General features: G+C 40.3%; 52 protein-coding genes (2 of these 52 cut by a window edge). 31 read left to right on the top strand and 21 right to left on the bottom strand.

Translation table 11 applies throughout. The annotated features are described in order from the left end of the window. Nucleotides 1-513, bottom strand: the 5' end (the start) of a protein-coding gene (locus tag BMY21_RS07245) for a TolC family protein (RefSeq protein WP_074642279.1). It extends 768 nt beyond the left edge of the window; 513 of the gene's 1,281 nt are visible here — the first part of the coding sequence; it begins with the start codon at nt 511-513; the stop codon falls past the left edge of the window. A 93-nt stretch (nt 514-606) separates the two neighbouring features. On the opposite strand from BMY21_RS07245, the gene BMY21_RS07240 reads away from it, so the two are divergent. Next, nucleotides 607-2,448 carry a RelA/SpoT family protein gene (locus tag BMY21_RS07240; RefSeq protein WP_074642715.1) on the top strand — a complete coding sequence of 614 codons (1,842 nt, stop codon included), beginning with the start codon at nt 607-609 and terminating at the stop codon, nt 2,446-2,448. Between the two features lie 19 nt (nt 2,449-2,467). Here the strand turns inward: BMY21_RS07240 and BMY21_RS07235 are convergent, their stop codons facing one another. Next, nucleotides 2,468-3,970, bottom strand: coding sequence for a peptidase U32 family protein (locus BMY21_RS07235; RefSeq protein ID WP_074642277.1), 1,503 nt, complete (start codon nt 3,968-3,970; stop codon nt 2,468-2,470). A gap of 2 nt (nt 3,971-3,972) precedes the next feature. Beyond that, complete coding sequence (locus tag BMY21_RS07230) at nt 3,973-4,977, bottom strand: alpha/beta hydrolase fold domain-containing protein (protein WP_074642276.1); 1,005 nt, start codon at nt 4,975-4,977, stop codon at nt 3,973-3,975. A 155-nt stretch (nt 4,978-5,132) separates the two neighbouring features. Between BMY21_RS07230 and metA the strand changes: the two genes are divergently transcribed. Further along, entirely contained in the window at nt 5,133-6,050 is a 918-nt protein-coding gene (gene metA, locus BMY21_RS07225; RefSeq protein WP_074642274.1) for a homoserine O-acetyltransferase MetA, read from the top strand. A 193-nt stretch (nt 6,051-6,243) separates the two neighbouring features. On the opposite strand, the gene BMY21_RS07220 is transcribed toward metA, so the two are convergent. Further along, nucleotides 6,244-7,803 (bottom strand): sodium:solute symporter family protein, encoded by a 1,560-nt coding sequence (locus BMY21_RS07220; protein ID WP_074642272.1) that lies wholly within the window; start codon nt 7,801-7,803, stop codon nt 6,244-6,246. A 70-nt stretch (nt 7,804-7,873) separates the two neighbouring features. Between BMY21_RS07220 and BMY21_RS07215 the strand changes: the two genes are divergently transcribed. From BMY21_RS07215 to BMY21_RS07205, 3 genes are read left to right on the top strand one after another with little or no spacing between them, the layout of a single operon-like run. Beyond that, nucleotides 7,874-8,950, top strand: a complete 1,077-nt coding sequence (locus BMY21_RS07215) for an endonuclease/exonuclease/phosphatase family protein (protein ID WP_074642271.1) — start codon at nt 7,874-7,876, stop codon at nt 8,948-8,950. Nucleotides 8,951-8,965: 15 nt separating this feature from the next. Beyond that, a complete protein-coding gene (locus tag BMY21_RS07210) occupies nt 8,966-9,931 on the top strand; it encodes a DNA-methyltransferase (protein WP_074642269.1) in 966 nt (321 codons plus the stop codon). A 1-nt stretch (nt 9,932) separates the two neighbouring features. After that, the gene (locus tag BMY21_RS07205) at nt 9,933-10,529 is read left to right on the top strand and encodes a pseudouridine synthase (RefSeq protein WP_074642267.1); all 597 of its coding nucleotides are present in this window, start codon (nt 9,933-9,935) and stop codon (nt 10,527-10,529) included. Here the strand turns inward: BMY21_RS07205 and BMY21_RS07200 are convergent. From BMY21_RS07200 to BMY21_RS07185, 4 genes are all read right to left on the bottom strand, one after another. After that, nucleotides 10,512-11,129 (bottom strand): hypothetical protein, encoded by a 618-nt coding sequence (locus tag BMY21_RS07200; protein ID WP_074642265.1) that lies wholly within the window; start codon nt 11,127-11,129, stop codon nt 10,512-10,514. The genes BMY21_RS07205 and BMY21_RS07200 overlap by 18 nt on opposite strands. 127 nt (nt 11,130-11,256) lie before the next feature. Then, the gene (locus BMY21_RS07195; RefSeq protein WP_074642264.1) at nt 11,257-12,147 is read right to left on the bottom strand and encodes a TatD family hydrolase; all 891 of its coding nucleotides are present in this window, start codon (nt 12,145-12,147) and stop codon (nt 11,257-11,259) included. A gap of 23 nt (nt 12,148-12,170) precedes the next feature. Next, nucleotides 12,171-13,217 carry a radical SAM protein gene (locus BMY21_RS07190; RefSeq protein ID WP_074642262.1) on the bottom strand — a complete coding sequence of 349 codons (1,047 nt, stop codon included), beginning with the start codon at nt 13,215-13,217 and terminating at the stop codon, nt 12,171-12,173. Then, on the bottom strand, nt 13,217-13,621 hold the full coding sequence (locus BMY21_RS07185; RefSeq protein WP_143064185.1) for a hypothetical protein: 405 nt from the start codon (nt 13,619-13,621) through the stop codon (nt 13,217-13,219). Before BMY21_RS07185 ends, BMY21_RS07190 begins: the two co-directional genes overlap by 1 nt. A gap of 131 nt (nt 13,622-13,752) precedes the next feature. Here BMY21_RS07185 and BMY21_RS07180 point away from each other — a divergent pair, with 131 nt between their 5' ends. The 4 genes from BMY21_RS07180 to BMY21_RS07165 are packed head-to-tail and all read left to right on the top strand — an operon-like array spanning nt 13,753 to nt 20,749. Then, nucleotides 13,753-15,813 carry a 4-alpha-glucanotransferase gene (locus BMY21_RS07180; protein WP_074642258.1) on the top strand — a complete coding sequence of 687 codons (2,061 nt, stop codon included), beginning with the start codon at nt 13,753-13,755 and terminating at the stop codon, nt 15,811-15,813. A gap of 1 nt (nt 15,814) precedes the next feature. Continuing rightward, the gene (locus BMY21_RS07175) at nt 15,815-19,423 is read left to right on the top strand and encodes an alpha-amylase family glycosyl hydrolase (protein WP_074642256.1); all 3,609 of its coding nucleotides are present in this window, start codon (nt 15,815-15,817) and stop codon (nt 19,421-19,423) included. Nucleotides 19,424-19,449: 26 nt separating this feature from the next. Beyond that, nucleotides 19,450-19,932, top strand: a complete 483-nt coding sequence (locus BMY21_RS07170) for a hypothetical protein (protein WP_074642254.1) — start codon at nt 19,450-19,452, stop codon at nt 19,930-19,932. Beyond that, on the top strand, nt 19,919-20,749 hold the full coding sequence (locus tag BMY21_RS07165; RefSeq protein ID WP_074642251.1) for a CPBP family intramembrane glutamic endopeptidase: 831 nt from the start codon (nt 19,919-19,921) through the stop codon (nt 20,747-20,749). Before BMY21_RS07170 ends, BMY21_RS07165 begins: the two co-directional genes overlap by 14 nt. On the opposite strand, the gene BMY21_RS07160 is transcribed toward BMY21_RS07165, so the two are convergent. The 5 genes from BMY21_RS07160 to BMY21_RS07140 all read right to left on the bottom strand — a co-directional run bounded on the left by BMY21_RS07160 (nt 20,746) and on the right by BMY21_RS07140 (nt 25,288). Beyond that, nucleotides 20,746-21,516 carry a hypothetical protein gene (locus BMY21_RS07160; RefSeq protein ID WP_074642248.1) on the bottom strand — a complete coding sequence of 257 codons (771 nt, stop codon included), beginning with the start codon at nt 21,514-21,516 and terminating at the stop codon, nt 20,746-20,748. The genes BMY21_RS07165 and BMY21_RS07160 overlap by 4 nt on opposite strands. A 71-nt stretch (nt 21,517-21,587) precedes the next feature. Beyond that, nucleotides 21,588-22,136, bottom strand: a complete 549-nt coding sequence (locus BMY21_RS07155) for a hypothetical protein (protein WP_074642246.1) — start codon at nt 22,134-22,136, stop codon at nt 21,588-21,590. A gap of 104 nt (nt 22,137-22,240) precedes the next feature. Continuing rightward, nucleotides 22,241-23,545, bottom strand: a complete 1,305-nt coding sequence (locus BMY21_RS07150; RefSeq protein ID WP_074642243.1) for a PALP domain-containing protein — start codon at nt 23,543-23,545, stop codon at nt 22,241-22,243. A gap of 61 nt (nt 23,546-23,606) precedes the next feature. Next, a complete protein-coding gene (gene argR / locus BMY21_RS07145; RefSeq protein ID WP_074642241.1) occupies nt 23,607-24,077 on the bottom strand; it encodes an arginine repressor in 471 nt (156 codons plus the stop codon). Between the two features lie 161 nt (nt 24,078-24,238). Beyond that, nucleotides 24,239-25,288, bottom strand: a complete 1,050-nt coding sequence (locus BMY21_RS07140; RefSeq protein WP_074642238.1) for a hypothetical protein — start codon at nt 25,286-25,288, stop codon at nt 24,239-24,241. 124 nt (nt 25,289-25,412) lie between these two features. On the opposite strand from BMY21_RS07140, the gene BMY21_RS07135 reads away from it, so the two are divergent. From BMY21_RS07135 to BMY21_RS07130, 3 genes are read left to right on the top strand one after another with little or no spacing between them, the layout of a single operon-like run. Next, complete coding sequence (locus BMY21_RS07135; RefSeq protein ID WP_074642236.1) at nt 25,413-25,946, top strand: TlpA family protein disulfide reductase; 534 nt, start codon at nt 25,413-25,415, stop codon at nt 25,944-25,946. A gap of 18 nt (nt 25,947-25,964) precedes the next feature. Then, nucleotides 25,965-26,111: a CD1871A family CXXC motif-containing protein gene (locus tag BMY21_RS15825; RefSeq protein ID WP_177177727.1), complete on the top strand. Its 147-nt coding sequence runs from the start codon at nt 25,965-25,967 to the stop codon at nt 26,109-26,111. After that, nucleotides 26,111-26,980, top strand: a complete 870-nt coding sequence (locus BMY21_RS07130) for a 4Fe-4S binding protein (RefSeq protein WP_074642233.1) — start codon at nt 26,111-26,113, stop codon at nt 26,978-26,980. The genes BMY21_RS15825 and BMY21_RS07130 overlap by 1 nt, the downstream gene beginning before the upstream one ends. A 141-nt stretch (nt 26,981-27,121) precedes the next feature. Here BMY21_RS07130 and BMY21_RS07125 read toward each other — a convergent pair whose 3' ends face one another. Both BMY21_RS07125 and BMY21_RS07120 read right to left on the bottom strand, forming a co-directional pair. Next, a complete protein-coding gene (locus BMY21_RS07125; RefSeq protein ID WP_074642229.1) occupies nt 27,122-28,705 on the bottom strand; it encodes a glucose-6-phosphate isomerase in 1,584 nt (527 codons plus the stop codon). Nucleotides 28,706-28,792: 87 nt separating this feature from the next. Beyond that, nucleotides 28,793-29,692 carry a LysR family transcriptional regulator gene (locus tag BMY21_RS07120; protein WP_074642713.1) on the bottom strand — a complete coding sequence of 300 codons (900 nt, stop codon included), beginning with the start codon at nt 29,690-29,692 and terminating at the stop codon, nt 28,793-28,795. 120 nt (nt 29,693-29,812) lie between these two features. On the opposite strand from BMY21_RS07120, the gene metE reads away from it, so the two are divergent. After that, a complete protein-coding gene (gene metE, locus BMY21_RS07115) occupies nt 29,813-32,065 on the top strand; it encodes a 5-methyltetrahydropteroyltriglutamate--homocysteine S-methyltransferase (RefSeq protein WP_074642227.1) in 2,253 nt (750 codons plus the stop codon). Nucleotides 32,066-32,068: 3 nt separating this feature from the next. Further along, nucleotides 32,069-32,962, top strand: coding sequence for a methylenetetrahydrofolate reductase [NAD(P)H] (gene metF / locus BMY21_RS07110; RefSeq protein WP_074642225.1), 894 nt, complete (start codon nt 32,069-32,071; stop codon nt 32,960-32,962). A gap of 3 nt (nt 32,963-32,965) precedes the next feature. Here the strand turns inward: metF and BMY21_RS07105 are convergent, their stop codons facing one another. Both BMY21_RS07105 and BMY21_RS07100 read right to left on the bottom strand, forming a co-directional pair. Beyond that, nucleotides 32,966-33,391 (bottom strand): RrF2 family transcriptional regulator, encoded by a 426-nt coding sequence (locus BMY21_RS07105; protein WP_074642223.1) that lies wholly within the window; start codon nt 33,389-33,391, stop codon nt 32,966-32,968. Further along, nucleotides 33,384-34,568: a MalY/PatB family protein gene (locus BMY21_RS07100; RefSeq protein ID WP_074642221.1), complete on the bottom strand. Its 1,185-nt coding sequence runs from the start codon at nt 34,566-34,568 to the stop codon at nt 33,384-33,386. The genes BMY21_RS07105 and BMY21_RS07100 overlap by 8 nt, the downstream gene beginning before the upstream one ends. 192 nt (nt 34,569-34,760) lie before the next feature. Between BMY21_RS07100 and BMY21_RS07095 the strand changes: the two genes are divergently transcribed. The 3 genes from BMY21_RS07095 to BMY21_RS07085 all read left to right on the top strand — a co-directional run bounded on the left by BMY21_RS07095 (nt 34,761) and on the right by BMY21_RS07085 (nt 38,740). Then, complete coding sequence (locus BMY21_RS07095) at nt 34,761-36,098, top strand: nitrogenase component 1 (RefSeq protein WP_074642219.1); 1,338 nt, start codon at nt 34,761-34,763, stop codon at nt 36,096-36,098. Between the two features lie 16 nt (nt 36,099-36,114). Next, on the top strand, nt 36,115-37,587 hold the full coding sequence (locus BMY21_RS07090) for a nitrogenase component 1 (RefSeq protein ID WP_074642217.1): 1,473 nt from the start codon (nt 36,115-36,117) through the stop codon (nt 37,585-37,587). A gap of 175 nt (nt 37,588-37,762) precedes the next feature. Then, on the top strand, nt 37,763-38,740 hold the full coding sequence (locus tag BMY21_RS07085) for a PLP-dependent cysteine synthase family protein (protein WP_074642216.1): 978 nt from the start codon (nt 37,763-37,765) through the stop codon (nt 38,738-38,740). Here BMY21_RS07085 and BMY21_RS07080 read toward each other — a convergent pair. Beyond that, the gene (locus BMY21_RS07080) at nt 38,726-41,182 is read right to left on the bottom strand and encodes a glycoside hydrolase family 2 TIM barrel-domain containing protein (RefSeq protein ID WP_074642214.1); all 2,457 of its coding nucleotides are present in this window, start codon (nt 41,180-41,182) and stop codon (nt 38,726-38,728) included. The genes BMY21_RS07085 and BMY21_RS07080 overlap by 15 nt on opposite strands. A gap of 199 nt (nt 41,183-41,381) precedes the next feature. On the opposite strand from BMY21_RS07080, the gene BMY21_RS07075 reads away from it, so the two are divergent. Further along, complete coding sequence (locus tag BMY21_RS07075) at nt 41,382-42,311, top strand: LysR family transcriptional regulator (RefSeq protein WP_074642213.1); 930 nt, start codon at nt 41,382-41,384, stop codon at nt 42,309-42,311. 16 nt (nt 42,312-42,327) lie between these two features. On the opposite strand, the gene BMY21_RS07070 is transcribed toward BMY21_RS07075, so the two are convergent. Next, nucleotides 42,328-42,966 (bottom strand): TatD family nuclease-associated radical SAM protein, encoded by a 639-nt coding sequence (locus BMY21_RS07070; protein ID WP_083379771.1) that lies wholly within the window; start codon nt 42,964-42,966, stop codon nt 42,328-42,330. 147 nt (nt 42,967-43,113) lie between these two features. On the opposite strand from BMY21_RS07070, the gene BMY21_RS07065 reads away from it, so the two are divergent. The 7 genes from BMY21_RS07065 (at nt 43,114) to BMY21_RS07035 (ending at nt 50,265) form a co-directional block, all read left to right on the top strand. Continuing rightward, entirely contained in the window at nt 43,114-43,938 is an 825-nt protein-coding gene (locus tag BMY21_RS07065; RefSeq protein ID WP_074642209.1) for a transporter substrate-binding domain-containing protein, read from the top strand. Nucleotides 43,939-43,967: 29 nt separating this feature from the next. Continuing rightward, complete coding sequence (locus tag BMY21_RS07060) at nt 43,968-44,678, top strand: amino acid ABC transporter permease (RefSeq protein ID WP_074642208.1); 711 nt, start codon at nt 43,968-43,970, stop codon at nt 44,676-44,678. Beyond that, the gene (locus tag BMY21_RS07055; protein ID WP_074642206.1) at nt 44,675-45,337 is read left to right on the top strand and encodes an amino acid ABC transporter permease; all 663 of its coding nucleotides are present in this window, start codon (nt 44,675-44,677) and stop codon (nt 45,335-45,337) included. Before BMY21_RS07060 ends, BMY21_RS07055 begins: the two co-directional genes overlap by 4 nt. Nucleotides 45,338-45,349: 12 nt before the next feature. Further along, nucleotides 45,350-46,102, top strand: a complete 753-nt coding sequence (locus BMY21_RS07050; RefSeq protein WP_074642205.1) for an amino acid ABC transporter ATP-binding protein — start codon at nt 45,350-45,352, stop codon at nt 46,100-46,102. 62 nt (nt 46,103-46,164) lie between these two features. Further along, nucleotides 46,165-47,640, top strand: a complete 1,476-nt coding sequence (locus BMY21_RS07045; protein ID WP_074642203.1) for a nitrogenase component 1 — start codon at nt 46,165-46,167, stop codon at nt 47,638-47,640. Between the two features lie 29 nt (nt 47,641-47,669). Beyond that, nucleotides 47,670-48,935 carry a nitrogenase component 1 gene (locus tag BMY21_RS07040; RefSeq protein ID WP_074642201.1) on the top strand — a complete coding sequence of 422 codons (1,266 nt, stop codon included), beginning with the start codon at nt 47,670-47,672 and terminating at the stop codon, nt 48,933-48,935. 13 nt (nt 48,936-48,948) lie between these two features. Further along, a complete protein-coding gene (locus BMY21_RS07035; RefSeq protein WP_177177726.1) occupies nt 48,949-50,265 on the top strand; it encodes an MATE family efflux transporter in 1,317 nt (438 codons plus the stop codon). Here the strand turns inward: BMY21_RS07035 and BMY21_RS07030 are convergent. Then, nucleotides 50,258-50,872 carry a flavodoxin family protein gene (locus BMY21_RS07030; RefSeq protein ID WP_074642197.1) on the bottom strand — a complete coding sequence of 205 codons (615 nt, stop codon included), beginning with the start codon at nt 50,870-50,872 and terminating at the stop codon, nt 50,258-50,260. The genes BMY21_RS07035 and BMY21_RS07030 overlap by 8 nt on opposite strands. A gap of 184 nt (nt 50,873-51,056) precedes the next feature. Here BMY21_RS07030 and BMY21_RS07025 point away from each other — a divergent pair, with 184 nt between their 5' ends. The 4 genes from BMY21_RS07025 to BMY21_RS07010 are packed head-to-tail and all read left to right on the top strand — an operon-like array spanning nt 51,057 to nt 55,083. Next, nucleotides 51,057-52,115 carry a methionine ABC transporter ATP-binding protein gene (locus BMY21_RS07025; RefSeq protein WP_074642195.1) on the top strand — a complete coding sequence of 353 codons (1,059 nt, stop codon included), beginning with the start codon at nt 51,057-51,059 and terminating at the stop codon, nt 52,113-52,115. 1 nt (nt 52,116) lies between these two features. Beyond that, on the top strand, nt 52,117-52,851 hold the full coding sequence (locus tag BMY21_RS07020; protein WP_074642193.1) for a methionine ABC transporter permease: 735 nt from the start codon (nt 52,117-52,119) through the stop codon (nt 52,849-52,851). Nucleotides 52,852-52,876: 25 nt separating this feature from the next. Further along, on the top strand, nt 52,877-53,803 hold the full coding sequence (locus BMY21_RS07015) for a MetQ/NlpA family ABC transporter substrate-binding protein (protein ID WP_074642191.1): 927 nt from the start codon (nt 52,877-52,879) through the stop codon (nt 53,801-53,803). A gap of 59 nt (nt 53,804-53,862) precedes the next feature. Continuing rightward, nucleotides 53,863-55,083 carry an amidohydrolase gene (locus BMY21_RS07010; protein ID WP_074642189.1) on the top strand — a complete coding sequence of 407 codons (1,221 nt, stop codon included), beginning with the start codon at nt 53,863-53,865 and terminating at the stop codon, nt 55,081-55,083. 22 nt (nt 55,084-55,105) lie between these two features. Here the strand turns inward: BMY21_RS07010 and BMY21_RS07005 are convergent, their stop codons facing one another. Next, nucleotides 55,106-55,792, bottom strand: a complete 687-nt coding sequence (locus tag BMY21_RS07005) for a YczE/YyaS/YitT family protein (protein ID WP_074642187.1) — start codon at nt 55,790-55,792, stop codon at nt 55,106-55,108. A 207-nt stretch (nt 55,793-55,999) separates the two neighbouring features. Here BMY21_RS07005 and BMY21_RS07000 point away from each other — a divergent pair, with 207 nt between their 5' ends. Together BMY21_RS07000 and BMY21_RS06995 are read left to right on the top strand one after the other, a co-directional pair. Continuing rightward, complete coding sequence (locus BMY21_RS07000; protein ID WP_074642185.1) at nt 56,000-56,815, top strand: ABC transporter ATP-binding protein; 816 nt, start codon at nt 56,000-56,002, stop codon at nt 56,813-56,815. Continuing rightward, a protein-coding gene (locus BMY21_RS06995) for an ABC transporter permease (protein WP_074642182.1) crosses the window boundary here: on the top strand, nt 56,812-57,671 show its 5' portion. 70 nt of this gene lie beyond the right edge of the window; 860 of the gene's 930 nt are visible here — the first part of the coding sequence; its start codon is at nt 56,812-56,814; its stop codon lies beyond the right edge, outside the window. The genes BMY21_RS07000 and BMY21_RS06995 overlap by 4 nt, the downstream gene beginning before the upstream one ends.

Here is a 57,671-nt window from a genome sequence, read left to right as displayed (position 1 = left end):
AAGCTGACCACGATTATATTTATCGCGGTTATTTTCATAACGGAGACGGGCAGTTTCCATATTACGTTTCTGAAGAGCTATACTCTCATTTGTATAAAGAAGGTTGTAAAAAAGTTTTCTTACATTCAATTCAACCTGACGAACTGCATCTTCATAAGAAGTTTTTCCGCTTTCATATTTAAGTCTTGCTTCTTTTATTGAAGTGTAAAGAGAAGGTGTAAGCGATAGACGGACAGAACCACTAAAACTATAAGTGTAAGCCCCCGCATCCCCGCCCAGAGGAAGGTTTAATCCTCCGCTTGCTGAAAAAGACGGACTTACACCATTCCATGAAGTCTTATTACGCTTATCCAATGAGTCCAGAGTGATTTTCTGGCGTTTAAGGGAAATATTGTTATCTGCAGCAAGAACTACTGCATCTTCCACTGTAATAACTCTAGATTTTTCAGTTGCAGTCTGCGCATACAGTGAAAATGACGCAGCCACAATCATTGTAAAAATTAAACGTTTCATATTATACTTTCCATATTAAATTATACTAAAATTACAAGCTTTTTTATAGAAAATTACTGTCATTTTTTAGAATTATCTGTTATTTTTATGGGTATGAGCAGCGAAAAAGTGTTTGATTCAGACATAAAAAATCCGGCTGCCCTTCTGGAAGAGTTCTTTTCAAAGCATGAATATCTTTCTCCAGAAGAAAAAGAGGCAGTTTCACAGGCATGGACTCTCCTTGTTACAAAAGCAGGTGACAGAGTACGTGAATGCGGTAAGCCTTACTATCTCCATCCTCTAAGAGTTGCAAATATCCTTGCAGAAAGCAAACTCGACAGCCCTACTCTTGTAGCAGCCATTCTTCATACTATTCTGGATTTTAATGTTACAGAAGAAGAACTGAAAAATCAGTTTGGCGAAAATGTCTGCAATATCATTCTTACAGTAAATAAGATTCTCAATCTGCCTATAAATACAAAAACCATGCATCAGTCTGATGCAATCCGTAATATGCTTTTTGCTATGTGTGATGATGCACGAATTATCCTGATTACACTTGCAGACCGTCTGGACCGTATCCGCAATATCAAAAACTTTACGGCTGCAGACCAGCATATGATTGCCTCTGCCGTTATAGAAATCTGGGCTCCGCTTGCAGACAGACTCGGTATGCAGGCAGAAAAAAATGAATTTGAAGATTTAAGCCTTAAATATACTAACCCGGCAGTTTTCCAGCAGATTAAAGCCATTGTTTCTCAGAAAAAAGATGAACGTTCCAGCTACCTCGAAAAGGCTGTAAACAGCATTTATAAGTCTGCAGATAAGATGGGCATGAAGATTGAAATTCAAAGCCGTGCAAAGCACTTTTATTCAATCTATCAGAAGATGAGAAAGCGCAACAAGGAAGCAGGCGAGCTTTTTGATTTGCTTGCACTCCGCATCCTCTGTAACACACCTGCAGAATGCTACACTCTCGTTGGAATTGTACACGGACTGTGGAAACCGCTGGACGGCCGTTTTAAAGATTACATTGCAATGCCTAAGGCAAACGGTTATCAGTCACTGCATACAACTGTAATGTGTGAGGGTAAGCCTCTTGAAATTCAGATTCGTACCCACGACATGCACAACATGGCCGAGCACGGAATTGCGTCACACTGGCTCTATAAAAAAGGCAGCTCACGTGAGCTGATAGAAGAAGACCGCCTTGCCATTTACAACAAGCTTCAGCAGTTTAAGGACAGTCTCACAGAAGGCAACAATTTTGAAACTCTCAAGAATGAACTCCTCGGCGATGAGATTTACGTTTTTACTCCAAAGGGAGATGTAAAGAAACTTCCGATGGGAGCAACTGCAATTGACTTTGCTTACTCTATTCACTCGGCTATCGGTGAAAAGATTATTGCAGCAAAGGCAGACGGAAAAATCATTCCTTTGTCTAAAGCGCTTCAGAATACACAGATTATTGAGGTAATCACAAATCCTCAGGCTCATCCTACAGAGGCCCAGCTTAAGCTTGTAAAAACAAGTAAGGCTCATCAGAAGATTCACTCGTGGCTTATGGCTAATGACCCTACTTTCAGTGAACGGCTTGCACTTAAAGCTGAGGAAGCCGCCGCGGCTCAAGGTATTGAGGGAACGGTTGGTACTGCGGGTACCGGTGGTACTCACTTCAGCAGGGTAAAGAAATCCCGCCCTAAAAAAGGCAAACAGGAAATTACAGAACAGAAACCTCGAAAAAAATGCGGTATTCTCGTACAGGGAGAGCGCCGTGTTCTTTACAATATTGCGCAGTGCTGCCATCCGGAATATCCGGACCTTATTGCGGGATATGTTACAAGAACTAAGGGAGTTTCAATTCACCGCGCCGACTGTCTGATTTATCAGCGCATTCCACAGAAAGAAGAACGCAGTGTTGAAGTTGCGTGGGATGATGGTCACGACCAGCAGTAAGCAGCTGGCCGGCCGATTTTTATCTTCCAGTGTCGCGGATTTTTCCTTCTACGTAATCTGGATCAAGAGTTCTGAGCAGAGTTGCTTCCGGCAATTTATGAGAAACATAAAGATATGTCGGATGTCCGTCGCAGGTCCAGTTCATCTTTAAACCGGTTTCAGAATCAATGATTTCCCATTCACCAGCAGGAATTGTAAGCGAACAGAATTCTGGTGAAACAAACTCAATGTCATCCTCAATACGAATCATGTTCATTGCATTGCATTCATACATATACCAGCCGTCTTTCTTTTCAAACGGAATAATTCGGCGGTCAGGATGCTGCTCGTAATCCTTAAGACGTGCTTCGCGGGCTGCAGGGTGCATTTCGTCCAGAGCTTTCTGATTTTCGGCTCCGCGTTTCTGACCTTCTGAATAAACAGTGTCAAAAGCGGCACCTGTGATTTCTTTTCCAATTTCCGCAGCAAGCTGATATTTACTGTCGCTGGCACCGGTTGTAGTTTTATCGGCATCGGCCTTGTTATAGTAAAAGCCTGTTGTGCTTTCGCGGTGAGCTACATTTTCGAGCTCTGCAATATAAGGAGCAGCTTCTTCGTCTGTGATTTTTCCTTCAAGGGCATCGAGGGCTTTGCGGTGTGCACGGGTTACCATTGCAACATAGTAAACACTCTTCATACGGCCTTCGATTTTGAGGGAATCAATTCCAGCATCGCGGAGATCTGCAAGGTGTTCAATCATGCGGATATCTTTTGAAGAAAGAACTGCGGTAAAATCTTCGCCTTCAAAAATCGGGAACTTTTCGCCAGGTCTCTGCTCTTCTTCAATTGTAAGAAGTCCGCTCTGTGCCATCATTTTTGCTTCTTCAGCGGTTATGATATGAGGAGCCGAACTGTCGTTTCCTGAATCACGTTCTTCTGCAAGTTTAAAATTCCATCGGCAGGTATGAGAACAGAAACCACTCTGTGCGCTGCGGCCTGTAAGATAAGCACTCATAAGACAGCGGCCAGCATAGGCAATACACATTGCACCATGAACAAAGGTTTCAAGTTCCATATCAGGAACAGAATCTTTTATACGGCGAATCTGATCAATGGAAATCTCACGTCCAAGAACAATACGAGAAAACCCCATGTTCTTATACATCTTAACGGCTTCACTGTTTACGCAGCTCGCCTGAGTACTTAAGTGCAGCTGGGCATTAGGAAATTCTTTCTGAAGTAATGGAACAATACCGATATCCTGTACGATAAAAGCATCTATCGGATACTGTTTAAAATAATCGAGATTTGCCTTTAATGCATCGATTTCTTCATCATGAAAAGAAATGTTGAGTGCACAGTGAAGACGACGTCCAGGAAACTGAGCTTTAAGTGCCTGAACCTTTTTATATTCATCTTCATAAAAATTGTCGGCCTTTACACGGAGAGAAAATTTTTTAAGACCGATATAAGCGGCATCTGCTCCGTATGCATACGCATAGTATAATTTTTCAACATTGCCGGCTGGCGATAAAAGTTCCATTGTTATGCCTCCGAACGAAGACTGTGTTCGAGTTTAGGCTTGTTTTCAATCTGAACGGCAGCTTTTCCTGCAGTTCCCTCCGTAACAACTTTTCCAACTTTATCTAAAGCAAGATGAGATTCATGTAAGTATTCGTCTGCCATCTGGAACATGAACATCATATCTGGCCATATATCAAGTTCGCATTCATTTCCTGTGGAACGAAGATTAGATGCAAATTCCCTTGCATCATCCAGAAGGATTTCTTTTTCACCCATCTGAATAAATACAGGTGGGAAATTCTGAAGAGATTCATCACCTGCAAGAAGTGGAGAAACCATAGGACTTTTTGTATTTGATTCGTAAGTATAAACTGAGCTGCTCTTTCTAAGAACGTCACCACTCATTACTTCATCACTGATTTTTTTTGTCTGAATCAGTTTTGAACATTCAGAAACATCAAGCCATGGAGAAAAAAGAATTACCTGTTTGATGCAGGTGCGGTATCTCTCGCGAAGATTAAAAATCAGAGAGCATGCAATTGGAGCTGCAGAACTATCAGCTGCAATTATGATTTCCGGCATCTGAGGTTTTTCGCCCTTTTCTGCATTTAATGAACAGGCAATCTGCTCTTCTGTAAAGAGAGATTTAAAAACATTCTGAATATCTTCATTAGCAGCAGGGAAAGGGAAAGCAGGTGCCAAACGGTACTCTGGAACAACTACACGACAGAAGCATTTTGTTGCAAGAGAAGCACAGAAACTTGCGTAAGCTGCGCGTGAACCGCCGACAAAAGAACCGCCGTGAATATAAAGCATTACACGGTTTGAAGCATAAATCTCCGGTGCAAGTACATCGCACTCTGTATTTCCATATTTATATTCAGTACGCTCAACTCCGTTAGGCAAAAAAACAGTTTTAAAGCCTTCATCAAGTTTTGCGCGGAAAATATCTACATTTGATTTTGACCCGAAGGTAAGAAGTTTGAGTTTTTTGATTGCACCCTTGCGGTCGTTTTTGTTTTCCATATCTATATATTATAGCAAAAAGGAACGTTTTCTGCTAGAATAGGCCCTAAATTACACTAAAACATCGTCATTGCGAGCCGTAGGCGAAGCAATCCATTTAATAGATTGCTTCGCTTCGCTCGCAATGACGGAGATTTATTACAAGGAGGTTTACGATGCCTATTAAAATTCAATCCGACTTGCCAGCATGCGCAACACTTGAAAAAGAGAACATCTTCGTCATGACGGAGAAACGGGCGATGGAACAGGATATCCGTCCGCTTAAAATTGCGATTGTAAACCTCATGCCTAACAAGGAAGTTACAGAAACTCAGCTTCTTCGTTTGCTCGGAAATACACCGCTTCAGATTGAGATTTCTCTTGTTAATATGGAAAATCATTCCAGCAAAAATACAGATCAGAGCTACCTTGACCGTTTTTATATTCCTTCGAGCGAGCTCTATAATCAGAAGTTCGACGGTATGCTGATTACCGGTGCACCTGTTGAGCAGATTGAGTTTGAAGATGTTGATTACTGGGAAGAGCTTTGTAAAATTATGGACTATGCCCGCCAGAATGTTTACTCTACCCTTTATTTGTGCTGGGGCTGTTTTGCAGGTCTTTATCATCATTATGGAGTTCCAAAACACGCACTTGAAAAAAAGATGTCGGGTATTTTTATGAATGAACGTTCTGTTGAAGGCGATCCTCTTCTTCGTGGTTTTGATGACACCTTCCCTATTCCACAGAGCCGTCATACAACTCTTATAAAAGAAGATTTGATTAAACATCCTGAACTTGTAATTCTTGCAGAAAGCGCAGAAGCAGGTGTTACAATTTTGAAATCAAAGGATAACCGTGAAATCTTTATGACCGGCCACCTTGAGTATGACACAATGACTCTTGCTCAGGAATATTACCGCGATACAGATAAGGGAATGAAGGTTCCGCTTCCAAAGAACTACTTCCCTACAAATAACGTAAACCGTATGCCAACCAGTTACTGGCGTGCTACGGCGCATCTGTTCTATTCGAACTGGCTGAACTACTACGTTTACCAGGCAACGCCGTTTAATTTGTCTTCGATTAAATAAAAAAAGCCGGCTCATATCAATGAGTCGGCTCGCAAGTCTCGCCTCTGAGGCATTTTTGTGTAGAACCTAAACCGACCCTGTGTAAGCCCGCTCGCGGGCGTTGTTCTATAGCAGAGCGTTAAGAAAATTGCGAAAGCAATTTTTAGCTCTACTATATTCGCAGCTCGGTTTTTAACGGTTCTGCTATTATAGCCTAGTCTTCCTCTGAAAGAGCGTTAGTTGTATGAACTGTAACTGTTGTATTGTAACAGTCGAACATCTTTTCTACACCAGCCGGACGGGTCTTTGCTGTGCAGAGACTTACGATTGGCACGATGATCAAAGATGAAAGCATACTGAATACACCAGAGTAAAGTGAGTTCTTGAAAATCAATCCGAGAACAGGGCCGCTTACGTGAACGAATCCCATAGAAATTGAAAGCTGAATCAACATCAAAACACAACCGAGTGTGAACGAAGTTGCAACTGCAGCCTTGCTTGTCTTTTTCCAGTAGAGACCGAAGAAGAACGGAGCAAGGAAGGCACCAGAAAGAGCACCCCATGAAACACCCATCAGCTGAGCAATGAAAGTAACTTTTGACTTAGCCTGAACAATTGCGATTACAGCAGAAATGATAATGAATACAGCAACGAAAGCACGCAAAATCAAAAGGTTATGTTTATCGCTTGATTTTTCTTTTTTGAAAGAGTTGATGAAGTCGAGTGTAAGAGTTGAACTTGATGTAAGTACAAGAGAAGAAAGTGTAGACATAGAAGCAGAAAGTACAAGAATCAAAACTACAGCAATAAGTACATCACCAAGACCAGAAAGCATTGTAGGAACAACACTATCAAATCCATTAGCAGCAACCTGTTCAGGTGTATTGAACAGACGTCCAAATCCTCCAAGGAAGTAACATCCACCAGCAACTACGATTGCAAAGAAAGTAGAAATTACAGTTCCAATTTTGATAGAACGTTCATTTTTAATAGCGTAGAACTTACCAACCATCTGAGGAAGTCCCCATGTACCAAGAGAAGTAAGGAGAACTACAATCAGCAGATAGAACGGCTGCGGACCAAAGAATGAAGTATAAGCTCCCTTCAAAACAGGAGATTCAATCTCAGACATCAAAGCAAGTGACTGCATGAATCCCCCGTTCTTAGAAAGAACTGCGAGAATTACTGCAACAATACCAATGAGCATGATGATACCCTGGATAAAGTCGTTTACAGCAGTTGCCATATAACCACCAACAATTACGTAAATTGCTGTGAGAATTGCCATTACAATTACACAAACTGAATAGTCAACATTGAAAGCCATTCGGAAAAGACGTGAAAGACCGTTGAACAAAGATGCAGTGTAAGGAATCAGGAAAAGGAAGGTAATTGCAGAAGCAACAACCTTAAGAGTCTTTGATTCATAACGCTGACCAAAGAAATCTGGCATTGTCTTTGAGTTCAGGTGCTGAGTCATAACACGAGTACGGCGGCCGAGAATTGCCCAAGGCATAAGCGATCCGATGAACGCATTTCCAAGTCCAATCCAGGTTGATGCAACACCAAAGTTCCATCCGAACTGTCCGGCATAACCAACGAAAATTACGGCAGAGAAATAAGATGTACCGTAAGCAAAAGCAGTGAGCCATGGACCTACAGTCCTGCCTCCCAATACGTAACCGTTTACATCGTTTGAAACTGCGCGGCATTTAATACCTACAAAGATGAAAACGGCGAAGAAAAGAATAAGTAAACCTAGTTTTATAATCATGATACTATACATAATAACAAAATTATTTTCTATTGTATATCCCCGCACCCGTGATATAATAGTTTTTACCATGAAAAGACGAATGTTTATTATTATTCCCGCAGCTGTAATTTGCGCTCCGGTTTTATGCGTTGTACTTTTATTTCTCTTTCTCACTATTATTGAATACAGACCAAAACCTGTAGAAGAGGTACCATTCACAAGCGAAAAAGCAATGCTGAGCAAAGGTGAACCTGTTTCCATTATGACATGGAACATAGGATTTGCAGGTCTTGGAAAGAATGAAGACTTCTTTATGGATGGCGGCAAAATGAGCAAACCGGATTCAAAAAAGACTGTTGAGAATTACTTTTCCGGTATTAAAAGTATTATCGGAACTCATGAATCAGATATTCTTTTCATTCAGGAAATTGATACAAAATCTGCCCGAACCTATAAAATCAATCAGGTTGAAGCAATGAAAAACTTTACCGGAAAAGGAAAGGCTTTTGCATACAACTACAACTGTGCTTTTGTTCCAATTCCATTTCCTCCAATGGGCCGCATACAAAGTGGTGTTGCTATATATACTGACTTTGAAACAATCTCTGCACATCGCCTTGCACTTCCAGTTCCTTTTACATGGCCGACAAGGGTAGCAAACCTTAAACGCTGTATTCTTGTAACACGAATTCCTGTTTATGAAAACGGTGGTGCTACAGGACAGGAGCTGGTACTTGCAAATTTCCATCTTGAAGCTTATGACAGTGGCGAAGGAAAAATCGCACAGACAAAAGCTCTTAAAGATTTTATTGATTCAGAATATGCAAAGGGAAATTATGTAATTGCCGGTGGAGATTTTAATCAGAAGTTCCCAGATTCTACAGCATTCCCGGTTATCAGTCCAGACGGATGGATTCCAGGTCAGCTGGATGCAAGTATTACAGATGGCGGCTGGAAGTTTGTTTATGATGATTCAAAACCAACCTGCCGTTCTCTGGAAGCTCCTTACAATGATGAGAAGGCAAAGGCTCATAACTGGCAGTACTATGTAATTGACGGTTTTCTTATTTCGCCTAATATTGAAGAACTTTCTGTAAATGTAATTGATGAAGATTTTGAAAACTCTGATCATAACCCTGTTTACATGAACTTTATTCTGAAATAAAATCTTCAGTTAATTATGGAAGAAAAAAAACGGGCAGGACGTAACCGCACAATTACATTAAGTGAAGCAGAAAAAGAGACTCTGAAAAAAAGACTGATTGAAGTCCGCGGTGATTTCGATACGGCCTCCGGCCTTCTCAACCAGCAAGATTTTCTGGATCACACAATAAACGCAGACCTTCTCACTGCCTTGCCGCTTCTCCCGGATGAATTTGCAGATTTAATCATTATTGATCCTCCTTATAACCTCACAAAAAATTTCAACGGTAAAATTTTTACAGCCCGCGACGAAGCTTCGTATGAAGAATACCTTATGTCATGGTTTCCACAGGTTTGCAAAAAACTAAAGCCTTCAGGTTCCCTTTATATGTGCGGTGACTGGAAATGTACGGCAGCTCTTCAGCGGGCAATGGAAAGCGAACTTTCAATTTTGAACCGCATCACCTGGCAGAGAGAAAAAGGACGTGGAGCAAAAGCAAACTGGAAAAACGGAATGGAAGATATCTGGTTTGGCGTAAAAGATCCAGATAATTATTATTTTGATATTGAAGCCGTAAAGCAGAAGCGCCGGGTAATTGCCCCTTACCGCGAAAACGGAAAACCAAAAGACTGGGAAGAAAGCGAAGACGGGAACTTCCGCCTCACCTGCCCTTCAAACTTCTGGGATGATATAAGCGTGCCTTTCTGGTCCATGCCGGAAAACACAGATCACCCGACTCAAAAACCAGAAAAACTTTATGCAAAACTGATTCTGGCAAGCTCGCGTCCGGGAGATGTTGTTTTTGATCCTTTCCTTGGAAGTGGAACTGCAAGCGTTGTTGCAAAAAAACTCGGCCGTCACTGGTGCGGAGTTGAACTGAACGAAGAATACTGTATGCTAGCAGAAAAGCGCCTCGAACTTGCAGAAACAGACAAAGAGATTCAAGGCTACAGCGATGGCGTTTTCTGGGAAAGAAATTCCGCAGCACTTTATAAGAAATAAGATGAAGACTTCTTCCAGCTCAGAAAAAATCTACCTCATAATGAATAAGCCTTGCGGGTATGTATGCTCGGCAGTTTCTGATTCTCATAAAACCGTTTACGATTTACTGACTCCAGAATTGCAAAAACTTGTACAGGGAGCAAAACGCGGAAGCAGGCTTCACACAATCGGACGACTGGACTGCGATACAAGCGGGCTTTTGCTGTTTACCACAGACGGATTTTTTTCACACAGGATTGCTGCAATGTCAGAAATCACAAAAACCTACCGGGCCACTCTCACCATCCCCGTACCCCCGGAGCAACAAGACTCGTATATCACCCGCGCCTCTCAAGGACTCACACTTCCACCAGAAAAAAAATATGGAGAACAACAGGCCGAACCTGCCATTCTCCATTTTATAAAACCAGACCTCTGCGAAATCACCGTCCACGAGGGAAAGTTCCATGAAGTCCGCCGCATTTTCCGCGCCCTCGGCAATGAAGTAAAAGACCTCGAACGTATCTCTATAGGAAGCCTACAACTGCCCGAAGAGCTCAGCTACGGACAGTGGCGGGAACTTACGGAAGCTGAAATAAATCTATTTATGTTCTTTTAAATATTTTTTATATTCTTTTGGAATAGAGATTTCCAAATCTTTACTCTGACTGTTAGCAGTAAGCCATCCTTTAAAATACATATATCTTTCTGAAACTTCCTGTGGTATAAAAAGATCATAATCTTCTTTTATTGATTCCAGATATGGAAAAATAGAATTTCGATTTTTGAACATAAAAGCGTAGACTGCTCTAGGATTAGACCAACACCATGATGAATTAACCTGATAATCTGTTTCAGGAATCATAGTATTTTCTTCAGTTATACAAGCGAACAGATATTTGAAAGTTCCTTCATCTTTTATAAAGTTTCCATATTTAGTACAAGAATCAAAAATTCCATCCAGGTATGCAAAATGAGCATGAAGAATATTATTATCATTTTTATCTTCATTACCATATCTGAAAACATACAACCAATCTGCAGTTTCTTCATTCTTGTAAAGATCAACTACATCATCAGTATAAACTTTTGTCAGGTTATAAGATTCGATTATTTTCTCCAGTTTCTTTTTATAAAACATATCTGATGCTTTCCAGCTTTTTGCAAATAGAGAAACAGATACTAATAATACAGAAATGAAACAAAATAGTTTTTTCATTTTTTAAACTCCTTTTTAAATTTATTTATTAATTTTTATAATATCATATTGCAGAATTGCAGTTTTCACAAATAAATTCTCATTATACATTGATTTAAAAGCTTAAATTTATCTGATTATTCACATCTTACAAAGAAAACAATTGTTTTATATTCTCATCAACAAGATTGCTGAGTTCTTCCAGCGAAGTTCCTCGAACCTCTGCAATAAACTTGTAAACAAGTTCTACGTTTACAGGAGTATTAGTTGTTCCTCGAAGAGGAACGGGAGCAAGATAAGGAGCATCGGTTTCACATAAGAAACGGTCAGCAGGAACAAATCTCAAAAGATCCTTAATTGCTTCAAGCTTTGCTTTTTTATTGTAGGTAACAGCACCGCCAAAGGCTATATACCAGCCGCGATCAAGGAAAGCACGGGCTTCATCAATTCCATAGCTGTAGCAGTGAATAATTCCGTTATCGTAGCCAACGTTTTTTATACAGTCGAGAGAGTCTTCAAAAGAATCGCGGCTGTGAACAATTACAGGAAGCTTTAATTCACGGGCAAGCTCCAGATGAGACTCAAACATTTCACGTTCACCACGGTAAGTTGCTTCATCAAAATCAGATTCACACCGGCCATCCTCTCCACTCGGATTCCAGTGATGGTCCAGCCCACACTCACCCACCGCAACAATTTTACGATTAAGAGTATCCTGATCTCCGCCTGCAGAAGCAGCTTCTATAGATTGACGCAGAATCTTCATCTGATTTTCTCTGTCGTGAATTGCTCCGACATCAGGCCAGAAACCGGCAGTAAAATACATAAACTCGCGGGCTTTTGCAGCAAGTTTTCCGTCTGTAATTCCGGCAATAGCCTGTTCAACACAAGACTGGCGTTCTGCCAGATCATCGCAATGAGTTCCTATATCAAGACCAAAAAAACAGTTACGCGCAGCCATGGTAGACAAAACTTCTACACCGTTTACTCCGCGTTCTGTCGTCATCATTTTAAAATGGAAATGTGTATCTGAAAACATAGTGTGAGTTTATCACTTTTGCATCAGCAATGCCACAGCGGGGTTGCAAGTTTATTGCTGAACGGCTGTGTTTTTGTAAAATCTGGCAGCCAGCTGGTATCATCACTTAATTCCTGATAAAACAGATACTCAAAATCATAGGCTTCGATGAGGTCCTGAATATCTGCGTCTTCTTCGGCAGTTACAAGGCGGTTTTCGAGATTGGAGAGGGCGCGCCTGCGGGCTGCAAGCTGGGGCTCGGATTCGTTGAATTTTACCGGGGTATACTGGTTCATCAGAGAAATAATGGCGCGCCCGTCGGCGTTTTCTTTAAGCCACGCGAGGACGTCGGCGGTTTCGGCGAAATGGCCGGGCATAAAAAGGTGTCGGATAATTACGCCGGAAAGCAGTTTGTCGCGTGGCTGGCCGGGTTCTGCCCATTCAGCGGGCTTCGCATCGGGAGGTTCTGGGATTTCGGCAATTTCAAGCGGATTATTGTCAATCATCCAGCGGATTGCGGCAGTTGATGCCTCTGGATAATTCGGGGCTGCAAACAGTGACTTTGAAAGAGTTCCATCCAGTGTTTTAAGGTCGGGCAGCCATATTGTTACAAGGCCCTTTAAAAGCTCGAGCATTTCCACGGTTTCATAAGCGGAAGAGTTCCAGCAGAATGGTATTGTAACTCCACGGTCGCGGGCTTTACGTAAACAGGCTGCGATTTTTGGGATGTGGTGGCTGCCTGTAACAAGATTTATGTTTTCTGCCCCTGCGGACTGAAGGCGCAGGCAGATGTCGGCAAATTCTTCTTCATCAACTACACGGCCAAGTCCATCCTGACTGATCTGATAGTTCTGACAAAAAGCACAGCGCAATGTACAACCGGTAAAAAAGATTGTTCCGCTTCCACCAAAAACAGTTACCAGAGGCTCTTCTCCAAAATGAAGGCCGGCAAAAGCTATACGGAGGTCGGCTGGTTCACGACAGAAACCGGCACTTCGAGTCTGCTCAGAGACCTCGAAACGATCTGCCCCACAGGCTCTCGGACACTGACGACAGTTTTTATAGAGCGCTTCTATCTGTGATTTTTCCATTAATATGCGCCCTTGCTTACAAGAATCTTCATCAAATCCTGAAGTACATCAACATCAAGATCTTCTGCTTCAAAATTTACAAGGCGGCCGAATTCATTCCAGTCTGCATCAGAAATAAGCTCCTGAAATTCATCACTGTTCTCAAGAAATGCAAGATATGCTACCAATCGGTTCTGATTTTCTTCTGATGGTTCTGCTTTTATATCTGCTGAGCGGTAAATATACTCATTTTCCCAATATTCATAAACAGAATCTGCCAGTTCACCCACCATTGCTACATTACGTTCAAAAAGGCGGCGCAGGTCATTTTTTACGCGGTTATAATCAGATTTTCCACCGTTATTCTGGCGGTCATGTTTTAGAGATTTCTGCATATCAGAAAGAAATTTATTAATGTCTGTCATATCTTCCATTATATCATTTTTTATGATTCTGGTGCTAGTTCAAATACAAATGGAATTCTTTCTATAATTTCTCATTATTTTCTCATTATTTTCTCATTATTTTTATAAATTCGTGCTATAATATTTGCCGTATGACTAAGGGAAAATTGACTGGAACTGCGGTTCCGCTAGGTGCATTATATACAAAAGATAATCCTGTAATCGGAGAATTTCCAGATTTAAAGCCGTTTGCTGACTTCTGTAAATCTGCTGGAATCTCTATTATCCAGCTTCTGCCGGTAAACGACACTGGAACACAAAGTTCGCCATATTCAGGTCTTTCTGCTTTTGCTCTTCATCCTATCTATATATGTATTTCTACTATTGAAGGATTCGATGCACTATATTCATCAGATGCAAAATTTAAAACAACTTATGATGATCTGTATAAAAATCATAAATACTGTCTGCGATACGACTATGACGGCATTTTGAATGCAAAAACTGATCTTTTGAAACAGCTTTACGACAATACTGACGAGGGAAAAACGGGAGAAGCTGGAGCTGCCCTTTCTAAGTGGATAAAAGCTAATTCATGGGTAAAAGATTATGCGGTTTATAAGAACTTAAAGTGGAATTATATGCAGGCTTCATGGAAAAGCTGGCTTGATTCTGACCGCTCAAAATCTAAGGAAGAAATCACCGCTCTCTGGAATAAAAAGGCCTTCAAAAAGGAACATCTGTTCTATGCCTGGACTCAGATGATTGCCGATGCTCAGTTTAAGGACGCTGTTGAATATGTTCACGGTCTTGGTCTCAAACTCAAAGGTGATATGCCAATTCTGATGAATGAAGATTCTGCAGATGCCTGGGCTTATCCGGAAGTATTTAATCAGGATCTCCGCGCCGGCGCACCTGCTGATGGTGATAACCCGAACGGACAGAACTGGGGATTTCCTACCTATAACTGGAAAAACCTTAAAGAAGATAATTACAGCTGGTGGAAGGACCGCCTTAAAAATGCTTCAAAATATTATGATGCATATCGTCTCGATCATATTCTGGGCTTTTTCCGCATCTGGGCAATTCCAGAAGCAGATTTGAATGCCTTAAATGGTCATACTGAGCCTTATGCTTTCATCAAAAAAACTGATTTATACGAACTTGGATTTGATGATGACCGCATCCACTGGTTGAGTCAGCCACATATTCCAACTCATGCAATTGAAGACATTACCTGGAATCATGATAAGGCTCATCAGATTCTCGCAATTTTCTGTAATAAGATTGACGGTGAAGAGCTCTGGCGTTTTGATCCGTCTGTAACCGGCTCAAAGATGATTGAGAGTGCAGATCTTTCTGAACTCTGTGCAGCTGATGCAATTCCACGCGTAAAGAAAGTACTGGAAGATTACTGGAGCAATCGCACTCTTCTTGAAATTTCAAAGAACAAGTATGTTCCGCTGTGGACTTATGGTCAGTCTACTTCATGGGGCACTTTAAACGATAAAGAAAAAACTTCTCTGCTCGAGTGTTTTGATGAATTGAATTCAAAAAACGAAAAGCTTTGGAAAAAGCAGGCTGACGAAATCTTTGCTGCCATTACAGGTGCTGTAAAGATGATTCCTTGTGGTGAAGACCTTGGCGTAAGTATTGAGTGTGTTCCAAAAACTATGGAAGCTCATAAAATACTTGGACTGCGCGTAGTTCGCTGGTGCCGCGAATGGAGCAAGCCGGGTCAGCCTTATGTTCCTTTTGCTGCTTATACTCCACTTTCGGTTACTACCACATCTGTTCATGATTCATCTACAATACGTGAATGGTGGGAAACTGAAAAAGAAAGCGTAAAGGCATTTATTTTGCAGAACGGCGATGCCTTTGGAATTGAAACCGGTGCAAAGGACGGACCTTTGTTCACTGCATCAAAAGAAGAAATTGAACCTAAAGCCACAGCAATTGCTCAGTCAGATTTCACTCCGGAAATCGCTGAGTCTATTCTCAAAGCGTCTTCTACTTCTGCAAGCCAGTGGTTCATTCCACCGCTTCAGGATTTCCTTTATATGTCTAAAAATCTGTGGCTGGAAAAAGCCTCAGATGAACGCATAAATATTCCGGGCACGGTTACTGCCTTTAACTGGACATACCGTCTGCCTTGCACAGTTGAAGAGCTGTGTGCAAACAATGATTTAATAAACAAAATTAAGAGGATATAAAATGAAGATTTCACACAACGAGTTTCACATCAGCAGAAAGGTACGTGATTTGTGTACTTTCGATAAGGGACTTTTTGCTTCAAGCGGAAATGTTGTTTTTGCAAACATGAGCAACGTCCGTAATTTCCAGCTGCTGTTCAATAATTATATTGAACATGTTACTGGTGATGAAAGCAAGAAACTTTCTGCCGGTCAGCTGAATGCGATGGGACTCATTGATGAGATTCTTCATTATGTTTGTATGCTTTACCGCCGCGACAAAGTAGCTTCGTTCGGACGGGATTTACTTGCGGAACTCGATAAGGAATACGGCAAGTCAGAAATCGACGCCCTCCTCCTTGATTTTATGAAAGAGTTTCCTCCGGTTGCAGTTTATCAGGAAAAAATCCGACCTGAAGAATATCTGGCACAAACAGAACTCGATGCAGGCACAGGTCATGAACGCTCAAACCGCGAACAGACTCTCGAGGAACTGATTCTCCTTCATCTTGCAAATGAAAATCAGGCTTTTAAGCCTTTCCTTCTTCTTTTTGATGATAAGGTTCTTGCTAAAAATCCTCTTTACAAAACTACCTGGAAATCAATTCAAAAATATGCTGCAACACAGCCGACCTTCGGACCTTTTAATCATGACCTGATTACACTTCTCCGTGAGCCTCAGGTATTTGCTCCTGACAGTCTGCGCGGTCAGCTTGAATATCTTCAGAAATACTGGGATAAGTTCCTCGGTGAATGGCTCAAGCGAATCTTAGCTGGAATGGACACAATCTCCGAAGAAGAAAAGGCTGCATGGCAGGGTTTTGGCGGCGGCGATCTGCCGGACATGGTTCCGTATTCTTTTGAAAATCTTATGAACGAATACGAGCGTTTTTCTGCTGACAGTGCCTGGATGCCGAATGTTATTCTTATGGCAAAGACTGTACTTGTCTGGCTCGACCAGCTCACAAAACAGTACGGCTACCCTATTACTAGACTCGACCAGATTCCAGATGCAGAACTCGACCGTCTTCGCGACGAGGGCTTTACAGGTCTCTGGCTCATCGGCCTTTGGGAACGTTCTAAGGCAAGTAAAAGAATCAAACAGATTTGCGGAAACCCGGAAGCAGCTGCGTCTGCCTATTCTCTTTATGATTATAATATTGCATCAAATATCGGTGGCTGGGATGCTCTTTCTAATCTCCGTCAGCGCTGCTGGCAGAGAGGAATACGTCTTGCATCCGACATGGTTCCAAACCACACAGGTATGGACGGCGACTGGGTTATCAATCATCCTGATTACTTTATTCAGCGCCGCGATAATCCCTTCCCACAGTACTCATTTAATGGAGAAAACCTTTCTCAGGATGGCCGCATTTCACTCTTCCTCGAAGACCATTACTACAGCAAGAATGACTGTTCTGTAGTTTTCAAGCGTGTTGATAATTCGAATGGTGATACACGCTATATCTACCATGGAAACGACGGTACAGGTCTTCCCTGGAACGATACTGCCCAGATTGACTTTTTGAATCCTGCAGCCCGCGAAGCAGTTATGCAGGAAATCTTACATGTTGCTCATAACTTCCCTATCATCCGTTTTGATGCGGCTATGGTTCTTGCTAAAAAATCTATCCGCCGCCTGTGGTACCCGGAGCCGGGACATGGAGGAGACATTGCAACCCGTTCAGAAACAGGCCTCAGCACACAGCAGTTCAACGACGCAATTCCAAATGAGTTCTGGCGTGAGGTTGTAGACCGCGTTGCCCAGGAATGCCCGGACACTCTTCTTCTTGCCGAAGCTTTCTGGATGATGGAAGGCTACTTTGTACGCACCCTCGGCATGCACCGCGTTTACAACTCGGCCTTCATGAACATGCTCAAAAAAGAAGAAAATCAGAAATACCGCGACACTATCAAAAATACAATCACCTTTGACCCGCAGGTTCTTAAACGCTATGTAAACTTTATGAACAACCCGGATGAGGAAACTGCGATTGCTCAGTTCGGCGACGGCGACAAGTACTTTGGTGTATGTACACTTATGATTACTATGCCGGGTCTTCCAATGTTCGGTCACGGTCAGATTGAAGGCTTTACTGAAAAATACGGAATGGAATATACAAAGGCTTACAAGGACGAAAAGCCAAGTCAGTATCTTGTAGACCGTCACTGGCATGACATCTTCCCTCTTATGAAAAAGCGCTACCTCTTCTCTGGAGTTGACAACTTCCTTCTTTATGATTTATGGGAAGACGGCCATGTAAATGAAAACGTATTTGCTTATTCAAACGGCTGCGGCAACGAGCGTGCTATCGTATTCTACAACAACAAGTACGACCAGGCTCACGGCTGGATTAAGCAGTCAGATCCTTATGCTGTAAAAACCGGCAATGGTGATGAAGTTGTTATGAAGAGCCGCAGCGTGTCTGAAGGTCTTAACCTCACAGCTGAAGACGACAAGTACTGTATTTTCCAGGAACATAAGAGCCGCCTGTGGTATATCCGCAAGAGCAGAGAAATCTGTGAAAAAGGTATGTTCGTCATGCTCAACGGATTTGAATATCAGGTTTATCTGAATGTTCATCAGGTTAGCGATGAAGCAGACGGACGCTACCGCATTTTGTGTGAATCTCTCAACGGCAAGGGCTGTGAAGATATTGAAACTGCATGGCAGGAAATCATCTATAAAGATTTATATGATGTACTTTCCAAGTTTGCAGAAAAAACATTTGTGCCACTTATTGAAGCATTCGCAGAAACACCAGCTGGTAAAGCACCTGCAATTACAACAATTCTCAAAGATGCAGAAAAGCCTGCACTTGAGTTCTACAAATTTGCAGAAAAACTTGCCGCTGCAGAAACTAAAGAAAAAACTGCAAAAGAAAAGTCTGCCACAAAAACAAAGACTCCAGCAAAAAAGACTTCAGATAATTCTGCAAAGGAATACAAGCTTTTCTGCGACCGCGTAAAAACTATCGCAAAACTCCATAAGGCTACAGCTCCAAAAACTCCTGCAGACCTTCAGAAAGCACTTTCACGCGCTGCATCAACAGCAAAAGCAGACCTGTTTACAAAGCTGATTCTTCAGGCGTCACCGGAAAAAGAAACAGCCCTCCTCGTTTGGGCCGCATCTTCACTATTCGCAGAAAACGGATTTGCCGCAAAGTGGAACCTGGGCCGTAAGTTCAATGAATATCTGATGAACGAAAAACTGATTGAAAAATCTCTGCGCCCTGTATTTACAAAACTTTTACTGCTCGCATCAAAGAAGACTCCTCTCGATATTGCTGAACTCATTGTACACAGCCGCTACGCCGTACAGCTCGGCGGAATCAACAATTTCGACAACATCATCTGGTTTAATAAAGAACTCGTAGAAGAAAGTCTGAACGATGCTATTATGCTCATGGCACTGGATTCAAAAGCCGCTAAACTTCCAGAAGTCTTCAAACTTCATAAAGTTTTATTTGCAGCAAAACTCAAGTCAACTTACAAAGCCGATCTCTTTGTAAAAGAGTTTGCTCCGAAGCCAGCTAAGAAGGCAGTAAAAAAGGCCAAAAAGACTCCTGCAAAGAAGCCTTCTAAGAAGACTGCAACTAGCAAGACCTCTGCAAAAAAGGCTAAGAAGTAATACAAACGTATTATCTGGGGGATAATATGCGCTTAAAGAAACTTACAGGATTATTAAACAAGAGAAAAAACGGTATCTGTGAAAATGCTGGATTTATAGGCGGTTCTGTTACAGGAATTCTCATTGGTCTGTTTGAACTTTATATTCTTCTTGTTTATAAAGATATCTTAAAATCTTCATTTGAAGGACAAGTTTCCAGATATACAGGCATGTCCATTGATATCGATTTACTTTATATTGCAACAATAATTCTGACACCTCTCTTAGTTATTATCATACACATGTTACTGGGTGTACTGTTTGGAATGAGCATTTCAAAAAAGCTAAAAGATAAAAAAATACTGATACTATTTACTTCTATCATAATTGGAATTATATTTGGATTTTTAACAACCAGTCCAATCTCAAGATTAATAACAGTCATAATTATTACTATAACCTGGTTAATTTTCGGTCTTATACAAATCTCACTTATTTCAAGATTTGAACATAAAAATGAAGAACAATAAATTAATATTCTTCCTTTTCACCCAGATTATTCTTATAGGTATATTCGAAATTATCTCTTATCTCCTGAAAATCCCCATTAATTTCTTTTCAGTGTTGTATATGTTTTTCCCATTTATAGGAGTAGTGATTACAAAACTTCATTATGGCATTCCTTTTGATTATTCTGTCGTAAAAATTAAACTTTCAAGATATTATTTATATGCAATTCTGATTCCTTTTATCATCACTTTTCTTTCAATTTGTTTTGCATTGATTTTTTATATGGACACAAAACTTTCCCTAAGTTTTTCAGGACTTTCAAAATTAGGTCTGGCAGAAAGTTCAACACCCTACACTCTTTCACAACTCGGCTTATTATTTCTAAAAAGCATAATATTAGGCTCAACTATAAATGCTTTCTTTGCATTAGGAGAAGAGACAGGCTGGAGAAGTTTTTTGGTAACCGAATTACAGCCCTCAATGAATAAATATAAGATGATAATAACCATTGGTTTTATATGGGGACTCTGGCATATACCATTGATTCTGGCAGGAAGCAACTACCCTAACTATCCGATTACAGGCAGTTTTTTAATGGTTATATTCTGCATACTGACAAATCCAATATATATATTTCTTTTGAGATCGAAATCTATAATTCCAGGGGCAATTTTTCATGGAATGATAAATGCCCTTTCATCAATATCTATTGGAATGATTGAAGGGCAGAATGTTCTTACAGTTGGGAATTTAGGTATTGCAGGGCTAACAGGTATACTTTTATTTGATATAGTTCTCTATTTTGCAAGCAGAGAAAAAAAAGAAATAAATTATTAACCTTTTACTTTGTCTTCATCATATACAATTTCGAATTCTTCGTATCTATTTAAGAAACCATGTTTATCGCCAACTTCGAGAATTGTATAAACACATTTTAATCTGTTTTTTAAGGCACCGACACCCAGATAAACTTCAGGGGCAATTGCATCATATTTTATATGCTGCTGTATTTTGGTCAGAATTTTTGCATCTCTCGCATCCAGACCTTCATATTCGGCAAGATTCAGACGTTTATTATTTTCTTGATTTATTGAATTATCAATATAGTAAAAAACAAACAGATAAGATATTAGTATCACAAGGCTGCTTGCCATTCTGAAAACCAGTTCAACAAGTAATTTCCTTACTCCAAACCTTAAGGAAACTAAAGACAGTAGAAAATATAATAAAACACTTAATGAAACTTGTATTTTCTGATTTTTGGGATTCATTCCTCTTGCAAATAAAGAAGTAATACCAACAAAAAACATAGCTGTAGCCATTGAATTCCTATAGTCAAAACTACAAATAACACAATACAAAAAGGAGATAATTGTAATAAAACCAATTTTGACCGGAAAGATAGCAAGCAATATGCAGAGAATAATACAAACACAATTTATTGAAAATACAAAATACTCAGAAAGAGAGTCTAACCCATAAATATTAGTATCAATTTCAACAATTCTAAAAATATTTGATATTAAAAGAATTATCGATGCCAAAATAGCTGAAATACGGATTCCTGTTTGGAATTTTTCTGAATAAATACTATGATTTCCCATAAATTGTTTCCATTTTTATATTTTGAGATTTTTTTATATAGTATATTATACCAAGAAATCACTCAATCTTTCTACCATGCATATGCAAAAACATCTGAATAAAACAGCTCATCCAAAGCTGGACAATCTATTTTTGAAAGTTTATTCAAAAGATCATTTTTTATTGATTTGTAATTCCATTTGCCGCTTACAAGAGGATTATAGATACCATTTTTTTCATCTTTCTGAGAAGAACGCTTATAACCTTCAAGCATCTTTAGGGCAAGCAGATTTATTCCATGCCTAATGATTTCTCTATTGCCGCCTTTAAAATTAGAAATTGCTTCAAGTCTATTAAAAATATCACTATCATCTGAAGGTACATGTGCACAGTATTTCTGGAAACCTTTTAATTCTGCAAGATACAAACATATATGGGCAATAGCTGTTCTTTCAGGATCTTCACAATTTGCAGCAAATGGAATGGTTGCAATAATCCGTGCAGTAGTACTATTAGAGAGCTGATTTTTTTCTATATCTGTAAGTCTGAAAACAATAGCAGATTCCTCTACTATGTAGTTCCATTCTGGAAGATTCCATTGTTCTACTTTTTCTGCATAGGCTAAATTTAAATCGTTCACTTTTTATTACTCCTCTATTATATTTTTTTAAAATTATATCATTGTTTTTCTATAAATAAAGGTCATAAAAAGTCATAACAGAAAAAAAATCAGTTCTAAAAAGTCTACAAACTCTCCACAATCTTCCTTAACTCGTCAACAGAAGAAATTATTGGCCGTCCCAACTGAACAGGACGCTGTGCTTCCTTAATATTTTCCGGCATTTCCGGTGCTTCACCAATTACATGACGGCAGTAATCAGAAGAAAGAGACGGATGATTATATGCAGTCAGAATAAAGGCTCCGTCCTCATCAAAAACCTCGGCGCAGTTTTCTTTAGCAGCAGCATACGCAGAAGCAGTATCCTTATCTGCAAAAACGCCGTACTTCATATAAAGCTCTTTTGCAGCCGCATCACGCTGTTCATCAGAAATATCAACAGGGAAAATAAAGTTTCGCATCATCATCTCGTTCTTTCCAAAGAAAGATTCAAGACGTTCAAGGTTAGCAGGAATTGCAGGATTAGCTTCCCCGCGGGCCTTCAAATCAACAAGAGAATCCAGAACAACAGGACTTCCAGAAGCACTACGAGCCAGCGCAGAAGTACTAGGAACATAAAAACCGTTTACTGGCAATGCAAAGCGCCAGCTGTAAAGACCGGCAATAAGACTGCCGTAATTACCTGCTCCCATAGCATAATAGAATTCACCATTAAATTTATTCTTCACCTGAGCAAAAGAATATGGGAAAAAGAAAATCTGACCAAGCAGACGGCACACATTAGTTGTATTAGCAACAGTAAGACCATGCTGCTGAACAAAGCTTCGGTCAGTAAAAACCTTTGAAATTGCAGCCTTGATTTCTGCTTCAGTTCCTTCCATTTCTACCGGGTAAATATTTCCACCGTTCCAGGCAAGGCTTTCTTCATCAAGACCACGGACAGTACCCTTTTTATAAACCAGCACAGCCTTAATATTCTTTTTTCCCTTGAGGATTTTAGACATCAGAGCACCAAGACCACCATGTGTAAAATCAACAAAAACAGCCTTGCCACCCTTCAACTGCAAAGTAGTTTCAAGATAAGAACAGAGATATGAAACACCATAATCACGGTGACAACCAGTAAAGCCATGATACATCTCTGTCATAAAAAGGCTTCCGTCCAGCTGACGAACAACAGGCTCAACAGGGAATGCGGCAGTAGCAATAGTTTCACAAATAATAGGAGAAAATTCTTCGTGCATTAAAGCCGAAGTCAAAGAACCTGCGATAGAAGAAAAAGGTGTTGTTTCATCAATGTAATAAATCCAGCGACGCATGTCCTCAATTGAACTAGGGACAAAAACACCACCGTCTTCTGGAATACAATCTCTCACCGCCTGTGAAAAACTCACAGACAAATCATTATTTCGTGTACTTGTAAATAACATGGAGTAAGTTTAACTTAAAAAAGCAAATGACTCAACTAGAAATGCATTTCCGTGAGATACGTTAGTCTTCAATGCCTGGTATATGTTTCTTGAGTTTTTCCATAAACTGTTCACCAGTTACGCCCTCTCGAAGACAGGCAAACATACAGTTATCACCGGCAACAGTTCCAAGAACCTCATCCATATTCAGATTATCAATCGCATTGCAGACAGTGTTCGCATGACCCGGGAAAGTTTTAATAACAACCGTATTTCCCGAAAAATCAATACTTACATAGCCGCGTAAAAAATCCTGAACGTAAATAGCTTCACTCTCACCATTCTCGTCCTCACCTGGCAAAGCATACTTATAACCGTTCTGTCCATCAGGTACCTTTCCAACCTTCAAAAGCTTAAGATCGCGGCTAAGAGTTGCCTGTGTTACGTCGTAGCCTTCCTTCAATAGCAGCGCAAGCAAATCATCCTGACTTTCAATAGTATTATTCTTTATAAGTGTTTTAATCGCCTTAAGGCGTGACTGTCTTTCCTTCATAATGTATAAATATACACTTTTTATGCATTTTTTACAAGAATATATGAGGGGCGGAGCCCCGCCCCCGCGGCCGCACTTCGTTGCATCCTCCCCGCTCTTATTGGAAATCCGTTAAAAAATAGCGGCAGAGGCAGGCTATGCCTGCCGACCTTTCAACGCTTTTAATTATTCAAACAAACCTTTATTCCAACATCAACTTCATGATGAATTACAAGTCCATTATTAAATCTGGTTTTAAGATTAGAAGCCTTATGTTCAAAGGCTAAATCACTATTACAATAAGCAGAATGTTCAAATCCGGCAGTATAACCTGCAAAAATATTAAAATGCTTTACAGGAGTAACTCCAGCAGCTACGCGGCCAGAAATATAACCTGCGCTTCTGAATCTATTATCTGAATCCAGGAAAAAGACATTGTTATAGAGGGCTTCCACTCCGACATTAAATATTCCGAAAGACAGTCTTGTACCAACTCCTGTAAAATTTTCAAAGTTGTAAAAGAATTCTTTTTTGAACATATTTCCATTACGGAAAGGATTATCTGTCATAAATCCAACTACAGTATAGAAATATTCCTTACCGCTGGTAAATGTATATCTTATATTGTCATTACTTGTATAAGATGCTCCAAGTTCAATAATACCGTTTTTAGAAATATTGATTAATCCAAGCTGGAAATTACATTCACCAGAACAGATATTTATCAAACCAATCTGAGCACCTTTTAGATTTCCCTTCTTAATGTTTAAAATACTGGCTGCCTGTACACCATTTGAATCTTGGCCACCAGCATAATTCATTATTCCAGCTCCCTGAAAGCCAGAAAAAGCACCCGCATTTACATTAAGTATTCCTGCAAGCTGAGAACCATCAAAGTCTCCACCATTCACATTGAAAATACCAGCACCCTGAACTCCATCAAACTCACTTGTATTCCAATTCAAAATTCCAGATAACTGAACGCCATTAACCTCATGAGTAACGTTATATAAGCTTGAAGCCTGCAAAGCATTAACCTGATATACGGTAGAACCAAGCATACCGACAGCAAATGGAGTTACTACATCTTTTTGAGAAAACAAATAAAATTCATTACTTACAAAAGAAAAAACAAATGGTGCATTAATCTTTTCTCTTTGATTTTCATTTGCAAAAAGAGAGCAGGAAACAACAGAAAGAACAACTAAAAAGATTTTTTTGATTTTATTCATATTTTTACCTCGTTGAATTAATAAACACCTAAGATACTGGTTTATGTTACATAAAACAATAAAAAAAATAAAAAAATTAGCCGATTGCATAAAAAAACTATTATATTATATTCAGGAGCAACCTATGAAAAGATTTCTTTCCGTTTTAATTTTACTCGGAACCGCTGCTGTTTTATTTGGGCAGACAAAAAATAAGGCGAATTCAAAACCATTAACCTTCTCTTCTGTAGATTTAGAAGGCAATAAGATTTCAAGTGACTTATATTCAGACAACAAACTCACAATGATAAACATCTGGGGAACATTCTGTGGCCCTTGTATCCGCGAAATGCCGGACCTTGCAAAACTCAGCGAAGAAAATAAAAGCAAAGGCGTTGAAATCATCGGAATTCCCATTGATATTGTCGACGACTGGGGAAAAGTTGATCCACGATTAAAGTCAGATGCCCTTATGATTATTCAAAAGACTGGTGTTAAATACAGAAATATCGTTCCAACAATCGATATGTTCCAGACCATGTTACGAGGAATTCAGGCTGTACCTACTACAATCTTCGTAGACAAAAACGGAAATCAGATTGGAAATGCCTATCTTGGTTCCCGAAGTCAGAAAGACTGGCAGAAAATCATAGATAAACTTTTGGAAAGCCAGAAATAGGTTTATAATAAAATCCGTATGACCGGAAAGAAAAGACTTATCATCTCAATTTCAGTTCTCTGTTTTGGACTTCTTCTGATTGCAGCAGGAATCTACCGCGGAGAAGCAGCAACTGTCTTTCAAAAAGCAACAAAACTCTGTCTTGAATGCATAGGAATAGGCTGATGAAAAAGCGAAACTCAGCCGAACTCCGCCGGGAACCAAACAAAATCAGACTTCTCATACAGCTGGCATTCACCGCCATCTCCAATGGCTATATAAAAGGCTTTGCTAAGGGACAGATTTTTACTGGAGCAACAAAATATCTGTGCGTTCCCGGAATGAACTGTTATTCGTGCCCGGGTGCACTCGGATCCTGCCCGATTGGAGCACTGCAGGCAACACTGAACGCCCGGCAGTATAAAATGTCACTGTATGTTCTGGGCTTAATGACGGTTTTCGGAACTTTACTCGGTCGTTTTGTCTGTGGCTTTCTCTGCCCCTTTGGTTTGATTCAGGATCTGCTTTTTAAGATTCCTTTTGTAAAAAAAATCCGCCGCCTGCCCGGAGAAAAAGGCCTTCGCTGGCTGCGTTTTGTTTTTCTTGGCATTTTTGTAATTTTACTTCCGCTTTTTGTAATTGATATTACAGGCCTTGGAGAGCCCTGGTTCTGTAAATGGATCTGCCCCGTGGGAACTCTAGAAGGCGGAATCCCACTCGTTCTTTTGAATAACGCAATGCGAGGGGCCGCAGGCTTTCTTTTCCGCTGGAAACTTGTGATTCTTGCAGTTACTTTACTGAGTTCTATTATTATCTACCGGCCGTTCTGCCGCTATGTCTGCCCGCTTGGCGCAGTATACGGGCTGTTCAACAAAATCTCTCTATATCGCATAAAAATCGATTCCCAAAAATGTACAGGCTGCAACACCTGCCAGAAAGCATGCCACCTCGATATCCCCGTCTGGAAAAATCCCGACAGCATGGACTGCATCCGCTGCGGAGAATGCAAAACAGCATGCCCGCATGGTGCGATTTCAACTACAGTTTTAAAATAAAAAAGACACAGAGAAAAGTCTCTGTGTCTTCTTATGCTCTGTGAGAAATGTTATCTCACACTATTTAATCAAAAGTCCAGCATACGAGTTCGTCAAGGCACGCTTCGCTTAAAGCCTTGACAAACTCGTTTAGCAGCCTTGTTATTTGATTAAAAGGCTGCTATAAGCCTTGAGAGCTCCGTCCATATTTCCAGAAAGAACAGTCTTAGCCAATTTCTTACCGAGCTGTACACCTTCCTGGTCGAAAGAGTTTACATTCCATACAAATCCCTGGAACATAACTTTGTTCTCGTAGTGAGCGAGCAAAGCACCAAGTGATTTTGGATTAAGCTGTGCACCGTAAATCAAGCTTGAAGGACGTCCACCGGCAAATGCCTTGTTTGGATTCTCATCAGTTTTACCGCAGGCAAATGCAACAATCTGAGCTGTTACGTTAGCGCAGAGTTTAACCTGGCTTGTTGAATCTTCAATTACAACATCTTCACCAGTCTGGTTCTCGCGGAATGCGATGAACTGGAGAGGAATGATGTCTGTTCCCTGGTGGAGAAGCTGATAGAATGAGTGCTGTCCGTTTGTTCCCGGTTCACCGAAAATTACAGGACCAGTTACGTAACCGAGTGGCTGACCGTCGCGGTTTACGCTCTTACCATTTGATTCCATATCAAGCTGCTGAAGGTGAGCAGGGAAACGGCTGAGAGCCTGTGAGTATGGAAGAATTGCAGTTGCAGGATAGCCCTGAACGTTTCTCTCGTAAACACCAATCAAAGCATCCATAAGAGCGGCGTTCTTTGTGATGTCCTTGTTCAAACAAAGCTTATCTTCTTCTGCAGCACCGTCGAGGAATTCCTGGAATACCTTTGGTCCGAATGCGAGGCTCAAAACAGCTCCACCTACACCAGAAGTAGAAGAATAACGGCCACCAATATAATCATCCATATAGAAAGCAGCCATATAGTCTGGATTGTGAGCGAGAGGGCTTGTTTCGCTAGTTACAGCGATCATATGCTTGCTTGCATCACAACCAGCCTTTTTAATGAAGTCTTTTACGAAAGATTCGTTTGTAAGAGTTTCAAGAGTTGTTCCTGATTTAGAAACAAGAATGAAAATTGTCTTAGAAATGTCGAGTGACTTTACAACACTTGCAGCATCATCAGGGTCTACGTTAGAGATGAAGTGTGCTTCCATTTTGAATGTATTGTTTTTCTTTGCCCAGTTTTCGAGAGCAAGGTACATAGCGCGTGGACCAAGGTCAGAACCACCAATACCAATCTGACAAACTGTTGTATATTTTTCGCCTTTTTCGTTTACAAGTTTTCCTGAATGAACATCGTTAGCAAAATCAGCAATGCGTTTTACTTCGTTGATGTAGAATTCACGTTTGTTTACACCATCAGCCATAACATCTTTACCAAGCTGACCGCGTGTAAGCTGGTGAAGAACCATGCGCTTCTCTCCAGTGTTGATAACAGCACCATCAAGAAGCTCCTGATATTTTTCTACAAGCTGCTGCTCTTCTGCGAGCTCAGCAAGAGTTTTAAGAATCTGCTCGTTTACCTGTTTAGCAGCGAAGTTGTATGTCAGCGCTCCGCCCATAGGAATAGAATATTTTGCGATTCTATCTGCAGCACCTGAACCAGAAAGTTCATCTGCTATAGAAACCATACCTTTAAGAGACTGCAACTTCTTCCATGAAGAAAGTGTGTCTGCATTTGACCATGTAGCCATAGATTTACCTCAGATAATCAAATAATTGCCGTAAATTAACTGTCGGCACAGTCTATTATAATAAATTATAAAACCTAATACAATTATTTAAGGAATATAAGTCTTTATTGCCTCTAAATAAGAGAGCGCATATTGAGAAAGAACTACATTTTTATGAGTCACAACCCCAACTTTCATATAATCATCCAGCTCAAGGGGCCTTGAAATAATACTGCTTCCATTCAATTTGCTATCAATAACACCAGAACAGACTGTATATCCATTCAAACCGATTAAAAGATTAAAAAGTGTTGCACGATCCGTTACTTTAATATTCAACTTATGATCAATTGCAGGGAGCGGCTCTTCGCCAAAGTAAAAGGAATTATATTCACCCTGTTCATAAGTCAGATACGGATAGGCTTCCAGATCCTCAAGACAGACAGTTTTCTTTTTTGCCAGCGGATTATTTTTTGAAATAAAAACATGAGGTTCTGCAGTAAACAGTTCTTTAAATACCAGATCATTTTTTTTCAGAAGTTTTAAAATTATTTCCGTATTTTTTTTATTAAGATAAAGAATACCGATTTCACTGTTTAATTTTGCAACATCATCAATAATCTGACTCGTCTGACTTTCACGTAATGTATAATCATATTCAGAGCCGCCATACTTTTTGATGACATCAACAAAAGCATTTACTGCAAAAGAATAATGCTGGCACGTTACACTGAATCTTTTCTGCTTCGTTTTATTTCCAAGATATTTTTCTTCCAGAAGTGAAGTCTGTTCAAGAACCTGTCGGGCATAACCTAAAAACTCCCTTCCCTCATTTGTAACAACAACCCCTTTATTCGTTCTTGAAAAAATAGAAATTCCTATTTCCTTTTCCAGTTCATGAATTGCAACTGTAAGACTCGGCTGTGAAATATAAACTTTCTGGCTTGCCGCCGTAACATTTCCGTATTCAGCAACGGCAACTACATATTTTAACTGCTGTATTGTCATATAAATCATTATAACACTCACCATAGTTTTTATCTATGACAAACACACAAAATTAAGTATTAGATATAATGATAGATACCTAGTATATTTATAGGCAGTAATCAAAGTGGAGGTACAATTTTGAAAACATCAGTTATAGGATTTCCAAGAGTTGGTGCAAACCGTGAACTTAAATTTGCATCAGAAAAGTATTTCGCAGGTAAAATTACTGCTGAAGAATTACAGGCTACTGCCAGAGAATTACGTAAGAATGCCTGGCTTTTGCAGAAAAATGCAGGAATTGATTTTATCAGTTCAAATGATTTTTCTTTCTACGATAACATGCTCGACACAAGCTTTATGCTCGGTGTAATTCCACAGCGCTACAAGGCACTTTGCCTCTCAAAGCTTGATACTTTCTTTGCAATGGCACGAGGTTATCAGTCAGACAAGGGAGACGTAACTGCACTTCCAATGAAAAAATGGTTCAACACAAACTATCATTATATTGTTCCAGAATTTGATGATTCAGTAGATATTCAGCTTGATGATACAAAGGCACAGGAAGAATACAACGAAGCTAAGGCTCATGGAGTTCAGACAAAGGTTGATGTAATCGGCCCATACACATTCTTAAAGCTCAGCCACTTTACAGGCAGCAAACAGCTTAAAGATTTTTCTGCAAAGACTGCAGAGGCTTATAAACAGCTTTTAGCAAATGCAAAAAGCTGGGGTGCAGAATGGATTCAGATTGATGAACCAGCTTTAGTTCTTGATATGACAGATGAAGACAAAGCTCTCTTCTCAGATTTATATAAAATCATTCTTGAAAATAAGCAGATTAAAGTTTTGCTTCAGACATATTTTGGAGATGTCCGCGATTATTATAAGGAACTTCTTTCATTTGATTTTGATGGAATCGGTCTTGATTTCGTTGAAGGAAAAGAAACTCTTAATCTTCTTAAAACCGGCACAAAAGAAAACTGTACATTATTCGCAGGTGTACTCTGCGGAAAAAACATCTGGAAAAACAACTATGCAAAAACCTCTGCCCTTCTTGAAACAATTCAGTCAAACTGGAAAGGCGAAGTTGCAATTTCAACTTCCTGCTCACTTCTTCATGTTCCATACACAGTAAAGAACGAACAGAAGCTTGATCAGAATATCTTAAAATACTTTGCATTTGCAGAAGAAAAACTTACAGAACTTTCTGATTTAGCTGCAAACAACCAGAAGGCATTCGCAGAAAATAAAGCACTTTTCGAAACAGAACGTGTTGCTAAAAATTCTGACATCGCTTCAAAGATTGCAAATCTCAAAAAAGAAGACTTTGTACGCCAGCCTGCCTTTGCAGAACGTGAAGCAATTCAGAAAAAAGAATTCCAGCTTCCTTTATTCCCTACAACAACAATCGGATCTTTCCCACAGACTCAGGATGTTCGTGCAAACCGCTCTGGCTTTAAGAAAGGAACTGTTTCAAAAGAAGATTACGTAAAGTTCAATCAGAAAAAAATTGCTGAATGTATTGCCCTTCAGGAAGAGATTGGTCTTGATGTTTTAGTTCACGGTGAATTTGAACGTAACGACATGGTTGAATACTTTGGAGAAAACCTCGACGGTTACATCTTTACACAGAATGCCTGGGTACAGTCTTATGGAACACGTTGTGTTAAACCGCCTGTAGTCTGGGGTGATGTAAGCCGAAGAAATCCAATCACAGTTGAATGGTCAAAGTTCGCTCAGAGCTGTGCAGACAAAAATTCAAAGAAGCCTGTAAAAGGAATGCTCACAGGCCCTGTAACAATTTTGAACTGGTCTTTCCCACGTGAAGATATCAGCCTCAAAGAAAGTGCATATCAGATTGCCCTTGCAATCCGCGAAGAAGTTTTAGACCTCGAAAAAGCAGGTATCAGAATCATTCAGATTGATGAAGCAGCCCTCAAGGAAAAACTTCCACTCAGAAAAGAAGACTGGCATTCAGAATATCTTGACTGGGCAATTCCTGCCTTTAATCTCGTTCACTCTGGTTGTAAACCACAGACACAGATTCACACTCACATGTGTTATTCAGAGTTCATTCCTATCATTAAAAATATTGATGATATGGATGCAGATGTTATCACCTTTGAAGCAAGCCGTTCTAACCTTGAGATTCTGAAAGCTCTTAAGGACAATAATTTCCGTACTGAAGTTGGCCCTGGAGTTTATGACATTCACTCACCTCGCGTTCCTTCAGTCGAAGAAATTGTAAATGCCGTAGAAAAAATGAAGACTTATATTCCTCAAAGCAAACTCTGGATTAACCCTGACTGTGGATTAAAAACCCGCGGTGAAACAGAAACAGTTGCAAGTCTTAAAAATCTTGTTGCAGCAGCAAAACAGGTAAGGAACTAATTTATGATAGATAACAGCATTTTCGACAATAAAACAGTTTTTTCATTCGAGGTGTTTCCTCCAAAACGCAGTTCTTCAATTGAAACTATTTATAGTACATTAGATGAACTTTCTGATCTTTCTCCGGATTTCATAAGTGTTACTTACGGAGCCGGTGGAAGTGAAAACTGCTCAAACACTCTGGAAATTGCCAAACGAATTAAAAAGTCCTGTAATGTCGAAAGTGTTGTTCATCTTCCCTGCCTTCATCTTTCAAAAGCAGAAGCAGCCACTATGCTCCAGCAATTCAGCGAGAATGGTATAGAAAACATATTAGTACTCCGTGGAGACAGAATTGAAGGTAGAGCACCTGCAGGAGATTTTCTTCATGCCTCTGATTTGAGCGGTTTTATAAAAGTAACTACGGGCAATAGCTTTCATCTTTCTGCAGCCTGCTATCCAGAAAATCATCCTGAATCAGAAAGTATTTTTTCTGATCTTAATAATCTGAAATTAAAAGTGGACAGCGGCTGCAATCATCTTATTTCACAATTGTTTTTTGATAATCATATCTTCTATAGATTTATTGAAAACTGTCGTCTTGCAGGAATAGATGCTCCTGTTGAAGCTGGAATCATGCCAGTTATAAACCGTGCACAAATTGAAAGAATGGTCAGCCGCTGCGGCGTAGTACTTCCGGAAAAGTTTAAGGTTATGCTCGATAAATATGGTGATAATGACGAAGCAATTATGGATGCAGGAATAGCCTATGCCGTAAATCAGATTATTGATTTAGTCAGTCATGGAGTTGATGGAATCCATCTTTACACTATGAACAAACCTGTTGTTGCAAGAAAGATTTATGAAGCAGTAAAGAATATTATTTCGATTCCAAAAACTCCAGCACTTGCTTCCTGAGTCTTAAATGTAATACATTTCGCCAAAGTCAGCTTTATTTTTTTCTACCAGAGTGTTGAGTGTCACAGAGTCAACATAATCGTTGATTACATGCTCAAAATCTTTCCAGTAATCGTCATTTCCAACATTGCTGATTACATTACTATGCGACTCACCTACCGGCGACAGATCACCTTCCAGAGCACGAAGAATCTCTCCGGTTGTATAATCTTCAGTTTTCTTAACAAGTCTGTAACCACCGTTGCTTCCGCGCACTCCAATCACAAGACCAGCCTTACTCAACTGAATCAGAATCTGCTCCAGATACTTTACAGAAAGATTATGTCTGTGAGACAACAGCTTAAGAGAAATAAATTTACCCTCAGGCTGTTCGGCGAGCTCTGTCATAATCAGCAGAGCATACTGTCCACGAGTTGAAATTTTATACATGTTTAATCTCCTTAAATGCCCCCTCAATACGGTTTAGCGCTTCTTCAAGTACCGGCCGGGGTGTTGCTACATTTATTCTCTGGTAATACTCCCCTTCCGGTCCAAACATAGTTCCACGATCAAGCCAGACTTTTGCCTTGTTTACAATGATGTCATCAATCTCAGAATCAGAAAGTCCAAGCTTAGAAAAATCAAGCCAGAGAAGGAAGGTTCCTTCAGGTTCAATCAGACGCACTGATGGAAGCTTTTCTGCAAGAAAGTTTCTTACAAAATCTATATTTTCTTTTAAATGTTTATGTAAATCCAAAAGCCATGGTTTACCATTTTTATATGCTGCAAGTGCCGCTGTAAGTCCCATAAGACTTGGCTCATCATAACCAGTTTTGTCCTTTTCAATTCTGAACTTATTGCGCAATACTGGATTCTTTATAAAGTTTGTAGAAAACTGAAGTCCTGCAAGATTAAATGTCTTACTTACAGACATTGAAACAATTGAGTTTTCTGCAGCTTCAGGAGAAAGGTTTGAAAACACAATATGCTTATTCGGTCCATATACAAAATCATTATGAATCTCATCTGAAAACACTATTACATTATTTCGCAGACAAATATCCGAAAGCTTCTGCAATTCCTCGCGTGTCCATACACGGCTTACAGGATTATGAGGACTGCACAAAATAAAAAGTTTTACATTGTTCTCTATAATCTTCTTTTCGAAATCTTCAAAATTAATATAGTACTTGCCTTCTTTTTCGTAGAGCGATGAAGTTACCAGCTTTCGGTTATTCAGCTCAATCATATTCTTAAACGGATAGTAAACCGGAGTCTGAATAATTACACTATCACCTTCCTGAGTAAATGCTTTGATAGCACAGGAAATTCCAAAAACTACACCCGGGGTTGTTACAAGCTCCCGACGTTCAGGTGAAAAATCATGCTCTGTCTGCATCCAGTTTTTAAGGGCAGAAAAAAAATCATCATCCAGGCAGGAATAACCGAATATTCCATGATCTACTTTATTATGAAGTGCCTCAAGAATTGCAGGCGAAGTTGGAAAGTCCATATCTGCAACCCAGAGAGAAAGCACGTCTGCAGGCTTGCCGCGAATAACTGCCAGATCAGTTTTAATACAGTTTGTTCCGTGGCGGTCAATCACGCTGTTGAAGTTATAACTCATGTGTACTCCTTTGGGGGCGTTACGGGGGCAGACTTCCCCCTCCTCTCTTAAAAAATACTAAAGATTTTTAATATAACCTATTGACTTAGTAGGTTACATGTAGTATAAAAACATTAACCTATTAAGTCAATAGGTAATTTCTATAAGTCAGAAAGGATAAGCAAAAAAAGCTTTCCGTATATAGGAGCGATTATGGCAAAAATACTGGATCAGCCGCGGTACAAATGTGCTCTTGCCGCAATGCAGACTGTTCACGCAATTACAGGTGCAATTCCTGTTTTGCACTCTGGACCTGGATGTGCTGCAAAATTAAATGATAACAACGGAACAAGCGGACGTTTCAGCCCGAATATTTTTCCGTGTAGTTCTGTAAGTGAAAAAGAAGTTGTTTTTGGTGGAACCGGAAAACTTCGTTCTACTATTGAAAATGCTCTGAAAGTTATTGATGCCGATTTATTCGTTGTCCTTTCGGGCTGTACCAGTGAAATTATTGGTGATGACATTGAAGAAGTTGCAGGCAATTTTGAAAATGCCGAAAAGCCTGTTTTATGGGCAAAAACACCTGGATTTAAAGGTAACAATTATCTTGGTCACGACTGGATTTTGAAATCAATTTTTGAACAGTATCTGGAACGTGAAGAGGTTGTTACAGCCTACTCTGATGCAGACGGAGAAGTAAAAAAAGAAAAAGGTCTTGTAAATCTTTTTGTCGCTCCTCCTCAGCAGGATCCTTACTGGCTCGGAAACCTTCGCGAAATTGAAAATCTTCTTACTGCAATCGGGCTTAAGCCAAACACAATTTTTGGATTTGGCCGCGGAATCGAAAATCTTAAAAAGATTCCTCAGGCAGAATACACAATTCTTGTTTCGCCTTGGGTTGGTCTTGAAAGTGCAAAGTATCTTGAGCGCCGTTTTGGAATTAAGCTTTTGCAGTACCCGGTTCTTCCTATTGGTGCTACAGAAACTACAAAGTTCCTTCGTACAGTTCAGGAGTTCACAGGTGCAGATAAAGAACTGACTGAAAAAGTTATCACAGAAAAAGAAGCTGAATTCTATTACTATATCGAACGCTTTGCTGACACTCTTCTTGAAACCCGTATTCTTGGAAAGCGCTTTACAGTTGCCAGCGACAGTGAATATGCAATCGCAGTAACTAAATTCCTTGTAAACGACATGGGGCTCTTCCCGGAAAAGATTTTCATTACTGATGACGCTCCAAAAGCACATCAGCAGAAGATTATTGATGAAGTAAACAACCTGAACTATGGAATTACAACTCAGGTTCAGTTTACAACAGATGGTCATGATATCCACGAGCAGATTAAAAATGCTGATTTTGCAGGCACACCTTTGATTCTCGGTTCAAACTGGGAAAAGAAGCTTGCCGCAGAACTTGGTGCTCACTTTGTAAACGTAAGCTACCCAATGCTCGAAAAACTCGTAATAAATGATCACATTGCCGGCTATTCTGGAGGACTTCACCTCCTCGAACAGATATTTACTGCTGCTATGAGTAAGCTGAAGCTGTAGGAAGGAGGACGAAAATATGCCATTTAATTTTAAGAACGCAAATATAGCAATACGCGAGAACCGACTTGGTTCAATTACAGGTTTCGTTGGAAACCTTGAAACTCTGGTAAAAAAATCTGAAGACGGAACATTACGCAACCGTGAACGCTGCTTCAGCCAGTCAAGTTCATGTCTTTCCGGCTGTGCTTTGAACGCACTTGCCGCAATCCGTAACGTTGCAGTTGTTTACCACGCTCCTGCTGGTTGTACAGCAATGGCAAGTAACGATGCTGTTAAATTTGGACAGATTGCAGCCCGCGTAAACAAAACAACAAATTCAGTTTTTGTATGTACAGACTTGAACGAAAAGGACACTGTATTCGGAGCAACAAACGACCTTCGAAAAATCATTCATCACACTTATAACACTTACAAGCCTGATGCAATCTTTGTTTCTACAAGCTGTGTTTCGGGTGTAACTGGTGAAGATGTTGACGGTGTAGCAAGCGACATTAATGACGAGCTCCCGATTCCGGTAATTCCTGTTCACTGTGAAGGTTTTAAGAGCCGCATCTGGGCCAGCGGTTTTGATATTTCTGACCACGCAGTTCTTCAGGGAATTGTTCAGCCACCAAAACAGAAACGCCGCACAATCAATATCAAGAACTTCTACGAAAGCGCACGCCCTCAGATTACAAAAATTTTTAATGAAGTATTTGATGCTGAGCCACAGTTCCTCTACTGTAATTCAACTATTGAAGAACTCAGCCACCTGAGCGAGGCTCTCGCTACGGTTTGTATCTGCGGTACTCTGGGAACCTATCTTGGTAACGCTCTTGAAGAAACTTACGGAGTTCCTTACGTTCGAACTTTGAACCACTCTGGTATCACAGGCTTCGAAACCTGGCTCCGTGCAATTGGTGACACAATTGGTAAGCGTGCAGAAGCTGAGGCTTATATCGAAAAGCAGAGAGCAATTTATCTTCCTCAGATTGAAGAAGTAACAAAGTCTCTCAAGGGACTGAGTGCTGTAATCGGTATGGGTCCTGGCTTTACTTATGAAATTGCCCGCGTTCTTCAGGAATTTGGAATGAATGTTGAATACGCTCTTGCATGGCACTACGACTACAAGTACGACAACGGCGAAGTTCCACCTGCCCTCGAACACCTTTTGAAGACTTCGCCAAAGGATATGAAGGTTGCTGTTGCAGATCAGCAGAACTACGAAGTTTTGAACATTCTCAATCACTATAAACCTGATGTTTACTTCAGCCGTCACCCTGGTACAACTGTCTGGGCAATCAAGCAGGGATATGCTGCAGTCTTTGTTGCAGATGAATACACAGTATTCGGCTACGAAGGAACTTTGAGTTTTGCAAAGCTTATCCGCGATACAGTAACAAACCGCAGTTTTGAAAAGAACCTCGCTGCCCGTATTAAGCTGCCATACACAAAGTGGTGGTACGAGCAGAATGCAGACAAGTTTATCAAGGAAGAAAATAAAAAATAGGTGCTAGGTTATAGGTGCCAGGTTATAGGGATGGGGGAAGTCTCCCCCTCGCTTCAGCCCGCGTTGCGGTCTTACGCTACCCCTTCTGCGGGCTCAAGCGCCGCCCGCAACGCCTGCTCAAAAATCCTATAACCTAAAACCTAGAACCTCTAACCTACAATCAGGAGGATTTATTATGTCAAATATCCACGACTCACTGACAGAACTCGTTGGAAATACACCGCTGGTACGACTCCACGGCTATGAAAAGAAACTTGGACTTAAGGCTCACCTTCTTGCAAAGGTCGAATACTTCAACCCGATTGGAAGCATTAAGGACCGCATTGTTCTGCGCATTATTGAAGATGCAGAACGTGAAGGAAAAATCAAACCGGGTGTAACAACTTTGATTGAATATACAAGTGGTAACACTGGAATTGCAGTAAGTGCTATTGGTGCAATGAAGGGCTATGATGTAACAATTTACCTTCAGGATGGAACAAGCCAGGAACGCTTCGACATCATGAGGGCCTTTGGTGCAAATGTAACCCGCATAAGCAATGTACCAGAAATCCAGGATGCGTTGAAAACAACAAACGGTGACTTTGTTGCCGCTACCAATATTTTGAAGCAGCATATCCGCGACCGTCAGGCTGCAGGAGAGGACATCTTCTTTGTAGACCAGATGCTCAATCCAAAAAATCCTCTGGCTCACCACGACACAACAGGCTTGGAAATCTGGGAGCAGACAGAAGGCGACCTTGCGGCAGTTGTAAGTGCTGTTGGAACAGGTGGAACAATCCGCGGAATCAGTGATTATGTGAAGTCAAAAAATCCAGCTGTAAAAGTTGTTGCAGTTGAGCCAGCACTGGATGCAACTGCCCTTACTGGTATTCACAACTTTACAGAAGTTCCACAGGAGCGCGTTCCTGTTACTGTTCGCAATACTACCGGTGTTTATGACGAGGTTCTTATTGCAACTGTAAAGCCTTCTTTCGAGGCAGCCCGAATTGTTGCAAAGTCTGATGGTGTCTTAGTTGGAAATTCAAGCGGTGCAGCTCTTTGGGGAGCAACAGAACTAGCAAAACGTCCAGAGTATGAAGGAAAGAACATTGTTGTTGTCTTCCCTGACACCGGATTACGCTATTTGAGTACAGATTTATTCAAGGAATAAAGTCTTAGGCTCAAAACCTTCTGCATACACGGTGAGCTTTGACTCACCGTCTTTATAGCCCGAACGCAAAACTGCACAGGCCTGGCCCCGGTAAGTTACAGAGGTCTCGTCTGTGTAGTTTTCGTCGGTTATCGGATTTCCGGAACCAAAGCCTGCAAGAGATGCAGGACCTTCTACTTTTGCAGTAAGTTTTATTGCTGCATCTGGCACAGTGCGACCCTCTGAATCTACAATATCAATCATAACACAGGCAGCGTCGTGGCCATCTGCCTTAAGTAATTTTTTTGCACAGGTCAATTTGATTTCTGCGCCCTGTCCCACGGTAGAAAGACTATCACGGCTAACTTCTTTGCCATCAACATAGCTCACAGCTTCTACCCTACCCGGCTCATAAACAGTTTCAAACTCCGCCAGATTCGGCATAGGCGCCTCACAAGAAACTTTCTTTCTGCCGATAGATTTTCCGTTCACAAAAACTTCAACTTCCTGAGCCCGAGAGAAAACTGCAAGCTTTACAGGCTTCCCCTCAAAACCAGGATATGTCCATTTTTTCATAAACTGAGGAAAACCCCAGAAGGTCATCATTTCTACCTTGTCGTAAGCAGCAGGATCTCTTGAGTAGAGATATGTTTTTTCAGACCCCCAAACTACACTGCGGTATTCTCCCTGAGGAAGCAGGCGTCCTGTTATATCATAATCTGCATCTTCTGCTGTACGATATGGAAAATGAGAAGTCTGCTGAGGCATGATTTCCCAAGGCTTTTTATTTACAATCGGATCATCTTTATCTGCATAAAAAGCTTTGCCAAGACCGGCTTCACCAAGATAGTCCCAGGCAGTCCAGGTAAAGTCGCCTATTACATAAGGATGACTTTCGATAAAAGGCCAGCGGTAACCAATCTGATTTGGAAAATTTTCAGAACCAAGAATTACACGCTGAGGAAACATTTCATGATCTTTTTCGTATTGGTCTTCCATGTAATTATAGCCAACGATATCAAGACCGTTTGTAAATGGCTCAGTTGCTTTTTCCCAGAGATTTTCATAAACACCGATATTTACATTCTGTGCCAGATACTGTCCGCTGGCAAGCTTATCATCAAGGCCGCTCCACATAGAGCAGATTCCATTACTTACAGGTCTTGTTGGGTCCAGCTCTTTAATAGCTCGGGCTAACTGAGTTGCACGGCTATAGCCCTTTGCAAGTCCTCCTCGTTCCGGTATTTCATTTCCTGTAGACCATATAACTACAGCAGGGCTGCTTCGGTCTCGCTTTACAAAAGCAGTTAAATCTTTTTTCCAGTTTGCTTCAAAATACTGACTGTAGTCTCCGGCCCTCTTTCCTACCCACCAGGCATCAAAGGCTTCATCAAAAATATACATACCAAGTCTTTCGCAGGCTTCTACAAGAACAGAAGACGGCGGATTGTGAGCTGTTCTGATTGCATTAAAGCCCACTTCCTTAAGCTTACGGATTTTTCTGGCTTCTGCTTCATATAAAGAAACTGCACCCAAAAGACCGTTATCGTGATGCAGACAGCCTCCCTTAAGCTTTACGCTTTTTCCGTTTATCAAAAGACCTCGCTCAGCATCTGCAGAAATAGTACGCACACCAAAAAGAAGCTCTGCTTCATCTGCAGGAATATCATCTTTTTCTTCAAGGCGGATGCGGTACTCACCATTACTTTTTACGGTGGCCTTTAGCTTATAAAGATTTGGATTATCACAATCCCATACTTTTGGATTTTTCAGATTTATTGAAAGATATGCTTTTTCGCGGGAATTAGCAGCGACAAAAATCACAGACTTTGATAAGGCTGCAACAGTCTCTTCGCCATCAGGAATCAGTTCCGTGCAAACTTCCACCAGTCTGTTTTCCTGTGTATCATTTACAACTTCAACTTGAGCTTTTACAAAAGCTGTGTCTCCGGAAGCTTCGCTTGTATAAGCATAAATGCCATCATCAGCAATATAAAGCAGAGGACTGCGGCAAAGCATAACTCCCCGGTAAAGTCCAAGGCCTGTGTACCAGCGGGAATTACTTACCGAGCCGGAGTTTACATTCACGGTAATTCTGTTTTCTTCACCGTATGCAAGATAAGGAGTGATATCAACATAAAAAGGAGCATAACCGTAATTCTGGCCGGCAACCTTGCAGCCATTTATATCAACGGTAGCATTCATCATTACGCCGTCAAACTTGAGTCCCAGCTTCTGTCCCTTCCATTCAGCGGGCACAAAAAGAAACTTTGTGTAATTACAGATTCCGCCATTAAAAAAACCACTGTCACAGGCTGCATAACAATCTTTAGAAACTTCAGTTCCAATCATAGCGTCGTGGGGAAGATTAACCTGAAGGCCTTTGTCATTTTCCAGGTTGCCAACAGAATCAAGATAGCCCCATCTGAAGGTCCAGTTTTCATCGAGAGATATTTTTTTCATAAATGCTCCATTTTTTAGTTAAACGTTTAACCTTATTGTAATATGATTTTTGACAGATTACAACTAGATTTTGTAGATTGCCACTTCTGCAGCCCGCAATCCATTATGATTATTGACAATTCAGATAACAAAATATAAACTAAGTATTACCTAGTATTTTTATAGGTTATTATAGCAAAAACAAATTTTCGGAGACAATATGACACTCCAGCAAATTCGATACATTATTGGCGTAGCAGAAGCAGGTTCTTTGAACAAGGCTTCTGAAAAGCTTTTTGTCTCCCAGCCTTCCCTCACCAGCTCGGTACACGATGCCGAAGGTGAGCTGGGGTTTGAAGTTTTTCACAGAACCTCACGCGGAGTAAAGGCTACTGAACGTGGAGCCGACTTTATCCGCGATGCCAGAGAGTTTTACAAGCAATACGAAAACCTCATAAAAAAATATTCAGCAAGCGGCAAAAAGGCATTTTCTGTTTCTACCCTTTACTATGCATTTGCCCGCACTGCCTTTGTTGAAATTGTAAAGCAGTTCTCCCGCGAATCTTATGATTTTGCTTTCCGCGAAAAAAAAGCCTCAGGCGTTATTGCAGATGTTGCCCTTGGTAAAAGCGAACTGGGTATTTTATATCTGAGCGATTCGAACCGTGAATCCATTCAAAAAACTTTAAGAACCAACAATCTTGAATTTCATCATCTTACAGAATGCAACGCTTTTGTTTATCTTCACAAAAATCATCCGCTTGCAAAAAAAGAAAGCCTTTCACTGAATGAGCTTTCTGACTATCATTTTGTTACCTTTGATACAGATGATGTAAAATCCTTTTTTTCAGAAGAAGTAATTTCTCGCTTTGGACTGGACAAGGCAATTACCGTTGCAGACCGGGCAACTGAGCTTAATCTTTTGCAGACCTTAAACGGCTACACCTTTTTGTCAGGAGTGTTTGGGGAAGAAAGCAATGAGTCCACAGAGGATTTTGTATTAATTCCCCTGCAGAATCATGATGAAAAGATCAGCCACAGTTTTGAGCTAGGCTACATCACAAAAAAAGTTGCCCGCATGGATAACATCAGTTTGACCTATATTGATACCATCCGCCGCATCCTGCATATTGCAGGCTTTACCTGCTGAGGACATTAGCTGCAAATTAATTCACCGCAACAAATTTTCTGATTCTATGAGTTACCCCAAGTCTTTCGCATAGACGGCTGCACTCCTCTTCATCTTCTTTTGAGATTGTCGTGGCAACTGTACTCAGCACAACCTTAGGAACAAAGTTTTTTGCCTGCTCTGCAAAAGCCAGCATTGCAGGAAAAGCTTTTCCCTTAAATACCGGACGAACAGTTTTTTCGTAGATTTCTGGATTACTTGAATTCAGGCTTATGGAAAGAGCATCTATTTTCCCGGCCAGAAGAGGAGCAACAGGCTTTTTGTTTATTAAATCAGCAAGTCCGTTTGTATTAATGCGTACCGGCAGAGAATAATTTGCCTTCAAAAAAGCAGCTACTTCAAGAAGCACATCCAGAGCCTCTGTCGGTTCACCGTAACCACAGAAAACAAATTCTTTGTAGTTTTTGAAACGTTCAAGTTTTGCCTCTTCTTTTATGGCAGCAATCACTTCGGCCGCCGTAGGTTCATGCTCAAGCCAGAGAGTATCTACATTATCAAACTCTGCCCCGCTTACTTTCTGACGGATGCAAAAAGTGCATGCACAAGGGCAGCGATTTGTAAGATTTATATAAAGGCCATTGTATTCGGGGTAGATGATTGTCATTGATTTTTTCATAAGAGTGATTATTCTACAAGATTTATGAACTGTCAATTATTAAAAAAATCTATAACTAATATATAAAACTACTATTAGTCAAAGATTAGAAAATTATATATAACCTAGTACAACGGTAGGAAATAAAAAAACTTACCAGGAGGTTATATGAAAAAGAGTTTTTTAAAATCGGTTGCAGTTATTCTTGTTGCAAGTTTCATTGCATCAGGAGCCTTTGCTGCTTCTAAAAAAGAAAAAAAGAGCAAAACAAAAGTTCAGACAATTCTTGTTGGCACAGGTTCCAGTGCGCCTCTTTACTGTTATCTTGATGACAAGGGAGAACTTGCAGGCTTTGAAATTGATGTAATCAAGGCCATTGATGAACTTCTTCCACAGTATAAATTCGAATTCCAGATTTTTGATTTCAAAAATATTCTTCTTGCCCTAGCAGCTGGAAAAATTGATATTGGTGCTCACATGTATGAATCTAATCCTGAGCGTCGTAAGAATTATCTTTTTACAGAATATGGCTACAATGATTTTTCAAAATATATTGTAGTTCTAAAAGAGAATACAGAAGTAAAATCTCTCAAGGATTTAGTTGGTAAAACAGCACAGGCTTCTACAGGAAGTGCAACAGGAGCAATTCTTCAGCACTGGAATGAAGATCATCCAAACGAACAGATTAATGCCGTTCTTACAAGCACACTTACAAACGAGCAGATTGTTGCTTCAATGAAGAATGGTACTTATGATGCTTTCTTCTCTAACATTCCAAGCTTCAATCAGCTTCAAAAAGAGTACGGCGGAATTTTCCGTCTTGTAGAAGAACCTATTTCAACATCAGCTTCTTACTTCATTTTCAATCTTGATAATCCAACTCTTAAAGCTGATGTTGATGTAGCCCTTAAACAGCTTATTGATTCTGGTGAGCTCTCAAAACTCGCAATCAAAAATCTTGGCTCTGATACAACAAAAAATATCAATAAATAAAAGTTTATAAAAAAAGTCTGGAGGTAAAAATGGCAGATTTGTTTTCATGGCAGCGAGTTGTTAAAAATTTTCCAATATTGATTACAAAGCTGCCGGTTACCTTTGAAATTGTTGCAGTCGCATTTTCCCTTGGATTCATACTTGCACTTCTGATTGCAACAACACGAATTAAAAAAGTTCCGCTTCTGAACCAGATTCTTACAGTTTTTATTTCTTTCGAAAGAGGCACTCCCCTTCTGGTTCAGATGCTTGTAGTTTATTATGCATTTCCTATTGTCCTTTATAAAGCTTTTGGAATTGATTCACGACGATGGGAAAAAATTATCTTTGTTGATTTAGCCTTGATTTTAAATCAGGGAGTTTTCCTTGGAGAAATATTTAGAGGCGCAATTCTTGCAGTTCCAAAAGGACAAAAGGAAGCAGCCCTTGCCTGTGGTATTTCAGATTTTAAGGCCTTTATAAAAATCATTCTTCCACAGGCAATAAGAATAGCCCTTCCTTCAACAGGGCTCACTTTGATAGGGCTTTTTCAGGAAACATCTTTAGTTTACATGCTTGGTGTAATGGACATCATGGGACGTGCAAGTGCACTTGGTGCAACCAGCGGTCACAATCTGGAAAGCTATCTGATTATTGCACTTATCTTTGTACTTATTAATTTTGGACTTACGGCCATTACAACAAAAATTGATAAAAACCTTACTTACGGTACTAAAAACCTTACAGGGAGAGCAGCATGAAATTCAGTCTTGAATATTTATGGAAGTGTATTCTTTCGGGCATAATTTATATTCCAGTTACACTCAAACTTGCATTGATTCCCCTTGCCCTTGCAATTGTTTTTGGAACACTGATTGCTCTGGCCCGCATTTTTAAGGTGCCGGTTGTAGAAAAGTTATTTAAGATTTTTGTTGCAATATATTCGGGAATTCCAGGTGTTGTGACAATGCTGATTTTTCATTTAATTTACCTGAGTCTTTTTAAACCAGCTAAAAATGGAATAATGCTTCTCGCCTACTTCACCTTTACTTTAGGAAGAACAATTGTTGTCAGCGAATCTGTTAGAGGTGCCTTTCTTTCTATTCCAAAAGGACAGTATGAAGCATCTTATGCCTGCGGTCTTTCTACTTTTCAGACACTAAAAAAAATCATTATCCCGCAGGTGATTCCGGTTGCACTTCCGGCACTTACAAACAATACTCTTGGTTCGATTAAGAACACTTCAATCGTTCTAGTTCTTGGAATTGTTGATGTTTTGAATGGAGCTACGATTCCCTGTGCAGACACATACAGCTATGTAGAAGGTTATGTAGCAGCCGCAATTATCTATTGGGTAATTAATGCCATTGTAGAGTTTTTCCTTGTTCATCTGGAAAAACATCTTTCTAAGAAAAAATAGGGGATATTAAAAATGATTAAAATAGAACACGTAAAAAAATCTTTCGGACATCTTGATGTTCTTCATGATGTTTCGCTGACAGTTGATGACGGCAGCGTTGTCGTAATTCTGGGTCCAAGTGGAAGCGGTAAAACTACCCTGCTCCGTTCAATTAATTTTCTGGAACGGGCTGACAAAGGTAAACTAACTATCGGTAGTTCGTCAGTAGATTTACATTCTGCAAAGAAAAAAGAAGTTTTGAAAATCAGAAGAAAGACCTCAATGGTTTTTCAAAATTATAATCTCTTTGCAAATAAGACTGCTCTTGAAAATATTGTCGAAGCACTTGTTACTGGTCATGGAATTCCAAGAGCACAGGCTGTAGAACGGGCTAAAGAAGAACTTCGCAAAGTTGGTCTTAGTGACAAAGAAAATTATTACCCAAGCCAGCTTTCGGGCGGTCAGCAGCAGCGTGTAGGAATTGCCCGGGCCGTTGCCCTTGATGCAGAAGTTATTTTATTTGATGAACCAACCAGCGCACTAGACCCGGAGCTTGTAGGTGAAACACTTGCGCTGATTAAACAGGTTGCAAAAGACGGACACACTATGATTGTTGTAACTCACGAAATGTCTTTTGCAGAAGATGTTGCAGATAAAGTCGTGTTTATGGATGGCGGTTATATCATTGAAGAAGGCAGTCCTCAGGATATTTTCTATCATCCAAAAGAAGAACGAACCAGACAGTTTTTACGCCGTATAATACCTGTCGGAGAGTATGTTATTTAAAAAAGTTTTTTTATGCGTAAAACAACTATATAAAAAGTGCAAAAAGAAAATCAGGAGATTTTATGAATAAACAGATTCCAGATACTATCAGAGATAAACACCCGGGATTTGCAGATGTACAGGTGGGAAGTTCTGGAGAACTCAGAGAAAAGGCTAAAGCCCACTGTTTAAAAAACGCCCACCGTACCTTTGAGCAGGGCATTCAGTGTGTTCAGGTAAACAGCATGAATGCGCTTGTAAGCCTGCAGGATACAGTAATGGTAATTCATTCACCTTTGGGCTGCTCAGGCTGTGCTTCATTTGGAGCAATCGACAGGCTGAATGTTTATAAGCATCACAGAGGCCGCGACAATGCACCTGACAGCCATGTAATTTCAACTGCCCTAGGAGAAAAAGAAGTAATTCTCGGTGGTGAAAAACGCCTGCACGAAACGATTGATGAAGCAGTAAAAAGATATAATCCTAAAATTGTTTTTATTCTTGCTTCCTGCGCTTCTTCAATTATTGGAGATGATATAGATGCCGTAGCAGAACAAAAGGAAAAGGAATACAAGGCAAAAGGTAAAGAGATTATTTTTGCTCCGGTTCACTGCGAAGGTTTTAAGAGCCGAAACCATGCGACAGGTTACGATCTTGCTCTTGCAACCCTTCAAAATTATGTAATCCGAGATGCTCATCCGCCAAAGCAGAAGGGGCTGATAAATCTTTTTGCAACTCATTCTTTGAGCTGGGCAGATCAGCAGGAAATGAAGAGAATGCTGAACGCCATAGGACTTGATGCAAACATTCTTCCCTACAATGCAACTTACGAAGACATCATGAAAATTCCGGCAGCGGAATACAACATCTCTGTCTGTCAGATTTTTGCTGATGAATACATAAAGTTTTTATCAGAAAAATACGGCACGCCTTATGCCGTAACCAACATGCCTATTGGAACCCGAAGTACAAACCGCTGGCTCCGTGCAATTGCTGCTCTGGCTGGTAAGGAAGAAGAAGCTGAAGCTTTTATAAAGGCCGAAAGCGATGCTGTGCGCGAAGAAGTTGCCAGAATCAAAAGAAAGACAGACGGACTTCGTGCCTGTCTTACAGCCGGTACCGGGCGTGGCTTTGCAGCAGCAACCTTGATTGGCGACTACGGTATGAAGCTTTTGTGCATGCATACACCTTATTATGATGAAGCTTATATTGATGATTTCAAACGACTGGAAGAATTGCACGGTACAGACTTTATTGTAAACATTGCAGATATGCAGCCTTATGAACAGGTAAATCTTTTGAAGAAATACAAACCTGATGTATTTATCGGAATGTCAAACTGGGTTTCACGATTGGGAATCCCTTCCTTCCATATTCTTGATTCAAAACGCCCGACCTTTGGCTACCGTGGAGTTTTGTATCTTGGGCGTAAAATAGAAGATGCCCTGGACAATAACAACTTCAACAAAAATCTTTCGAACTATTCAAAAAATGCCTACCGCGAAGAATGGTACAAAAAAGATGCCTTCAGCTATCTTCAGCTGCCGGAAGAAAATTAAGTGGCAGAACCAGACAAGGAGTTTTCAAAATGGAAAAATGTATAGAAAGACCAAGAAGCCTCTGTTCCCTTCACGGAGCTCTTGATGTAATAGGAAATATTTACCGTGCAATCCCGATTCTTCACGCAAGCCCGGGGTGTTCAATGCAGGCTTCCAGCCGCACAAACCTTTATTACCTTGGTGGTTATCACGGGCTTCCAAGTTCAAATGCCTACGAAAAGGAAGTTGTATTCGGCGGAACTCAGAGACTACGAGAGACAATTAAAGGGAGCCTCGAAATTATGGACGGTGACTATTACGCAGTTCTTACCGGCTGTTCCATGGGAATTAATGGTGATGATGTAGATAGCGTAGTAAAAGAGTTTGAAGCTTCTCCTTATCCTATTGCAAGCATTGACACAGCAGGTTTCCGAGGCGACACCTACACAGGCTACAACATGGCCCTTCTTGCAACTGTAAAAAAACTTGCAAAAAAAACAAAGACCGATTCCCGCCTTGTAAACATTTACGGACAGCCACCAAGTTCCGACATCACTCTGCGTGGCGACCTTGAAGAAATTACAAGACTTCTTGCAAGAATCGGCGTAAAGGCAAATACCTTTTTTATCCGTCGCGACGGAATTGAACAGTTGAAAAGTTCAGGCAACGCTGCCTTTAACATCAACCTTTCACCATGGCTTGCTAAGAATGTAGACACCTATTATAAAGAAACCTTTGGAATTGAAACCCTAAGATTTAACGGCTGGCCGGTTGGTCCTAAAGATACTGCAAACTTTTTGAGAACAGTGGCCGAGCGGCTCGACCTCGACTCCGACCTTGTAGAAAAAGTTATTCAGGAAGAAGAACTCTACGTTTACGAATATCTTGATTCCCTTTTTGGAAACTTTGAACGCCATCGTTTTATTCTGGTTGGCGAAAGTGCAAAGACTCTGGGACTTGCCCGCTTCCTGGTAAATGTACACGGGCACATTCCTCTTGCAATCATCTTTACAGATTCTGTTCCAAAGCAGTATCAGGATGTTATTCGAGAAGAAGTGCAAAAGCTTGAATGCCCTCGCAAGGCAGATGTCTATTTTGAAAATGATGTTTGGGAAATTGAACAGCTTGCACAAAAGTATGACGGCCGGGCTACTCTTTTTATGGGCAGCTCTTATGAAAAAAAACTGGCACAAAAACTGAATGCTTTTTTTGCCCTTACTTCAAATCCTTGTCTTGATAAAGAAATACTTAACCGTTCTCATATAGGTACGCACGGCTGCATTTCTTTAGTCGAAGATTTGTACAATCATTTCTAAAATGACAACCGATATGACACAGGGGAAGATAGTTCCCCTTTTACTAAAATTTTCCGCTCCCCTGCTGCTGGGAAATCTCTTCCAGCAGTTTTATAACACTTTCGACACTTTTATTGTTGGAAGGGTTATTGGAAGTCAGGCACTGGCCGCAATAGGCTCAACCTCACATTTTGTGAATACTGTAATTAATTTTTTCAACGGGCTTGCAATCGGTGCACAGGTTGTAATATCACAGTTTTTTGGAGCAAAAAATTTTCCAAGTCTGAAAAAAGCAATAAATACTACAATTTATGCAAGCTTTATTTTCAGCATCCTCGCCACCGTCATTCAAATAATTCTTTCTCCTTTTGTATTAAGATTAATTTCTACACCTCCGGATGTATTAGTCCAGGCAAACCAATATCTGAAAATTTACTTTCTTGGAACAGCAGCCCTAACTCTTTACAACATGGGGTCTGGAATTTTAAGAGCACTTGGAGATTCAACACGAGCTCTCATTTTTCTGGTTATCTCCTCCGTTTCAAATATTATTCTTGATATTCTTTTTGTAGTTTTGCTTGGCAAAGGAATTGAAGGAGCAGCTTATGCTACTGTACTCAGCGAACTCTTAAGTGCCATTCTGGTTATAATTTCACTTCAAAGACTGGAAGTCAAAATGCGGCTTGAACTTAAGCATCCTCAAATTGATTTTTTGATTTTGAAAAAAATTATGAAACTCGGTTTACCTGGCGCAATTTCTTCTTCAATCACATCTTTTTCAAATACCTTTATGCAGAAGTACATTAATTATTTTGGAACATCCTGCATGGCTGGCTGGGCAATTTTTTCTAAGTTTGATCAGTTTGCTATATTACCAATGCATAGTCTTGCAAGCGGAGCCACTACCTTTGTTGCTCAAAATTACGGTGCAAAAAAATCAGAGAGAATTCGTGATGGAATTAAAAAATCATTTATACTGAATTTCAGCGTTATCAGTATTTTAAGTCTGTTATTGATTTTTCAGGCAAACTTTTTTGCCAGTCTTTTTTCAGATGATGCAGAAGTTATTTATTTCGCAGAACGCTTTATTTATCTCACTGCGCCTTTTTTTGTTTTATGCGGCTTTTCAATGCTTTTTTCAAATGTAATGAGAGGCTTTGGAATTGCATTACGCCCAACCATCATTACATTTGTTGGATTTGTTTTATTCCGCCAGACAATGCTTCTGATAATTTCCCAGACATCAAATTCTTTTACCTTGATTGCTCTGGTATATCCGGCAGCCTGGCCGCTGGTAATCATCATATACATTATCTGGCTTTTTATATTCAGAAAAAAACGTATTAAATAAAATTAGTCCAGGCGTGTTCTTCTTTTTCAGGAAGACCGAACTTTTCCTTGCCCAAGGCAATAGACTTAATCAAAAAACTCATATTGCGGGCAAGAACGCGGAGGGTTTGCATACCTTCTGCATCCTGGGCAGCTTCACCTGCAGCGCCACCATGAATATTATTCCAGTACTGGCTGCTGGCAATTGGCATGCCGCTGATTGTAAAAAATTTATTCACTACATCAAAAGAAGCTGTTGTACCGCCACGGCGCGCACATACAAAACCAGCACCAACCTTCATTGTCTTATCAAAGCTGCTGCTGTAAAAAAGTCTCTGCAGGAAAGCCTGAACAGTTGCGTTTGGAGCAGAATAATAAACTGGAGTTCCGACAACAATTCCATCAGCATCCTTAAACTTAGCCGCAAACTCATTTACAGCATCATCAAAAACACATTTACCAAGCTCGCCGCAACGGCCACAGGCAATGCAGCCACGGATATCTTTGTTACCGATGTTAAAAATTTCAGTTTCAATTCCCTGCTCTGCAAAAATCTTTTCCATCTCGTGCAGACCAAGCAAAGTGTTGCTGTTAGCACGTGGGCTTCCGTTTACAAGTAATACCTTCATAACCGCTTCATATCCTCTTATAAAATGAATATGCCTAAATGATAATCTGAGAGACAAAGGAAATCAATGAAAAAAACTCCTGTAAAATTGCATAAAAAATCTGCGAACAAAGCTTGCTTGACAAGTCTCTGTTTTTAGGCTATATTCCTACTAACTTACTAGGTTTATAGGTAGATATAATAAAATGATAGTTATAGATTCCGTTGATAAAACTTATCATCTCAAAGGTAATGATGTAGAAGCCCTGAAAAAGGTTTCGCTCACAATTGAAGACGGCACAATTTACGGTGTTATCGGATATTCGGGAGCGGGAAAATCTACACTGGTTCGATGTATAAATCTGCTTGAAGTTCCTGATTCCGGCAGCATTACGGTAAATGGAACTCAGCTCACCTGGCACGACAGCGAAGGAAACTTTCACCGCAAAACAAATCATGAAATGAAAAAGGTACGCCGTGGAATTGGAATGATTTTCCAGCACTTTAATCTGCTTGACCGTTCTACAGTTTTTGACAACGTAGCCTACCCGCTTAAGTATAATGGCCTTAAAAAAGAAGAAATTGAAGCCCGCGTAACTGAACTTCTGGAGCTGGTTGATTTGAGCGACAAGCGCAATGTTTACCCAAGTCAGCTTTCGGGAGGCCAGAAACAGCGCGTTGCAATTGCCCGTGCCCTTGCAAATAATCCTAAGGTACTGCTTTCTGATGAAGCAACCAGTGCCCTGGACCCTGAAGCAACTGCCTCTATTTTGAATCTTCTTAAAGAACTGAATAAAAAACTCGGGCTTACAATCATCATAATCACTCACGAAATGAGCGTAATTAAATCTATCTGCCACAGGGTTGCCGTTATGGAAAAAGGCCGCGTGGTAGAAGAAGGCGATGTATATTCTATTTTTGCTGAACCTAAGCAGGAGATTACAAAAAAGTTTATTGCTTCCCAGTCTTCTCTTGCAAAGGTTTCAACACTGGTAAATGATCCTCTGGTAAATAATCCGGCAGAAGGTGGCAGGCTGATTAAGCTGACCTTCTTGAAAAACTCTGTCGGCGAATCTTTGATTTCTCTTGTTTCTCAGAAGTTCAACGTGCGCCTTAATATCGTGCTTGCAAATGTTGAGATGATTCAGGACTCGCCTCTTGGTGAAATCATTGTTGTGATTAAAGGCGAAGAAAAAAATATAGATGCAGCCATTGCCCATTTTGCTGAGCAGAAGGTAAAGGTGACTGAATTGGAGGCAAACTAATATGGAGACATTCGAAAAAATCTTTCCGAATCTTTATGCCTACTGGTATAAGTTTTTGAACAACTGCCTTGCAACCTTTCAGATGTTCATCATTTCGGGTTCAATTTCTTTTGTGCTTGGACTGATTTTTGGTGTACTTCTGATTGTTTTTAAGAAGGATGGAATTAAGCCGAACAAAGTTTTCTACACAATAATAAGCGTAATTATAAATCTTTTTCGATCGATTCCATTTGTAATTCTGCTTGTTTTTCTGATTCCTTTTACCCGCTCAATTGTGGGAACTGCAATCGGAGTAAAAGGTGCCATTATTCCTCTGATTTTTGGAACGGTGCCATTCTTTTCCCGACAGGTTGAAACAGCTTTGGAAAATGTTGACCCGGGAAAGGCAGAGGCAGCCCGCAGTATGGGAAGCGGAACCTTTGGTTTGATTTTCCGCGTTTATCTTCATGAATCAGTTCCGGAGCTTATCCGTGTTACTACAATTACGGCCATTTCTCTGGTCGGACTTACAACTATGGCTGGTGCAGTAGGAGCCGGAGGACTTGGAGACTTTGCCATCAACTACGGTCAGGGACTCAATCATCAGGATATCATTTATGCCTGCATAATCATTCTTTTGATTTTTATCTGTCTTCTGCAATTCATTGGTTCTCTGCTTGCAAAGAAAACTACAAACAGAGAGCTCTTTAAACATGCACAAAAGGACTCCGTAGGGAATCCTGAAAATAAATCATAAGTCAAAAAAAAGGAGAAATTGAATTATGAAAAATACAAAAAAGATTTTTGCCCTGCTTCTTATTGCAGGAGTCCTCTCAAGCGGAGCTTTTGCTGCAAAGAAAGCTAAAACTCAGAAAGTAAAGGTTGGCGTTTGTGGCGCTAACAACGATCAGTGGAAGGCTGTTCAGTATGTTCTGGACAAGGAAAACAGCGGAATTAAAATTGAACTTGTTGAGTTCAGCGCTTACAATCTTCCAAACGAAGCTTTGAATTCAGGCGATATCGATTTGAACGCTTTCCAGCACAAGGCTTATCTGAACAACGATGCAGGTAAAAATGGTTATGACCTTACAGTTATCGGCGACACTTTGATTGCACCTCTTACTTTGTATTCAAAGAAATACAAGAGCATTGATGAAATTAAAAAAGCAGCAGGAACAAATGGCAGCAAGGCTGTAAAAGCAGGTGCCCTCAAATTTGCAATTCCAAGTGACGGTACAAACCTTAGCCGTGGAATTAAACTTCTTGAAGCTGCAGGACTTATTAAAGTTGATCCAGCTGCAGGTTATACACCAGAGCTCAAGGACATTACAGAGTTTGTTTATAATGTTGAAGTTGTTCCACAGACAGCAAACACTCTTCCTCAGACTCTCAACGATTACGCCGGAGCTACAATCAACGGAACTTATGCAATTCCTACAGGCCTTATTCCTTCAAAGGATGGTCTCATCATCGAAAAGCAGTCTGAAAGTGGAGACAATCCATATGTAAATATCATTGTTGCACGCACAAAGGACAAGGATAATGATGTTTACAAGAAGATCGTAAAGGCTTACCAGTCACAGGTTGTTGCTGAATATATTCTTTCAAGATTCGAAGAATCTTTCTTCCCTTCTTTTGCTTACAAGACTGTAAGTGCTGATAAGGCTGCTGAAACTGTAAAGGCAGTTGATAAAGCAATTAAGTGGTAAAAATATTTACTGAAAAAGGGCGGGCTATTAAGTCCGCCTTTTTTATGGAGGATATGAAAATGACAGAAAGCATAGAAAAAGAACTTTTAGAAGAAATCAAAGAAGACCACAAGTACATTGTTTCTCTGCGGCGTCATTTTCACATGAATCCTGAAATAGCAAAAGAAGAATTTCAGACTGCCCTTAAAATCGAAGAGGAACTGGATAAAATTGGTCTGGCTCATAAGCGGGTCGGAGAAACCGGCGTTTATGCGGAAATTAAGGGCAACAAAAAGTCGGGAGAAACTAGCAGCACAGACAGCCCATCAAAAGCGATTGTTCTTCGCGCCGACATAGATGCTCTGCCTATTCAGGAAACTCACGAGTGCGAATATAAATCAAAAATACCCGGCCGCATGCACGCCTGTGGTCATGATGCACACACAGCATCTCTGCTTGGTGCAGCCCGTATTCTTACTGCCCATAAGGATTTATTCTCGGGTACAATCCGCCTCACCTTCCAGGCCGGCGAAGAAATCGGTTATGGAGCGAGAATCTTTGTAGATGGTGGCTACCTGGACGGCGCATACAGAACTTTTGGCATGCACGCCGCGTCAAATGTTCCGTCTGGAAAAGTCGCAGTAGTTCCAGGTCCAAACAACGCCAGTGTCGACTGGTTCAAAATCACCGTAAAGGGGGCTCCTGCCCACGTTTCAACTCCACAGCTGGGCTCCGATGCCGCCTACATCGCAAGCCAGATTGTAATTTCAACACAGGCTTTGATAACCCGCCGCACATCCCCTATGGACAATGTTCTTGTAGGAATTGGAAAAATTACAGCGGGAGATGCCTACAACATCGTTGCGCAAAAGGCAGAACTGGAAGGAACTATAAGAGCCTTTACACCAGAAGTCCGCGAAAAAACAAAGCAGATGCTTTCAGACATGGCAAAACAGACAGCACAACTTTTTGGCGGAGATGCCCAAGTTGAATATAAAGATTTTACTTCGCCGCTTATAAACGACCAGACTTCAACAGAAGAGGTTCAGAAAACCGCCGCTAGACTTTTTGGCGAAGAGAATGTAATTAAAAACCGCCAGGCTTCTCTTGGTGGAGATGACTTTGCAGAATATATCCTCAAGGTACCGGGAACTTACGCCTATTTTGGAACAGGCAATCCCGTAAAAGAAGGTACAACTGCAGCCCATCACGATTCAAAATTTGATATAGATGAAGAAGCCCTGCTTCAGTCGGTTTCTTTATACACCTTCTACGCAATTGATTTTTTGAATCAAGAATAAAAGCAAACCAGACTCACAGTTTTTAAGCAGACTCGCAGGCCTTTTCCTGCTGACTAGTCTTACCAGTCACAAGAGCTTTGGAAATCTCAATCACACCACGATGCTGCAGCTTGCGAGGCTCAAAATGAATGATCATGTAAACCAGCTGCATCACAAGGCCAGCACCAAAGGTTCCGACAATCGTTCCAATTCCAACAGGGCCTCCCAAAAGCCAACCGGCCAGCAGAACTACACCCCACAAAATAATTTCTACAATTCCAATCGGTACTTTCAGCATTCTTTTTCCAAGACCTACAAGCAGGGCATCGCGAGGGCCGCAACACTGCTCGCTCTTCATATAAATCGCCATGCCAAGGGCCATAAAAACAAAACCGGTAAGCATGTAAACAATTCCCAGCGATAAACTCTCATTAAGAGGAAAAGGATTTAATGTATTATAAAGCTGAACAAGATTTCCGGTAATCAGGGCATCAATAATTGTACCGTAGCCGATTTTTTCTTTCATAAGAATATCAATGCCTAAAATCACAAGAGCCATAATTGTCATTGACATTCCATAGTTGAGCGGAGTGTGGTAAGAAATCCCCATGCCAAGACAGTCCCATGGAGCAAGACCAATATTTGCAAAAATTGTAAGGTGTACGCCAAAGGCAAAAACAATAAGTCCCAGAACAATTTTTAACCATTCAAGTAAAATTCTTTTTCGCATAGATGTGATAGTAATCTCAAGAATCACATACGTCAAGATATAGATTGCTTCACCTTAGGCTCGCAATGACGAGCTTTTCAGTGGGTTGCTCTCTCGCATCTATAAAAAAAGACTATCGCTCATATCTGAAATTTGTATTGGAAATAATACTTAAAAGATTATATACCTACTATATCACTAGGTTAGATATAAGGAGGATATAAGAATATGGGTGAAGCCTTGATTGAGATAAAAAATCTTTCACTATCATACGAAGAAAAAAATTCTACATTTGAAGCATTAAAAGATATTAATCTGACAATTAACCGTGGAGAATTTATCTGTATAGTTGGTTCTTCGGGTTGTGGAAAAAGCACTTTACTTTCAGTTCTTGCAGGACTCCAGAATGCAACTAGCGGAAGTGTAAAAATAAATGGAAAAGAAATAGATGGACCTGGCACAGACCGCGCTGTTGTTTTCCAAAATTATTCTCTTTTTCCATGGATGACAGCTCTGAGAAATGTAGCCTTTGCCGTATATGAAACATCAAAGAAAAGTAAAAAAATTTCAAAAAGAGAAGCATTAGAGATTGCTAAAAAATATCTTCATAATGTTGAGCTTGATGGCTTTGAAAACAAACTGCCGGGAGAACTCTCAGGAGGCATGCAGCAGCGTGTTGCTATAGCCCGTGCTATGGCCTGTGATCCAGACATTCTTTTAATGGATGAACCTTTTGGAGCACTTGATGCAAAAATCAGAGAAAATCTTCAGAAACTTTTACTTCATCTTTGGCGAATTGATGAAAAGAAAAAAACAGTAGTTTTTGTTACCCACGATTTGAATGAAGCCGAACTACTTGCAGACCGTATTGTTTTTATGGTTCCAAAACGAATTTACGCAGTTATCGATGATACTCTGCCTCGCCCACGAAATTATCCTTACATTCAGGAAAGCAAAGAATACAAAGAACTTTATCAAAAGCTTGTTAAATATTTTTATAACGAAACAAGACTTGTTGTTGATGGCGAAGGAGGAAATATATGATTAAGAAACTCAGAAACATTTTTAATTTTGCACATTTTTTTTTGCTACTCACTTTTTTATCATTTATTCTTCCAAGCAAGTATAAGGCAGAAATGCAGGAAGGCTTAAAATCTCCTCTTGTTTTTATTATTGTCCTGCTGATTATAGAATTCCTTTTTCTTATTAAACTTTTTGGCAAAAAAGATATTCAGGCCAGCAAAGATATTCTTGCCTTTGTTTTTGGATTTATTTTTCTTTGGGAACTTCTTGTTTCAAGATTCAATATTTTTCCATATGTTTTTGTACCAGCGCCAGAAAACGTTTTTTACATCTTTATAAGTGATACAAAAAAAATTTTACTTGGATTTTTAAGCAGTATGTTCCTTTTGATTACAGGACTCTTTTCAGCTATTTCCAGTGCAGTTATTCTTGGAACCTTTGTAGGCTGGAATCAGCGGCTCACAAAAGCAATCTACCCTATCGTAAAAGCAATATCAACCGTGCCGCCCCTTATCTACACTCCATATGTTGTACTCATAATGCCAACTTACACAATCGCATCCTTTACAGTAATTTTCCTCAGCATCTTCTGGGGTGTCTTTATGAGCTCAATAAATAATACAGCTTTCGTAGAAAAGAAAATTATTAATTCTGCACGAGTGCTTAATCTGCCAACTGCAACAATTCTTTTCAAAGTAATTATTCCATTCAACTTTCCACGTATTTTTAATGGACTGCCAATCAATATTGCAACTGCAATAATGACTTTGACCGCTGCAGAAATGCTTGGAGCTGATAATGGAATGGGCTATTACGTTCGATATTCTCTGTCTTTTGCAAACTACACAAAAGCAATTGCAGGAATTATTTTCATCGC

The sequence above is a fragment of the Treponema bryantii genome (assembly GCF_900111035.1).
GTDB classification, from domain to species: domain Bacteria; phylum Spirochaetota; class Spirochaetia; order Treponematales; family Treponemataceae; genus Treponema_D; species Treponema_D bryantii_C.
Note: the sequence above shows the minus strand (reverse complement) of the source record. Positions and strands in the feature narration are given on the sequence as shown.

What these genes read in the sequence shown, in the direction of transcription:
- BMY21_RS07010 (WP_074642189.1), top strand. Translation starts at nt 53,863, where the DNA reads ATGACAGAAAGCATAGAAAAAGAACTTTTAGAAGAAATCAAAGAAGAC.
- BMY21_RS07160 (WP_074642248.1), bottom strand. Translation starts at nt 21,516, where the DNA reads ATGGGAAATCATAGTATTTATTCAGAAAAATTCCAAACAGGAATCCGT.
- BMY21_RS07200 (WP_074642265.1), bottom strand. Translation starts at nt 11,129, where the DNA reads ATGAAAAAACTATTTTGTTTCATTTCTGTATTATTAGTATCTGTTTCT.
- BMY21_RS07000 (WP_074642185.1), top strand. Translation starts at nt 56,000, where the DNA reads ATGGGTGAAGCCTTGATTGAGATAAAAAATCTTTCACTATCATACGAA.
- argR (WP_074642241.1), bottom strand. Translation starts at nt 24,077, where the DNA reads ATGAAGGAAAGACAGTCACGCCTTAAGGCGATTAAAACACTTATAAAG.
- BMY21_RS07025 (WP_074642195.1), top strand. Translation starts at nt 51,057, where the DNA reads ATGATAGTTATAGATTCCGTTGATAAAACTTATCATCTCAAAGGTAAT.
- BMY21_RS07065 (WP_074642209.1), top strand. Translation starts at nt 43,114, where the DNA reads ATGAAAAAGAGTTTTTTAAAATCGGTTGCAGTTATTCTTGTTGCAAGT.
- BMY21_RS07230 (WP_074642276.1), bottom strand. Translation starts at nt 4,977, where the DNA reads ATGGAAAACAAAAACGACCGCAAGGGTGCAATCAAAAAACTCAAACTT.
- BMY21_RS07020 (WP_074642193.1), top strand. Translation starts at nt 52,117, where the DNA reads ATGGAGACATTCGAAAAAATCTTTCCGAATCTTTATGCCTACTGGTAT.
- BMY21_RS07135 (WP_074642236.1), top strand. Translation starts at nt 25,413, where the DNA reads ATGAAAAGATTTCTTTCCGTTTTAATTTTACTCGGAACCGCTGCTGTT.
- BMY21_RS07005 (WP_074642187.1), bottom strand. Translation starts at nt 55,792, where the DNA reads ATGCGAAAAAGAATTTTACTTGAATGGTTAAAAATTGTTCTGGGACTT.
- BMY21_RS07055 (WP_074642206.1), top strand. Translation starts at nt 44,675, where the DNA reads ATGAAATTCAGTCTTGAATATTTATGGAAGTGTATTCTTTCGGGCATA.
- BMY21_RS07100 (WP_074642221.1), bottom strand. Translation starts at nt 34,568, where the DNA reads ATGAGTTATAACTTCAACAGCGTGATTGACCGCCACGGAACAAACTGT.
- BMY21_RS07105 (WP_074642223.1), bottom strand. Translation starts at nt 33,391, where the DNA reads ATGTATAAAATTTCAACTCGTGGACAGTATGCTCTGCTGATTATGACA.
- BMY21_RS07045 (WP_074642203.1), top strand. Translation starts at nt 46,165, where the DNA reads ATGAATAAACAGATTCCAGATACTATCAGAGATAAACACCCGGGATTT.
- BMY21_RS07075 (WP_074642213.1), top strand. Translation starts at nt 41,382, where the DNA reads ATGACACTCCAGCAAATTCGATACATTATTGGCGTAGCAGAAGCAGGT.
- BMY21_RS07030 (WP_074642197.1), bottom strand. Translation starts at nt 50,872, where the DNA reads ATGAAGGTATTACTTGTAAACGGAAGCCCACGTGCTAACAGCAACACT.
- BMY21_RS07150 (WP_074642243.1), bottom strand. Translation starts at nt 23,545, where the DNA reads ATGTTATTTACAAGTACACGAAATAATGATTTGTCTGTGAGTTTTTCA.
- BMY21_RS07190 (WP_074642262.1), bottom strand. Translation starts at nt 13,217, where the DNA reads ATGGAAAAATCACAGATAGAAGCGCTCTATAAAAACTGTCGTCAGTGT.
- BMY21_RS07125 (WP_074642229.1), bottom strand. Translation starts at nt 28,705, where the DNA reads ATGGCTACATGGTCAAATGCAGACACACTTTCTTCATGGAAGAAGTTG.
- BMY21_RS07090 (WP_074642217.1), top strand. Translation starts at nt 36,115, where the DNA reads ATGCCATTTAATTTTAAGAACGCAAATATAGCAATACGCGAGAACCGA.
- BMY21_RS07210 (WP_074642269.1), top strand. Translation starts at nt 8,966, where the DNA reads ATGGAAGAAAAAAAACGGGCAGGACGTAACCGCACAATTACATTAAGT.
- BMY21_RS07035 (WP_177177726.1), top strand. Translation starts at nt 48,949, where the DNA reads ATGACACAGGGGAAGATAGTTCCCCTTTTACTAAAATTTTCCGCTCCC.
- BMY21_RS07240 (WP_074642715.1), top strand. Translation starts at nt 607, where the DNA reads ATGAGCAGCGAAAAAGTGTTTGATTCAGACATAAAAAATCCGGCTGCC.
- BMY21_RS07095 (WP_074642219.1), top strand. Translation starts at nt 34,761, where the DNA reads ATGGCAAAAATACTGGATCAGCCGCGGTACAAATGTGCTCTTGCCGCA.
- BMY21_RS07165 (WP_074642251.1), top strand. Translation starts at nt 19,919, where the DNA reads ATGAAGAACAATAAATTAATATTCTTCCTTTTCACCCAGATTATTCTT.
- BMY21_RS07085 (WP_074642216.1), top strand. Translation starts at nt 37,763, where the DNA reads ATGTCAAATATCCACGACTCACTGACAGAACTCGTTGGAAATACACCG.
- BMY21_RS07215 (WP_074642271.1), top strand. Translation starts at nt 7,874, where the DNA reads ATGAAAAGACGAATGTTTATTATTATTCCCGCAGCTGTAATTTGCGCT.
- metF (WP_074642225.1), top strand. Translation starts at nt 32,069, where the DNA reads ATGATAGATAACAGCATTTTCGACAATAAAACAGTTTTTTCATTCGAG.
- BMY21_RS15825 (WP_177177727.1), top strand. Translation starts at nt 25,965, where the DNA reads ATGACCGGAAAGAAAAGACTTATCATCTCAATTTCAGTTCTCTGTTTT.
- BMY21_RS07180 (WP_074642258.1), top strand. Translation starts at nt 13,753, where the DNA reads ATGACTAAGGGAAAATTGACTGGAACTGCGGTTCCGCTAGGTGCATTA.
- BMY21_RS07140 (WP_074642238.1), bottom strand. Translation starts at nt 25,288, where the DNA reads ATGAATAAAATCAAAAAAATCTTTTTAGTTGTTCTTTCTGTTGTTTCC.
- BMY21_RS07015 (WP_074642191.1), top strand. Translation starts at nt 52,877, where the DNA reads ATGAAAAATACAAAAAAGATTTTTGCCCTGCTTCTTATTGCAGGAGTC.
- BMY21_RS07080 (WP_074642214.1), bottom strand. Translation starts at nt 41,182, where the DNA reads ATGAAAAAAATATCTCTCGATGAAAACTGGACCTTCAGATGGGGCTAT.
- BMY21_RS07040 (WP_074642201.1), top strand. Translation starts at nt 47,670, where the DNA reads ATGGAAAAATGTATAGAAAGACCAAGAAGCCTCTGTTCCCTTCACGGA.
- BMY21_RS07070 (WP_083379771.1), bottom strand. Translation starts at nt 42,966, where the DNA reads ATGAAAAAATCAATGACAATCATCTACCCCGAATACAATGGCCTTTAT.
- BMY21_RS07120 (WP_074642713.1), bottom strand. Translation starts at nt 29,692, where the DNA reads ATGACAATACAGCAGTTAAAATATGTAGTTGCCGTTGCTGAATACGGA.
- BMY21_RS07185 (WP_143064185.1), bottom strand. Translation starts at nt 13,621, where the DNA reads ATGACAGACATTAATAAATTTCTTTCTGATATGCAGAAATCTCTAAAA.
- BMY21_RS07235 (WP_074642277.1), bottom strand. Translation starts at nt 3,970, where the DNA reads ATGGAACTTTTATCGCCAGCCGGCAATGTTGAAAAATTATACTATGCG.
- BMY21_RS07220 (WP_074642272.1), bottom strand. Translation starts at nt 7,803, where the DNA reads ATGATTATAAAACTAGGTTTACTTATTCTTTTCTTCGCCGTTTTCATC.
- BMY21_RS07060 (WP_074642208.1), top strand. Translation starts at nt 43,968, where the DNA reads ATGGCAGATTTGTTTTCATGGCAGCGAGTTGTTAAAAATTTTCCAATA.
- BMY21_RS07170 (WP_074642254.1), top strand. Translation starts at nt 19,450, where the DNA reads ATGCGCTTAAAGAAACTTACAGGATTATTAAACAAGAGAAAAAACGGT.
- BMY21_RS07195 (WP_074642264.1), bottom strand. Translation starts at nt 12,147, where the DNA reads ATGTTTTCAGATACACATTTCCATTTTAAAATGATGACGACAGAACGC.
- BMY21_RS07205 (WP_074642267.1), top strand. Translation starts at nt 9,933, where the DNA reads ATGAAGACTTCTTCCAGCTCAGAAAAAATCTACCTCATAATGAATAAG.
- BMY21_RS07175 (WP_074642256.1), top strand. Translation starts at nt 15,815, where the DNA reads ATGAAGATTTCACACAACGAGTTTCACATCAGCAGAAAGGTACGTGAT.
- metA (WP_074642274.1), top strand. Translation starts at nt 5,133, where the DNA reads ATGCCTATTAAAATTCAATCCGACTTGCCAGCATGCGCAACACTTGAA.
- BMY21_RS07050 (WP_074642205.1), top strand. Translation starts at nt 45,350, where the DNA reads ATGATTAAAATAGAACACGTAAAAAAATCTTTCGGACATCTTGATGTT.
- BMY21_RS07130 (WP_074642233.1), top strand. Translation starts at nt 26,111, where the DNA reads ATGAAAAAGCGAAACTCAGCCGAACTCCGCCGGGAACCAAACAAAATC.